This window comes from Yersinia ruckeri ATCC 29473 (assembly GCF_000754815.1).
Lineage (GTDB): Bacteria > Pseudomonadota > Gammaproteobacteria > Enterobacterales > Enterobacteriaceae > Yersinia > Yersinia ruckeri.
The window spans coordinates 508999-566669 of record NZ_KN150747.1; the positions used below are offsets into that span (position 1 = coordinate 508999).

A 57671-nucleotide genomic window follows, 5' to 3' on the forward strand; every position below is an offset into this window, starting at 1 on the left:
AGCGAAGTATCCAGATTGGATTGACTGGTTGTGCAGAGATGCATGGCGGGTTGATTGAAACAGAATTTGCCTGGCGGCCATAGCGCGACGGACCCACCTGAACCCATGCCGAACTCAGAAGTGAAACGTTGTAGCGCCGATGGTAGTGTGGGGTCTCCCCATGCGAGAGTAGGACACTGCCAGGCATCAAACACAAGTGATCAGAGTGAGATCTGGTGACTAAACAGCAGGGAAGTGCTGACCCTAACGGGATTATATACGGAAGTATAAGTAAAAGAATCGGTGGAGCGGTAGTTCAGTTGGTTAGAATACCTGCCTGTCACGCAGGGGGTCGCGGGTTCGAGCCCCGTCCGTTCCGCCACTTATCTAAATTATGCCTGCTTATCTTAGCAGGCATAATGTTAAGCGTTATTTAGGGGCGTAGCTCAGTTGGTAGAGCACCGGTCTCCAAAACCGGGTGTCGCGAGTTCGAGTCTCTCCGCCCCTGCCATATAAATGACCCTTCGCGAAAGCGAGGGGTTTTTTTATTTGCGTGACGCAAAGATATACTCTCTTATCCCCTATCTCATTTATAAATAAAACTCACCCGTTATACGTATAAAAAAACCTCTAATAGTTTATCTTCTGTACTGCCGATTGATCATTTATTGATAGCTAACGTTGCTAATCTGTACTTTTTCGGCGTTTTTATGTACAGAACCATTTTTATTCTATTATGTGATACTGATTATTCTTACTTCTAAGAATTGAACTAAAACTCATTAATCTACTAGTTATTTGATCTCGAAATTCCCCAGACTTAAGTATGCCTGCATACTGAATCCTTTCATTATTGATTATCATTGGCGATTATTTTATGAAATCCAATAGCAGGGGTGATGAGGTTATCGGGCAATTTAGGCGGTCAAAGAAGCGGGTTTTAAATTGGGTTTGCAGATAAAGTCGTTTCTATTGATAGGTGCTTAACATCTGTAAAGAGATGATCCACAGTGAAGCGAATATAATAGTTAAATCGATATCTAATATGGCTGTTCCTACTGTTGATGGGCTAATTATGCGGAAAAAAGGTGGTATTCAACCATCAAAATTTATTCAAATAAAGTTCCGCTTACTACAGTCAGGTAAGAGTGTTAAGTGAAAAAGACTTAGGGTTACTGATGCTAAGGTGCGGTTGATGTGAGCTGTAATGCAGATGAAGTCTTGTCGGAAGCCTTTCCATGTAAGGAGGGCGCTTATTTTCTTCCAACACGGCTGAGAGGCGTTTTGCCACGGCGTTGCCAGCCGAACTCCAGAAGAAAGGCATACATCTTATTAGTGGCCTTGACGCGATCTCATATCAGTGAATCGGTAATCGCCCCATTTTTAACGGAGGTAATAAGTAGAATCAGGCCATACGCTGTATATGCTGCATCGGTGTGTAGCCATTCAACGCCATATTCGGACGTTCGTTATTATAAAACCATTGCCACTGAGTGGCATAGTTCTGCAATTCATCCAGTGATGTAAACAGGTACTGCCCCAGCAAGTCATAACGCACCGTCCGGTTATATCGCTCAATATAGGCATTCTGCTGAGGTTTGTCGGGCTGAATAAAACGAAGGGTTATATTCTGATGAACCGCCCATGACATCAGCATCTTGCCCGTATATTCCGGCCCGTTATCACACCGTATTGCTGTCGGTTTCCCTTTCCACTCAATGAGTTGTTCGAGCGTTCTGATTACCCGACTCGCGGGCAGGGAGAAATCCACCTCAATTGCCAGCGCTTCACGATTAAAGTCGTCAATAACATTCAGTAAACGGACTGAACGACCATCCGATAGCTGATCATGCATGAAGTCCATCGACCAGCATTCGTTTCTGTTTTCAGGCACTACCAGCGGTTCAGGTTTATCCCGTTTCAGTCGTTTCTTCGGCTTTATTCGCATGTTCAGCGACAACTCGCAGTAAATCCGGTATACCCTTTTGTGGTTGAACCGGAAGCCTTTGACATTACGCAGGTATAAAAAACACAGGCCAAATCCCCAGTTGCGCTGACTGTCAGTGATGCGGAGCAACCAGTCAGCAATGAGATCATTTTCTTCATTCAGATGAGGCTGATAGCGATAACAGCTTTCGCTGACAACAAACAACTGGCAGGCAAAACGCACACTGACGTTTCGGTTTCTGACCGCATCCTGTGCCATCTGCTTTCGACGCGATGGCGTCACCACTTTTTTGCCATGGCCTCCTGAATGATTTCGGCTTTGAGCCGTTCTTCAGCATACATTTTTTTGAGGCGACGGTTTTCGTCTTCCAGTTCTTTCAGACGGGTCATCATGGAGGCGTCCATACCGCCAAAACGAGAACGCCACTTATAGAAACTGGCATTGCTCATGCCATGCTCGCGGCACAGTTCGGTCACAGGTGTTCCGGCCTCGGCTTGCTTCAGGATGGACATGATCTGGCTGTCAGTAAAACGTGATTTTTTCATAGAGATCTCCCCAGTTCAGATTACGAGAAAATTCTACTTATAAATACACCGGTTTTTCGGGGGGATTGCCAATCTCTGACCCGGTGTCGAGCAGACATTGTCTGCTGGTCGCCTGTTCGGCGGTCATAAAGCGCATAGAGGGATGGGAGGCTGCTTCGCAGATAGCTTCAGCATCAACAAAATCGTTCTGGTTACTTTTGACAAACGGCCGGACAAATTGTGACGTGATCAATTTCACCTAGTGGCCCAACAGAGATACGGTTCGTGCCATATAATACGCACTCGCACAGAACTCCATTACCAAGGCACAGATCGGGTAGGTTGCAAGAAAAGTGGTGAGTTGAATGCGGGAAAAACTCCTTATGCAGAAGATCTTACGTAGAAGAGCATGGACTTGCTGACCCTGCTAATGAATGTGAAAGGAATGTTTACCCAGGTCAATACCAATAAGCGTGGCGTTTTGCATGATGTAACCCTCAAGAGAATTACACCCTACCAGCGTACTGCTCACAAGGTGGGGTGACCATCTCATTACGGGCAATGACACAATGTTAATTATAAGCTTGTGGTTGGCATGTAATTTGGCGAATTGATCCAGATTTATATCACGTTTGATAATTAGCTAAGTTTGCCCATAGTGGGCAAAGACGGTCATTGGCATCTTGTTATTTAGCGCTATCGTCACGCCAAAAGGCGTTAAGCGCATTTTATATGATTTACCTATAGTCAGCTAAGTCTGTCTCGATTAACTCCTTGTCGTGTCTTAGGTAGCGTAATTTATTGGGGTTTTCAATAACTGGCGGATTAATATTTGCTGATCGCTGTTTTGTAACCATACGGCGTACATTGGGCGAATAATTGGCGGAATGTCCAAATTTGGTTTGAGCTGTGGATAGTCTTTTTGCCAGTGTTCCGGTAAGAAAGCACAGGCGTTGGTGGTGTCCAGTAATTGGCGGGTGAGATGAGCTGAGGTTGTCGTTAGCACGGGCATTTGTTCACTGTCTAATAGTTTATTTTCCTGTTGATGAAAATCTGCACCCCATTCCAGTTTGATATAGGGTATTTCATCATTCGCGTCGTGCTGACCAGATGAAAATAGTTTCAATGAAAAATTGCCGAGTAGTTGGCTGGCTAGTTCGTCCATTTTTGGTGGCTCTGTAGTAATTAGCAGATCCAACTGTCGTTCATGTAACTGCTTAACTAACGATTGGCGCAGCGCTATACGAGCTTCAAGCCTGAGCCCTTCTCGCTGCGTGTAAAGCAACTGGAGCCACGGAGTAAGGTAAGCTTCCCACAGGGATGCTGTAGCTCCAATAGATAGCTCGGTGTGCTGTAGAGAATGAACCACTTCTTTTTTGGCTTGTTGCCAGGTATTCATCAGTGTTTCGGCATAAGGAACCAAGCGCTCGCCGGCTGGTGTCAGACGAATATTATTGCGGTGGCGAGTGAATAAATTCGCACCTAATTGATTTTCCAACTGGCGAATACGAAAACTCACTGCTGACTGTGTTAAGTACAAAGATTCCGCTGCGCGGCCAAAGTGGCGAGTTCTACTGACCTCCAAAAAGGTTTTCAGCAATTCGGTATCCAAACCTATCTCCAATTTTTTTTGTCGTTAAGATTTAAATGTTTTGTTTTACACAATGTCAAGCCTATCTAATACTCCGCGCCATAAACAGCACGACCATGACAGAACTAGGAGCGTGTCAGATGACGGATAGCTTCATCACGACTAATCGATTTTTTGATAACAAACACTATCCTCGCGGTTTTTCGCGCCACGGTGATTTCACCATTAAAGAGGCGCAATTACTAGAGCGGCACGGCTATGCCTTCAATGAGCTTGATTTAGGCAAACGTGAGCCAGCAAATGAAGAAGAGCAACTGTTCGTTGCCGTTTGCCGTGGCGAACGTGACCCAGTCAGTGATGCTGAGAAAGTATGGTCCAAATATATTACCCGTATCCGGCGTCCAAAGCGTTTCCATACGCTATCTGGCGGGAAGCCACAGGCTGATGCGACAGAAGACTATGTCGACAGCGATGATTAATGAAAATGGGGCGTGAGCCCCATTTTCATATCAGAGCTTTATGTAGTTGTAATAATAATCTATCCATACAACGGTAACTCAAAGCCTCTGATATGTGTGGTTTTTGGATATGATCTTGTTGGGCGAGATCGGCCAGTGTACGCGCCACCTTTAAAATACGGTGCCAGGCGCGTACCGATAAGCCAAGTTTAAGTAAAACCTGTTCAAGAAATAGTGCTTCTTGTGGAGATACAGCACAAAATTTGGCTACATCTTTACTGGTTAGGTGGGCATTGATCTTACCTGCTCGACTCAGTTGCCTTTCTCTTGCCAGCAATACCCGTTGCCTGACTGTTTTGCTATTTTCCCCGCTATTTTTCTGTTCCCGTAGCAGCCCTTTGGGTAGTAAAGGCACTTCAATAGATAGGTCGAATCTGTCGAGAAACGGCCCCGAAAGTTTGGCTAGATAGCGTAAAATTTGCTGTGGCTGAGCACGATTGTGTACCCCCTGATAGTGACCGCTCGGGCTTGGATTCATGGCTGCAATCAGCTGTATCTTAGCGGGAAAACAGACCTTGGCTGTCGCTCGCGAAATAATGATTTCTCCTGACTCCAGCGGCTCACGTAATGAGTCCAGCACCTTACGTTCGAATTCAGTCAGTTCATCCAGAAATAGTACGCCATTGTGTGCCAAAGATATTTCTCCGGGGCGTGGTATCGACCCACCGCCGATAAGTGCTGCCATAGAAGCGCTATGGTGAGGAGAGCGAAACGGTCTTTTTCGCCAGTGGATAGGGATGTGATTCCCTTGTAGCAAACTGGTAATTGATGCCGTTTCCAAGGCTTCTTCATTGCTTAATGGTGGCAATAAACCATTTAAACGGCTAGCCAGCATGGTTTTACCCGTGCCTGGAGGGCCGAGCAGTAGCAGGTTATGTCCACCTGCAGCTGCCACTTCCAACGCACGCTTTGCTTGTTGTTGTCCGATGATGTCTTGCAGGTCGAGCGAGTTGTCCTCATCGGATGGTTCGCTGGCTGGTATTCCGGGGGAGAGCGAGTTTTCTCCTCGCAAGAATCCGCAGACTGCCAGCAAGTGTTCTGCGACTAGGCTATTTCCTGCGGTTATCAAACCCACTTCTGTGGCATTCGCATAGGGGAGTATCATCTGGCGAGATTCACCTGCACTGGCTAATGCCGCTGAAATCGCACCGCTAACGCTGCGTAAAGCGCCTGACAAGGCCAGCTCACCCAAGAATTCATATTGGTGTAATGTATCTGTGGGGATCTGCTCAGAGGCTGCCAGTATGGCCAGAGCAATGGGTAAGTCATAACGACCACCCTCTTTGGGTAAATCTGCCGGAGCCAGACTGATCGTAATTCGTCTGGCCGGAAAGGTAAAACCGCTGTTTAACAACGCACTACGCACCCGATCTCGTGCTTCTTTCACCGTGGTTTCAGGCAAGCCGACGAGAGTCAACCCCGGTAAGCCGTTGCTGATATGTACCTCAATGGTTACTGGCGGAGCTTGCACGCCAATGGTTGCTCGGGTATGGATGACGGCCAGTGACATAATGCTTTTCCTCCTTCGTGATATCGGCATATTGCCTGATGGAGGTATTTCGTCACTGTCGACATTTTTAGCTTGCGAGAGAACGCGAAAACTATCGACACAATGCGTGAGGAAGACATCAATTCTGCGGAGTCATACGCAGAATATGGAACAAGGTTGAGTGTGAAATGGCTAGACAATCAAATATTTCACCTGTGGATTTGGAAAAAAGAGGTTATGCCGACAGCATTCCCCCCACATTAGATGAAAAAGTAAATACGTCACTTACGGATTGATAATTAACATTATTGTTGTAATTGTAGCCTTAGTTCACATCATTATTTTTTAAAAAAACATTGTCACAATGATAATGACTGTGATAACTCTGTAGGTATTCGTTCGACAATAGACATGTGAACAACCAATTATGAAAGCTCTGGTCCAAGTGATTAACCTAGTCCTAATTAGCGTGGTGGTGATTATTATCCCACCGTGCGGGGCTGCACTTGGACGAAGAAAGGCATAGAAATCAAGCCTTAATCTCAAGAAAACCCCCGCACCGAAAGGTCCGGGGGTTTTTTATTGGCCGTTAATCAGACGCGGGGAACATAAAATGCACAACAGAATAAAATCCTGTGTGGCTCGCAAAAGTTCAGGGAGATAACTATGAATGGTGCTCAGTGGGTGGTTCAAGCACTACGTGCGCAAGGGGTTGAGACGGTATTCGGCTACCCAGGTGGGGCAATTATGCCAGTCTATGATGCCTTGTATGACGGCGGTGTTGAACATCTACTGTGCCGCCATGAGCAAGGAGCCGCGATGGCAGCGATTGGTTATGCCCGAGCAACGGGAAAAATCGGGGTATGTATCGCCACATCTGGCCCTGGAGCCACCAATTTAATCACGGGTTTAGCCGATGCTCTGCTGGATTCTGTTCCGCTGATTGCCATCACTGGCCAAGTTGGCTCAGCGTTAATCGGTACCGATGCTTTTCAGGAGATCGACGTCTTGGGTCTGTCTTTGGCCTGTACCAAACACAGTTTTTTAGTGGAGTCGTTAGACGCTCTGCCAGGCATTATGGCCGAAGCTTTTGCCATTGCCAGTAGTGGTCGCCCTGGCCCGGTTTTAATCGATATTCCTAAGGATATTCAATTGGCCGTTGGCGAGTTGCCTCCCCATTTAATGCCAGTTGAAGAGCACTTTCTGGACTCCAGAGTCGAACGTCAGCAGGCTTACGAGCTGTTAAGCGCCGCCAGTAAGCCGATTCTGTATGTCGGTGGTGGCGTTGGCATGGCTCAGGCGGTGCCAGTTTTGCGCGCCTTTATCGCTGAAACGGATATTCCAGCCGTTGCCACCCTGAAAGGCCTGGGTGCGCCAGATACCCATCATCCTTGTTATTTAGGTATGTTGGGAATGCATGGCACCAAAGCGGCTAATCTGGCGGTACAGGAATGCGATTTATTGATTGTCGTCGGTGCCCGTTTCGACGATCGGGTAACCGGAAAACTGAACGCATTTGCTCCGAAAGCCAAAGTTATTCATATGGATATTGATCCGGTCGAATTAGGTAAATTGCGTCAGGCTCAGGTGGCGTTACAGGGCGATTTGAAAACCTTGCTGCCTGCGTTGCAGCAGCCGTTGTCGATTCAGCCGTGGCGCGAGCAAGTGATGGCATTGAAGCAGCAACACTGCTGGCGCTACGACCATCCAGGTCAGGCAATTTATGCGCCGTTATTACTGAAACAGATTTCCGACCGTAAAGACCCTGAAACTGTGGTGACCACCGATGTGGGGCAGCACCAAATGTGGACCGCCCAGCATATGTCTTTCACTCGCCCGGAGAATTTTATTACCTCCAGCGGTTTGGGGACTATGGGGTTTGGTATTCCGGCCGCGGTGGGTGCTCAGATGGCTCGGCGAGATGACATGGTGATCTGCGTGTCCGGTGACGGCTCTTTTATGATGAATGTTCAAGAGTTGGGGACGATAAAACGCAAACAATTACCGTTGAAAATCGTTTTATTGGATAACCAGCGCTTGGGTATGGTTCGCCAGTGGCAGCAGTTGTTTTTTGATGGTCGCTACAGTGAAACCAATTTATCCGATAACCCCGATTTTATCATGTTGGCCAGCGCTTTTGATATTCCCGGCCAACGAATCACCCGCAAAGACCAAGTCGATGCCGCACTGGACGCGTTGTTTAACAGCACCGGGCCGTATCTGCTTCAGGTTTCTATCGACGAACTCGAGAATGTCTGGCCGCTCGTTCCGCCAGGCGCAGGTAACGAAACCATGCTGGAGAAAATATCATGATGCAACATCAACTCTCGATCCAAGCCCGCTTCCGTCCTGAAATGCTAGAGCGAGTATTGCGCGTCGTGCGTCACCGTGGTTTTCAGGTTTGTGCTATGAATATGTCACCGATGCTGAATGCCGATAAGATAAATATTGAATTGACCGTTGCCAGCCTACGCTCCGTAGACTTACTGTCTTCGCAGCTGAACAAGTTGATGGATGTTGCCTGCGTAGAGGTTCAGCAGCCTACCACATTACAAATCCGCGCCTGAAGCGCTAGAAGGAACGTACAGAATGACTAAGAAAGCTGACTATATTTGGTTTAACGGCGAGATGGTTCCGTGGGCTGACGCTAAAGTTCACGTCATGTCTCACGCGTTGCATTACGGAACATCCGTTTTTGAAGGGGTTCGTTGCTACGAAACCAAACATAAAGGCCCAGTCGTATTCCGTCATCGTGAACATATGCAACGTTTACGCGATTCCGCCAAGATTTATCGTATGCCGGTATCCCAATCGGTCGATGAATTGATGGAAGCTTGTCGCCAGACATTGCGTGAAAATAAGCTGACCAGCGCTTATATCCGCCCGTTAGTGTTTATTGGTGATGTGGGCATGGGCGTGAATCCGCCGGATGGCTATAAAACGGACGTCATTATTGCCGCTTTCCCGTGGGGAGCTTATCTGGGTGAAGAAGCGCTGGCGCAGGGGATTGATGCGATGGTTTCCTCTTGGAATCGTGTCGCAGCCAATACCATCCCAACTGCCGCTAAAGCCGGTGGTAACTATTTGTCTTCCTTGTTGGTGGGTAGCGAAGCGCGTCGTCACGGCTATCAGGAAGGGATTGCTCTGGATATCCACGGCTTCTTGTCCGAAGGCGCGGGCGAAAACCTGTTTGAAGTGAAAGATGGCGTGTTGTACACCCCACCGTTCACATCATCGGCTCTGCCAGGTATTACCCGCGATGCCATTATTAAGCTGGCAAAAGATATGGGTCTGGAAGTGCGTGAGCAAGTATTGTCCCGCGAATCGCTGTATCTGGCAGACGAAGTCTTTATGTCTGGCACGGCAGCAGAAATCACTCCAGTACGTAGCGTTGATGGTATTCAGGTTGGTATAGGTAAACGCGGACCTATAACTGAGCGGATTCAACAGGCGTTCTTTGGTCTGTTTACCGGCGAAACCGAAGATAAATACGGTTGGCTGGATCCAATAAATCCACAATAAAAATAAATAAGACCGACAGGTTCAGCAGGTAGTTCGTTCGCTATCTGCCATACAAAATACACTGGAGTGAAGAGATAATGCCTAAGTACCGTTCCCATACCACTACTCATGGCCGCAATATGGCGGGTGCCCGTGCTCTGTGGCGTGCCACGGGTATGACCGATGATGACTTCGGCAAGCCGATTATTGCGGTGGTTAACTCATTTACCCAGTTTGTACCCGGTCACGTTCATTTGCGCGACTTAGGCAAACTGGTGGCAGAGCAAATCGAAGCATCTGGTGGGGTTGCCAAAGAATTTAACACCATTGCTGTGGATGACGGGATCGCCATGGGACACGGCGGCATGCTCTATTCTTTGCCTTCGCGGGAACTGATTGCCGATTCGGTGGAATACATGGTCAATGCACACTGTGCCGATGCCATGGTGTGCATTTCGAACTGCGACAAGATCACTCCGGGCATGCTGATGGCGTCCCTGCGTTTAAATATCCCGGTAATCTTTGTTTCTGGTGGCCCGATGGAGGCCGGAAAAACCAAGCTGTCAGACAAAATCATCAAGCTGGATTTGATCGATGCAATGATCCAGGGCGCGAACCCGCATGTCAGTGATGAAGAGAGCGCGCAGATCGAACGCTCCGCCTGCCCGACCTGTGGTTCCTGCTCCGGTATGTTTACCGCCAACTCGATGAATTGTCTGAATGAAGCGCTGGGTCTGGCATTGCCGGGTAACGGTTCATTACTGGCGACTCACGCCGATCGTAAACAATTATTCCTTGATGCTGGCAAGCATATCGTTGAGCTGACCAAACGTTATTATGAACAAGAGGATGTGAGCGCCTTGCCGCGCAATATCGCCAATAAGGCCGCGTTTGAAAATGCCATGACACTGGATATCGCCATGGGTGGTTCTACTAACACGGTTCTGCATCTGTTGGCTGCGGCGCAGGAAGGAGATATCGATTTCAGCATGACAGATATTGACCGCCTGTCGCGCAAAGTGCCACATCTGTGCAAAGTGGCACCCAGTACACAAAAATACCATATGGAAGATGTTCACCGTGCTGGTGGTGTCGTAGGGATTTTAGGTGAGTTGGACCGCGCTGGATTACTGAATCGCGAAGTGCGTAACGTATTGGGGCTTAGCCTACCGGAAACCTTAAACGCTTACGATGTCATGCTTACCGATGATGAAAGCGTGAAAAGTATGTATGCCGCGGGCCCGGCGGGAATCCGAACCACCAAAGCTTTCTCGCAGGATTGCCGTTATCCATCATTGGATACTGACCGTCAGGATGGCTGTATTCGTACCCGTGAATATGCTTACAGTCAGGATGGTGGCTTAGCGGTGCTGTACGGCAACGTAGCCGAGAACGGCTGTATCGTTAAAACGGCGGGTGTGGATAAAGAAAGCCTGACTTTCCGCGGTCCGGCCAAAGTCTATGAAAGCCAGGATGATGCGGTTGACGCGATTTTGGGCGGTAAAGTGATTGCTGGTGACGTCGTGGTGATCCGCTACGAAGGACCAAAAGGTGGGCCGGGTATGCAAGAAATGTTGTATCCAACCACTTACCTCAAATCCATGGGGCTGGGGAAAAGTTGTGCCTTGATCACCGATGGACGCTTCTCAGGTGGTACTTCGGGTTTGTCTATCGGCCACGTTTCGCCAGAAGCGGCCAGCGGCGGTGTGATTGGCCTGGTGCGCGATGGCGATATGATTGATATCGATATCCCGCAGCGGAGTATGGCGCTAGATGTGTCTGATGCTGAACTGGCGGCTCGCCGTGAAGCTGAATTGTCTCGTGGTAATGCGGCGTGGACACCGACTTCTCGCGAACGTCAGGTTTCCTACGCACTGCGCGCTTATGCCTCACTGGCGACCAGTGCTGACAAAGGTGCGGTACGCGACAAAAGCAAGCTGGGAGGCTAACCGTTATGGCAGAATCTCAAGTGTTACCTGATGCGCCCAGCGGCGCAGAATATTTAAGGGCGGTGCTGCGCGCCCCAGTGTATGAAGTCACGCAAGTTACGCCCTTACAGAAAATGGAAAAAATATCGTCCCGTTTGGGCAATACCATTTTGGTTAAGCGAGAAGATCGCCATCCAGTGCACAGCTTTAAGCTACGTGGTGCCTACGCGATGCTGGCGGGCTTGAATGAAGCGCAGAAAGCCTGTGGTGTCGTGACGGCTTCGGCCGGTAATCATGCGCAAGGTGTAGCTCTTTCCGCTAGCAAGTTGGGTATTAAATCACTGATTGTGATGCCGGTGGCTACCGCAGATATTAAAGTGGATGCGGTGCGTAATTTTGGTGGGGAGATACTGCTATTTGGTGCCAATTTTGATGAAGCCAAAGCCAAAGCGATAGAGATTGCCCAACAGCAGGGCTACACCTTTGTGCCGCCATTTGATCACCCGGCCGTCATTGCCGGACAAGGGACATTGGCGATGGAGCTGTTGCAGCAGGATGCTCATCTTGATCGGATCTTTGTTCCAGTTGGCGGTGGTGGCTTGGCTGCTGGCGTAGCGGTACTTATCAAACAGTTAATGCCGCAGATTAAAGTTATTGGTGTCGAAGCCGAAGACTCAGCCTGCCTGAAAGCAGCGTTAGAAGCAGGAAAACCGGTAGATTTGGATCGTGTCGGGCTGTTTGCTGAAGGCGTTGCGGTAAAGCGTATTGGCGATGAAACTTTTCGTTTGTGCCAGGAATATCTAGATGATGTGATTACCGTCGACAGCGATGCTATTTGCGCTGCGGTTAAAGATATTTTCGAAGATGTGCGTGCGATTGCCGAGCCTGCTGGTGCGCTGGCATTAGCGGGGCTGAAAAAATATGTTCAGCAGCATAATATTCAGGGTGAACGTCTGGCTCATGTGCTTTCGGGTGCCAACGTAAACTTCCATGGTTTACGTTATGTTTCCGAGCGCTGCGAACTGGGTGAACAACGAGAAGCGCTGTTGGCCGTGACTATTCCCGAGCAAAAGGGCAGTTTCCTGCGTTTCTGCCAGTTATTGGGTGGCCGGGCAGTGACCGAGTTCAATTATCGCTATGCGGATGCGGATAACGCCTGCATTTTTGTCGGTGTTCGGTTGACTCGCGGTTATGTCGAGCGAAGTGAAATTATCAGCCAACTGCAAACTGATGGTTATCAGGTAGTGGATTTATCTGATGATGAAATGGCTAAACTGCATGTACGCTATATGGTGGGTGGGCGTCCCTCCAAACCATTGCGGGAACGTCTGTATAGCTTTGAATTCCCCGAGTCACCGGGTGCGTTGCTAAAATTCCTTCATACGTTGGGAACACACTGGAATATTTCCCTGTTTCACTATCGTAGTCATGGTACAGATTTTGGGCGGGTACTGGCGGGTTTCGAGCTATCGGAAACCGAGCCTGAATTTGAACAACATCTGACGGCGTTGGGTTATATCTGCCATGATGAAACCAGTAACCCAGCATTCAGATTCTTTTTAGCCGGTTAGTTTTTCCAATGTCTATTATCGGGAGGCTAATCGCCTCCCTTATTTTTTGTGACTCTAGCATTTTAATATTCACGCCTTATTTATCCTTAATGAATAAGACTGGTTAACCATGCTCTTTATCCTTATTTACTATTAATTTCTGCTACTTTTTTCGATTTTTATTGGTTCTATATTAGTCTAGAGACTGAGCTAAGAGTGGATGCACTAAAATACTTCCCTCATAAACTCACTCTTAACTTAATTCAATTTTCATCAACATATTTTTGGAATTGAATGCTATCTGGAGATAGCTATATGTTACATCCTGTATTACGTACGACACCTATTGCTTTAAGCTTATTATTATCTTTAGGTTTCTCTTCTACGTTATCTGCTGCCATTTCAGATGTTCCGATCAATATGTCAGTTCAGCATGCTGAAATGGCGAAAAATAATATCGCTGAAGCATCACGACAAATTCGTGTAGTTCAGAATGGTTCTCCGGTCTCTCTTAATGAACAGCACCGCCGCCATATGTTTACCCATCCGACGCAATCCAGCGGTTTCTGGGCGAATAAAGGCGATAGTCTGCGCATTGATTACCAGCATCAGGGTGAAGAGATTGATGTTTTGCCGGAGCTCTGGATTGTGCCCGTCACTAAAGGGGATGAAACGAAGTTTGATCACCAAGTGGTTAAACTGCAACCCGGTATCAATGAAATTGAGGTGGAGAATACAGGGCCGATTTATTTTACCGCCACTAACCAGCCAGGTAGCAGTGAGATAACGGTTAATCTGCTGGAGGGCGGCAAGCCTATGCCTCGTTTTATCTTGGGCGAAAATACCGCTGAAGATTGGCAAGCGCAGCTAGTGAAATTTGGCGATGCACCTTTCGCCGAACTGGTGGGCAAGCGCATGATTCTTACCATGCCGATTGATGATATGCGGCAGCAGGCAACCGATCCTGAAGGTGTATTGACACTGTGGGATCGGATTGTTGAACTGGCCGAAGAACAGTTCGGGCTAGGGAATGATAGATCCTTCCCACATCGCACAACCCCGTTCCAGTACCAGTTCGTTAGTAAACCTGATAACACGGCGGGTTATATGTCAGCCTCGGATTATTGGCTGGGCTCCAATGCTTCGGGTATTGCGGAAGTGATTAATACCCAGAAACTACAAAATAATGGCTGGGGGCCGTGGCATGAGTTGGGACATCACTATCAAATGCCAGCTTGGACCTTTGATAATGATGTAGAAACAACGGTTAACCTGACGTCCTTGTATGTCCAGCGGGCGCTGAATGGTACTTCGCGTTTGGAAGTCGATTCACGTTGGGATGCGATAAACGAATTTTTGAATAAGAAAGGCCATGTATATGAAGATGGCGATGTATTTGTTCGTTTAGGTATGTTCTGGCAGTTGGATTTGGCCTTTGGTCAGGATTTTTACCAACGTCTTGGAGATCGTTATCGAACGCTGCCTCCTGCCGAGTGGCCAAAAGATAATGAACAGAAAAAACAACTCTTTATTCAGGAAACCAGCCGAGTTTCAGGATTTAACCTGAGCCAATTCTTCCAGGCATGGGGAATGAAACCGAGCAAGGAAACCCGCGAGCAATTACGAACCATGAACTTACAGGTTCTGGAAGTGCCAATTTGGCGGAATAAAGATAGCCACATCTTATTCTCTTACCCACTGTCACAACAAAATATCACCGGTAATGTGCAATTGCCGGAAACGGTCAATGCGGGTGAAGTCTTCACCGTTTCAGTTGATGTAACAAACCGACCAGCATCAGTACTGACTTATCAATGGGATATTCCGGCTGGTGTTGAGATTATTGCGGATAACGGCAAAGAAATAACGTTACGCGCTCCACGTAATGCTTTACAAAATGCCATGCTGTCAGTCCCTGTCACCGTCAGTGATAATAATATGGCGATGAGACTGGCCAGTTCCATTCAATTAAAAACGGCTGGGAAAAATGTCTCGGCGCGTGAAGCTTATACTGAGATAGTCAAACAACGTTATCAAATGGAGACGGATTTTAACCTTTGGGATCGGGATTCACTGAGGGGCGCTCCAGGATCGTATTATCTTTACGACAACCCGCACGCAAAGACGCGGGATTATTTCCGCCTAATAAATTCATCTTATTGGTATTTCCCGAGTAATCAAGCCAGTAATAAAAGTTGGGAATATCTTGAGAGCTACGATGGTAGCCAATATTTAAGCAATGAATTTGTTGATCAGGCTAAACCGATAAAGCTGGAGGAAAAGCCAGCGCAGTGCAACGTAGTAGCATGGAGCCGTACTTCTTATGTTGGCGGGAGTAAAGTCAGCAAAGATGGCAATGTTTATGTCAGCAAGTGGTGGGCGGGTGCGGAAGCTATACCGGGTGATGAGCTAGTCACCGATACCACTGGCAATGGCACGGATTGGGGCAAAGTTTGGGAAGACCAGGGTGAGTGTGACACTGTGGTTCGAGATGAACTGGCGATGGATATCCAGTCAAAACCAACCACCGAGCCACAGACTGTCGCTGCGCAGCAGTGTAGTGCGCCATCCTGGCAGCAACAGAGCTATAACGGCCAAGTTACGGTCAGCAAAGAGGGTCGTATTTATACCAGCAAATGGTGGGTTGCCGCCGATGCCGTTCCGGGTGACTTATCCGTAACGGACAAAACGGGAGACGGTACTGGCTGGGGTCTGGTTTGGGAGGACAAAGGCGCTTGTTAAACTGAGTTGGCAAAGTATTAATTCGTTAAAGGCAGGGGAAACTCTGCCTTTTCTGTTTTTAGTGCTGTGTTATAAAACCCGCCAAAAGGCTTGAATCAATGGCTCGTTTAATCGTTTTTTCTGTACACAAACGCCTAACTCGAAAGGCTCGACCAGTGAAATATTATCGAGTAGAGAAATTCGGCTGCGTACCGGTTCTGGGCTATTTTCCACTACCACTTCTGGAATCAATGCGATACCGCAGCCGAGAGCGACCATTGATACAATCGCTTCATGACCGGACACCGTCGCGTAAATCATCGGATTGGTAATCCGGTGACGGCGGAACCACAAATCAATTCGTTTTCGTGATGGGCCGTGTTCTGGCAGGATAAAGGGAATATTGGCCCAATCAGGATGGGCTTCGGCCACTTGCGAACGTACGGTACAGGAGAGTGCTGGAGCAATTAAAACCAATGGAATTTCACCGATTTGTGTGAATTCTACCGTATTCGGCAGGACTTCAGGGCGGCCAGCGATACCCAAGTCGGCTTCATTGGATTGCACTTTATCCACAGCATCAGCGGCGTCGCCAGTTGTTAGTTTTATCTCCACCAATGGGTGCTCAGCGCGGAAACGATCCAGTATTGGCGGCAAATGGCTATAAGCCGCCGTTACCGAGCAAAATAACCGAAGTTCGCCGTTGAGAGATGGCCCATGCTGGCCTAACGCGTGGCGTAATTGCTGATATTGCAATAAAGTTTGTTGAGCGAATGCTTTTAACTGAGTGCCCGCATCGGTGAGCTGCACTGTGCGGTTATCCCGTAAAAATAGCGGCTGCCCAATGGTTTCTTCCAGCCGCTGAATTTGGCGGGAGAGGGTAGACGGACTGACGTGCATAGCTTTAGCCGAGCGGCCAAAATGGCAGCTTTCCGCCAGATGCAAAAACAATTTCAGATCGCGTAAATCCATAATGACAGTTCTCGTGATTAACGAAATAGGCATATTGCAAAATCTGCAACGACACCTTGTAAATATATCAATTTCAGCAACGGATTTCCTGACATATAGTGAATTCAAGAGAATCCCTCACATAGATTGGGGGAGGTGAAAATAACGCAACACAACATCGAACGGAGTACCACCATGGCTAACTATTTCAACACATTGAACCTGCGTCAGCAGTTGGCGCAATTGGGCAAATGTCGCTTTATGGGGCGTGAAGAATTTGCTGATGAAGCGAGTTACCTGAAAGGCAAGAAAGTGGTGATCGTGGGTTGTGGTGCTCAAGGCTTGAACCAGGGGCTGAACATGCGTGACTCAGGTCTGGACGTGGCCTATGCCCTGCGTAAAGAAGCAATCGCCGAGAAGCGTGCTTCATGGCATCAAGCAACCGAGAACGGTTTTAAAGTCGGTACTTATGAAGAACTGATTCCTCAGGCTGATTTAGTGGTTAACCTGACACCCGACAAGCAGCATTCTGCCGTCGTACGGGCGGTACAGCCGTTAATGAAAGACGGTGCAGCACTGGGCTATTCCCACGGCTTTAATATCGTGGAAGTGGGTGAGCAAGTCCGTAAAGATATCACCGTCGTGATGGTTGCGCCTAAATGCCCAGGTACCGAAGTCCGTGAAGAATACAAACGTGGGTTTGGCGTACCAACGCTGATCGCCGTTCACCCGGAAAACGACCCGAAAGGGGAAGGCATGGCGATCGCTAAAGCTTGGGCCGCAGCCACTGGTGGTCATCGCGCTGGGGTTTTGGCATCGTCTTTCGTGGCGGAAGTAAAATCTGACCTAATGGGTGAGCAAACTATTCTGTGTGGCATGTTACAGGCGGGATCATTGTTGTGCTTCGATAAATTGGTCGCCGAAGGTACCGATAAAGCCTACGCGGAAAAATTGATTCAGTTCGGCTGGGAAACCATCACCGAAGCCCTGAAGCAGGGCGGGATCACCTTAATGATGGATCGCCTGTCCAATCCGGCAAAATTGCGGGCTTATGCATTGTCCGAACAACTGAAAGACATCATGGCTCCGTTGTTCCAAAAGCACATGGATGACATTATTTCTGGCGCATTCTCCAGCGGTATGATGGCAGACTGGGCAGAAGATGACGTGAAACTGTTGAATTGGCGCGAAGAAACGGGCAAAAGCGCTTTTGAGAATGCCCCGCAATATGAAGGAAAAATCTCTGAGCAAGAGTATTTCGACCACGGCGTACTGATGATTGCGATGGTAAAAGCAGGTGTCGAATTGGCGTTTGAAACTATGGTAGATTCAGGCATCATCGAAGAGTCAGCCTACTACGAATCACTGCACGAGCTGCCATTGATTGCCAACACCATCGCCCGTAAACGTCTGTATGAAATGAACGTGGTGATCTCCGATACCGCAGAATACGGCAACTACCTGTTTGCTAACGCTGCTGTCCCATTGTTGAAAGCCAAGTTTATGGATTCACTGCAAGCCGGAGACTTGGGCAAAAGTGTCGCTGGTAGCGCAGTCGATAACGCGCAATTGCGTGACGTGAATGAAGCTATCCGCAATCATCCAATCGAAGCTGTGGGCCATAAGTTGCGTGGATATATGAAGGATATGAAGCGAATTGCAGTTGCCGGCTAATTAAGCCGCTAGCCGCCCATTTTGACATTGGGTCGTGCAGACTGATCGACTGAATAAAAAAACCGGCGCGAATAGCCGGTTTTTCATTGTCTGCTCTGCGCGAAGCAAAATCAGCTGCGGTACAGCACCTTAATGATGTGATAACCAAATTGGGTTTTTACTGGGCCGTATGGTTGTAGCAATTCGCAGCTGAAAACCGCTTTATCAAATGCTGGCACCATATCGCCTTTATTGAATTCACCCAGATCGCCGCCGTTACGTTTGGACGGGCAGTTAGAGTGTTTCTTCGCTAACTCTTGGAAATTAGCACCGTTATTCAGTTGTGCCAGAATATCATTTGCCTGTTTTTCATCATCAACCAGGATGTGTAACGCAGAGGCTTTATTTGCCATAGTACTTATCACCGCAATGTAATTTAAATGAAGATCGCCATTAATCGGCCACCAGTGTAGCGTATTTTGCCGATGATTGAAGCTGTTGGCTCTTCTGAAGTTAGCAGAGGGAAATAACCGGCATTTTTTTTCACCCGGTGCTTTCTGCTACAATCCCCATCCCCGTTCCCCCAAAGAGTAACCGAGTGTCATGCGATTAAATCCCAGTCAACAACAAGCCGTCGAATTTGTCACTGGACCCTGCCTGGTACTGGCCGGAGCGGGATCGGGTAAAACCCGCGTGATCACCAATAAGATTGCCCACCTGATTCGCCAGTGTGGCTACAAACCGAGCCACATTGCGGCGGTGACCTTTACCAATAAGGCTGCTCGTGAAATGAAAGAGCGCGTGGCGCAAACGTTGGGGCGTAAAGAGGCACGGGGCTTGATGATTTCCACATTCCATACTTTGGGGCTGGAAATCATTAAAAAGGAATATAAAGCGCTAGGGATGAAATCCAACTTTTCGCTGTTTGATGCGCAGGATCAAATGGGGCTGCTCAAGGATCTTACCCAAAAGTGGTTGGAAGAGGATAAAACTCAGCTGCAACAGTTGATCTCTACGATCTCTAATTGGAAAAACGATCTAATGAGTCCGGCTGCCGCTGCGGCGCAGGCACGTTCGGAGCGAGATAAGGTGTTCGCACATTGCTACGCCATGTATGACGACCACTTAAAAGCCTGCAACGTATTGGATTTTGACGATTTAATTTCTCTGCCTACATTATTGCTACAGAATAATGAAGAAGTACGGGAGCGTTGGCAGAACAAACTGCGCTACCTGCTGGTGGATGAGTATCAGGATACCAATACCAGCCAATATCAAATGGTTAAGCTGTTGGTCGGCCATCGAGCGCGATTTACCGTGGTGGGTGATGACGACCAGTCTATTTACTCTTGGCGCGGTGCGCGGCCACAAAATCTGGTGCTGCTGAATGAAGATTTCCCGCAGTTGCAAGTGATCAAGCTGGAGCAGAACTATCGCTCATCAGGCCGAATACTGAAAGCGGCCAACATACTCATTGCCAATAACCCCCACGTTTTTGAAAAACGGCTGTTTTCTGAATTGGGCTACGGTGATGCGCTGAAAGTCATCACGGCCAATAACGAAGATCATGAAGCTGAAAGAGTGGTGGGGGAGCTAATTGCTCATCACTTTATCAAGAAAACCCAGTATGGCGATTACGCTATTCTTTACCGTGGTAATCACCAGTCGCGTTTATTCGAAAAACTGTTGATGCAAAACCGTATTCCGTACCGTATTTCCGGTGGCGATTCTTTCTTCTCGCGGCCTGAGATTAAAGATTTACTGGCTTATCTGCGGGTCTTAACCAATCAGGATGATGACAGTGCATTTTTGCGCATCGTTAATACGCCGAAACGAGAGATTGGCCCGGCCACCATTCAGAAGCTGGGAGAATGGGCTAACCAACGGAATAAGAGCTTATTCCGCGCCAGTTTTGATTTGGGATTAAGCCAGTATTTAACCGGGCGTGGTCTGGAATCCTTACAGCGTTTTACTCATTGGCTCGATGGTATTATTCGGTTGGTGGAACGTGAGCCGATCGCCGCTGTACGGGATTTACTGCATGGCATGGAATATGAAAGCTGGTTATTTGAAACCTCGCCCAGCCCGAAAGCGGCAGAGATGCGGATGAAAAACGTCAACCTGCTATTTAGCTGGATGACAGAAATGCTGGAGGGCTCAGAACTGAATGATCCAATGAGTCTAACGCAAGTGGTCACGCGTTTTACCCTACGGGATATGATGGAGCGTGGGGAAAATGATGAGGATCTTGATCAGGTGCAGTTGATGACATTGCATGCTTCAAAAGGCTTGGAGTTCCCTTATGTCTTTTTGGTCGGCATGGAGGAAGGTTTATTGCCCCATCAAAGCAGTATTGATGAAGATAACGTGGACGAAGAACGCCGCTTGGCTTACGTTGGCATCACTCGTGCTCAGCGGGAGCTATTTTTTACCCACTGCAAGGAACGTCGTCAATATGGTGAATTGCTGCGGCCTGAACCCAGCCGTTTTCTGATGGAATTGCCGCAAGATGATTTGGATTGGGAATCTGAGCGCAAAGTCATTACACCAGAAGAACGGATGCAAAAAGGCCAGAGTCATCTGGCCAGCATTCGTGCTCAACTGGAAAAAGCCAAAAAGTAACCGGCAGAAGAAGCTGATTGCGAGGGCGTGGAAGACGATCACATATCGTGCAATCATCGATTTTCATGCCAGAAAAAGCGTGTTGATTCGTGGGAAATTAACAGAGAAAAGAAGAAGGGCGGCACTGTCACCGCCCAAGAGGCTAGCGGAACTCTTCCAGCGATAAAGACCATTGGACGTAGCTTTGCCAGTGGCTTTCCTGTAACAGCGATTCCGCGCGATAAGGGTGCTGTTGCAACCAGTCTGGCGGTAATAGAACCGAAAGTGTATCGCCGTTGGCGCGCAGCCTGACTGCAGGCAACGTATCATCCCGGCGGCGGCTGGAGAATATAATCGCCAGACGCAGTAAACGGCATAAACGTTGTGCCATCACGACGGGTAACGCGTTCTGCTGGTTGAGCAGAGATAAATCAAGGGAGCCACTTTGGTTCTGCAACAGAGCCGAAAGCAGCAACTTTTGCGCCGGTGTAAAACCAGGCAAATCAAGATGACGTATCAGGTAGGCTGCATGTTGCGGAGCGAGCTTGAAATCAACGCTAAGACCAATTTCGTGAATCAAACAGGCATTTTGCAATAATTCCCTACACCGACTATCCAATTGCCAGTCTTTCTCGACTTGTAGCGAGAAGTTTTCTGCCAGATGACTGACGCGCTGAGCTTGCTCAATATCCAATGCATAGCGGCGCTGTAAGTTGCGAACCGTGCGGTTGCGGATATCGTGCTCAATAGGTAAATGCAGCATGCCGTACACCAGACCTTCGCGTAGTGCGCCGCCGGATAGCGTCATGCTTTCAATATTCAACTCTTGGAAAATAGCGATTAAAATCGATAAACCGCTCGGGAATACTAATGCTCTTTCCAGCGTCAGACCTGCAATTTCAAGCTCTTCCAACTTGCCACAGCGAATCGCTCGCTGTTTCAGTTGTTGCAGCTTAGGTAGAGTGATCAGCTCGTCCATTCCCTGGGCGACCATAATTTCCTGCAAAGCCTGTACCGTGCCAGATGCGCCGACGCAAACTTGCCAGCCGTGTTCACGAAAACGCGCCGCTATCGGCTCGATCATCTCACGTGCGGCCTGTTCGGCTTGGGCAAAGTTTTCCTGCGCCAGATTACGATCACTAAAATAGCGCTCCAGCCAAGTCACACAGCCCATTGGCAGGCTAATAAGTACGGCTGCCTGTGCGCCAGAACCGGTAACCAGCTCGGTACTGCCACCGCCAATATCGACAACCAGACGTTTTTCCGGCCCGCCGGTGGTGTGAGCGACACCATGATAAATCAGCCGCGCCTCTTCCTCACCACTGATCACCTGAATCGGACAGCCGAGAATTTCAATGGCTGTTTGCAGGAATTCGTCAGCGTTGGATGCCAGCCGCAAAGTGGCTGTAGCGACCACACGGATTTGATCCCGTGGAATATCCTGCAATCGCTCAGAAAACAGCTTCAAACATTGCCAGCCGCGTTCCATTGCCTCTTGCGACAGATGGTTATTGGTATCCAAACCTGCGGCCAGCCGCACTTTACGTTTGATGCGGGCCAATGTCTGGATACTGCCAGCCACCTCACGTACCACCAACATATGAAAACTGTTGGAGCCAAGATCGATGGCAGCATAAAGTGAGGTGGAACTTAGCATCGTGTTATCAGCCTGGTCGTTTACGATTGTTATTCCGCGGCGCGCCACTGCGGCGAGGAGCAGAATTACGGCGAGGACCATTGCCAGTGCGGGTACGCACCAGACGTTTTGGTGCCGGTAAATCAGTTAATAGCGCATCGCTATTGTATTTGCTCACTGGAATACTGTGACCGGTATAGGTCTCGATTGCCGGTAAGTTTAACGCATATTCTTCACAAGCCAAGCTGATGGAATGACCGCTTTCGCCAGCACGACCAGTACGACCGATACGGTGAACGTAGTCTTCACAGTCATCAGGGAGATCATAGTTGAATACATGGGTGACTAACGGGATATGCAAGCCACGAGCCGCGACATCGGTTGCAACCAGAATATCCAAATCACCTTTAGTGAAATCTTCCAGGATACGTAGGCGTTTTTTCTGTGCCACATCGCCAGTCAGTAAACCAACGCGGTGTCCATCGGCTGCCAGATGGCCCCAGATCTCTTCACAGCGATGTTTGGTATTGGCAAAGATAATGCAGCGGTCTGGCCATTCTTCTTCAATCAGCGTCTGCAACAGGCGCATTTTTTCTTCATTTGAAGGGTAGAACAGTTCTTCTTTAATACGGTGGCCGGTTTTTTGCAGCGGCTCGACTTCCACGTACTCGGCGTTATTCATTTGTTCGAACGCCAGTTCACGTACGCGGTATGACAACGTAGCGGAAAATAGCATATTCAGACGTTTTTCTACCACAGGCATGCGGCGGAACAACCAGCGGATATCTTTGATAAAGCCCAAATCGTACATACGATCGGCTTCATCAAGTACCACCACCTGAATAGCACCCAGATTAATGTAGTTTTGCTTTGCGTAATCGATCAAACGACCGGTAGTACCAATCAAGACATCGACGCCACTTTCCAGCACTTTGAGCTGTTTATCGTAACCGTCACCGCCGTAGGCCAGACCCAGTTTTAAACCGGTAATCTGGGATAACGCTTCTGCATCAGAGTGAATCTGTACTGCCAATTCTCGCGTCGGTGCCATAATTAAAGCGCGAGGTTGGTTGGTCTGACGACCCTCTTCAGCTGGGTGGGAAAGCAAATAATGAAAAGTAGACGCTAAGAATGCGAGCGTCTTTCCGGTACCGGTTTGCGCCTGACCTGCTACATCTCTCCCGGATAGGGTGAGTGGTAATGCCAGCGCCTGGATAGGCGTGCAATACTGAAACCCTTTATTTTCAAGGGCTTCTACAACTAGCGGGTGCAGGGCGAAGTCGGAAAACTTCTGTTCAGTCAAGTGTGTTTTGCTCATAGTGTGGTAGAATATCAGCTAACTATTGCTTTACGAAAGCGTATCCGGTGAAATAAAGTCAACCTAATGTTGGTTAATGCTACATCAACTAGGTAGACACAATCCTTTGGAGTAGAACATGAGCGATAAAATTATTCATCTGAGTGACGATAGCTTCGACACTGACGTGCTGAAAGCCGATGGCCTGACTCTGGTCGATTTCTGGGCTGAATGGTGTGGTCCGTGCAAGATGATCGCTCCGATTTTAGATGAAATTGCTGACGAATATGAAGGCAAACTGACCATCGCGAAATTGAACATCGATGAGAACCCGGGCACAGCACCGAAATATGGTATACGTGGTATCCCGACGTTGTTACTGTTTAAAGACGGTGCGGTCGCGGCAACCAAAGTGGGTGCCCTGTCCAAAAGCCAGTTGAAGGCGTTCCTGGACGAAAATCTGTAGTCGTTATTAGCGTCAAAAGCGGTGTGTCCAGCGGTGGGTGTGATTTCTCACACTGACCGCTAGACGCCTGCAAAGAAGCGTGTTAAGTTTATTCCACTGCGTATAGAACATACCTGTGAGTTGAATCTAGGTTTGTAGCATCTAAAAAATTCTGTAGCACCTAAATAGTTTGAATCTGAAGTTTTACTCTATGTCGAAACATTTGTGTTGAGAATATATATGAACTCAATCGGTTTTTTGACAGTCTAACGGTTTTACAAAATCAGTCTAAGGTACCTTCAATCTAACGCCGTCGTTGAGTGCGATTTTTGCGCAAGCTATTACTCGCGCAGCACCCTGGCCGAAATTGAACGTCCATTAAACAGGCACGTATAACGCTGCCATACCATTCACGACTAAAGTTCGAGACATACCCCGAGTTTAAGAACCCACCATTATGAATCTTACCGAATTAAAGAATACGCCGGTTTCTGACCTGATTACACTTGGCGAAAATATGGGGCTGGAAAACCTGGCCCGGTTGCGTAAGCAAGACATCATCTTCTCTATTCTTAAGCAACACGCTAAAAGTGGAGAAGATATCTTCGGTGACGGTGTATTGGAGATATTGCAGGATGGATTTGGTTTCCTCCGTTCAGCAGACAGCTCCTACCTCGCCGGTCCCGACGACATCTATGTATCTCCAAGCCAAATTCGCCGTTTCAACCTCCGCACTGGTGACACCATTTCCGGTAAGATTCGTCCGCCGAAAGAAGGTGAGCGTTATTTTGCACTGTTAAAAGTTAACGAAGTTAACTACGACAAACCGGAAAATGCCCGTAACAAGATTCTATTTGAAAACTTGACTCCGTTACATGCGAACTCTCGTTTGCGTATGGAACGCGGTAATGGTTCAACGGAAGATTTGACGGCGCGCGTACTGGATCTGGCTTCGCCAATTGGTCGCGGACAACGTGGTTTGATCGTCGCACCGCCAAAAGCGGGTAAGACCATGCTGCTGCAGAATATCGCAACCAGCATTGCCTACAATCACCCCGATTGCGTATTGATGGTGTTGCTGATCGATGAACGTCCGGAAGAAGTGACTGAGATGCAACGTCTGGTTAAAGGTGAAGTCATTGCTTCAACCTTTGATGAGCCAGCTTCTCGCCACGTTCAGGTCGCCGAAATGGTCATTGAGAAAGCGAAGCGTCTGGTTGAGCATAAAAAAGACGTTATCATCCTGTTGGACTCCATTACACGTCTGGCTCGTGCCTATAACACCGTCGTTCCGGCCTCAGGTAAGGTTCTGACCGGTGGTGTGGACGCGAATGCCCTGCATCGTCCTAAGCGTTTCTTCGGTGCAGCACGTAATGTGGAAGAAGGCGGAAGCCTGACCATCATCGCTACCGCGCTGGTTGATACCGGTTCGAAGATGGATGAAGTGATTTACGAAGAGTTTAAAGGTACGGGTAACATGGAATTGCATCTGGCACGTAAAATTGCTGAGAAACGTGTATTCCCTGCTATCGATTATAACCGTTCAGGTACCCGTAAAGAAGAGTTGCTCACCACGACCGAAGAATTACAAAAAATGTGGATCTTGCGCAAAATTATCCACCCAATGGGTGAGATTGATGCGATGGAATTCCTCATTAATAAACTGGCCATGACTAAGACGAACGACGAATTCTTTGATATGATGAGACGCTCGTAATTTAAATAAAACGAACAAAACGCCACGCTCAGTCGTGGCGTTTTTCACGTTTGGAATATACGATAAATACGCTTTTTAATATGATCAGTAGTCCAGCACTGTTACGGCGATGGTTTTTTCGTCTATTTTCCTCGGTCATTAGAGAATAGAACGAAAATAGTGTTGTAAAAACAATACGGACTGTCACCCTAATAGGAAATGACTGAAAGGTTGCGCTGCATTGTGGAGTAAATCTTGCCACATGCTAAGCTGCCCCATCTTTTGCAGAGAGCTGTTAAACGTGAAATTACTCACCATGAGTACAGAGATTCTAATCGTCCTCCTGTTTTCTTTGGCTTTTTTATTTATTGCTCGCAAAGTGGCAAAGAGAATTGGTCTTGTCGATAAGCCTAACTACCGTAAGCGTCATCAAGGGCTGATTCCTTTGGTCGGCGGCATTTCGGTTTATGCGGGTATCTGTTTTGCCTTCCTGATTACCAGCCAGCAAATTCCCTTTGGTTCACTGTATCTGGCCTGCGCCGGTTTATTGGTATTTATTGGTGCTCTGGATGATCGTTTCGATATCAGCGTAAAAATCCGCGCCTTTGTTCAGGCTTTGGTCGGTGTGGCGATGATGCTATTTGCTGGCCTTTATCTACGCAGCCTAGGACATGTTTTTGGCCCGTGGGAAATGGTGCTTGGCCCATTTGGTTACGTGGTGACGCTATTTGCTGTGTGGGCGGCTATCAATGCCTTCAATATGGTGGACGGTATTGATGGATTGCTTGGTGGATTATCCTGTGTGTCATTTGGCGCTATGGGTATTCTACTTTACCAATCTGGTCATATGGCATTGGCATTTTGGTGCTTTGCAATGATCGCAGCGATTACGCCCTATATCTTGCTTAACCTTGGCTTGCTGGGGCGTCGTTATAAAGTCTTTATGGGCGATGCCGGTAGCACACTGATTGGTTTCACCGCCATTTGGATATTGTTGCAGACCACTCAGGGTAAAACCCACCCAATCAATCCGGTTACCGCGCTGTGGATTATTGCGATTCCACTGATGGACATGATTGCCATTATGTATCGCCGTTTGCGTAAAGGTATGAGCCCGTTCTCGCCCGATCGCCAACATATCCACCACCTGATCATGCGCGCTGGCTTCACTTCCCGCCAGGCGTTCGTCTTAATTACTCTGGCAGCAATAATACTGGCTGCTATCGGCGTCATTGGCGAACGATTAGTCTTTATCCCCGAATGGGTAATGTTGGCACTATTCTTGCTTGCATTCTTCCTGTATGGCTACTGCATCAAACGAGCCTGGCGAGTGGCACGTTTCATCAAGCGTACGAAGCGCCGGATGCGGCGGGCTAATAATAAGCATGTATCTTAATCAGAGGCTTTTGGGCAGTGATGAAACCAGAAAAAACGTCTACCAACAATGAACTGGCTGTCGATAACGAGTTAGATATCCGTGGCCTTTGCTGCACGCTGTGGCGGGGTAAAGCTTGGATTATCAGTATGGCGGTTTTGTTTGCCGTTATTGCCCTAAGCGTTTCTTACCTCGTGAAGCAGCAGTGGAGTGCGACTGCGATTACTGATAAGCCAACGGTTAATAATTTAGGTGGATATTATTCACAACAGCAGTTTTTGCGTAACCTGGACTCTCGGTTAATGGCAGGAGCCGCGACTGAGCAACTCGGCATTTCTGATGAAGCTTATAACGAATTCATTATTCAATTAGCAGCTTATGACACTCGTCGTGACTTCTGGCTGAAGAGTGACTATTACAAGCAACGTCAGGAAGGGGATGCGAAGGCTGATGCAGCTTTGCTCGATGAGCTGGTCAACAATATTCAATTCACACTGCACGATGATAAAAAGGTGCTGAATGATAGTGTGAAGTTGACTGCAGAAACGGCTAGTGACGCCAATAAATTGTTGCGTGAATATGTTGATTTCGCCAGCCAACGTGCTGCCGATCATCTGAATGATGAAATCCAAGGTGCTTGGGCTGCACGGACACAATCCATGAAAGCACAGGTTAAGCGGCAAGAAGCCGTCGCGCAGGCGGTGTATAATCGTGAACTGAATGCCGTCAAACAAGCACTTAAGGTCGCAGAAAAACAGGGAATCAGCCGTAACCAAACCGATACGCCTGTAGAACAACTACCCGACTCTAAAATGTTTCTGCTCGGCAAACCTATGCTTCAGGCACGTTTAGAAACGCTGGAAGCATCAGGCCCGAGCTTTGACATCGATTACGATCAAAACCGCGCTATGCTGGCAACATTGAACGTAGGACCGACTTTGGAAGAAACGTTCCAGACTTACCGTTACCTGCGTACCCCGGAAGATCCGGTGACTCGCGATAGTCCACGTCGTGCTTTCCTGATGATTATGTGGGGAGCGATTGGTGCATTAGTTGGCGCTGGCGTGGCGTTAACCCGTCGTCCCAGTGTGAAGCACTAAATTGCTAATGGGCGCATAAGCGCCCAACTTGCAGGCTTTGTCTGCGGTTAACTGACCTAAAAGAGATTCACTGTGAAAGTGTTGACTGTTTTTGGCACCCGTCCTGAAGCCATTAAAATGGCTCCTCTGGTGCATGCCTTGGCTCAGGATGAAGCCTTTGAATCAAAAGTCTGTGTGACTGCTCAACACCGAGAGATGTTGGATCAGGTTCTAAGATTATTTGAAATCGAACCCGATTATGATTTGAACATCATGAAACCGGGACAGGGATTGACCGAGATAACCTGCCGTATTTTGGAAGGGTTAAAGCCTGTCCTTGCAGAGTTTAAACCCGATGTCGTTTTAGTCCACGGTGACACCACCACGACATTGGCTACCAGTTTGGCGGCGTTCTATCAACGGATTCCGGTTGGCCATGTTGAGGCCGGTCTACGCACCGGCGATCTTTATTCTCCGTGGCCGGAAGAAGCCAACCGCAAGATTACAGGCCATCTCGCGACCTATCATTTTGCACCGACGGAAAACTCGCGTCAGAATTTGTTGCGGGAATTATTACCCGACAATCGTATTTTTGTTACCGGTAATACGGTTATTGATGCGCTGTTCTGGGTCCGCGATCGGGTATTAAGCGATGAGAGACTGCGTAAGGATCTTGATGCCCGCTATCCTTTCCTCGATCCAAACAAGAAGATGATTTTGGTTACTGGTCATCGCCGTGAGAGTTTTGGTGGTGGATTTGAGCGTATCTGTAGTGCGCTGGCTGAAATCGCTCGTAATCACCCAGATGTACAGGTGGTTTATCCGGTACACCTCAACCCGAACGTCAGTGAACCCGTTAATCGTATTTTGCGCGGTGTAGATAATATCATCCTGATTGATCCGCAAGACTATCTGCCATTTGTCTACCTGATGAACCATGCTTATATGATTCTGACGGATTCCGGCGGTATTCAGGAAGAGGCACCATCACTGGGTAAACCGGTGCTGGTCATGCGCAATACCACCGAGCGTCCGGAGGCGGTAGATTCCGGTACCGTACTGCTGGTGGGCACTGATGTGGACAAAATTGTTGATGCTGTGACCCATTTGTTGGTAGATGAAAATGCCTATCACCAAATGAGCCGTGCACATAATCCCTACGGTGACGGGCATGCCTGTCAACGCATCCTAGAAGCTTTAAAGAATCATCAGGTGACGCTATGAGTTTTGAAACTATTTCTGTTATCGGTCTTGGATATATTGGCTTACCTACTGCAGCGGCTTTTGCTTCGCGTAAGAAAAAGGTTATCGGCGTGGATGTTAATGCCCACGCGGTTGAGACCATTAATCGCGGTGCGATTCATATCGTCGAGCCGGATTTGGATAAAGTTGTCAAAATCGCCGTCGAAGGTGGCTATTTGCAGGCAGTGACCAAACCTTTGGCTGCGGATGCTTTCCTGATTGCCGTGCCAACACCGTTTAAAGGCGATCACGAACCAGATATGGTTTTTGTCGAATCAGCCGCAAAATCTATTGCGCCAGTACTGAAAAAAGGCGATTTGGTGATTCTGGAGTCCACCTCTCCAGTTGGCGCTACCGAGCAGATGGCTGAGTGGCTGGCCGAGTTCCGCCCCGACCTGAGTTTCCCGCAGCAGGCGGGCGAAGAGGCTGATATCAATATCGCTTATTGCCCTGAGCGTGTATTGCCGGGTCAGGTGATGGTTGAGCTGATTCAAAATGACCGCGTTATTGGTGGCATGACGCCAAAATGTTCTGCGCGCGCTAGCGAGCTATATAAAATCTTCCTGGAAGGTGAGTGTGTCGTGACTAATGCACGCACTGCCGAAATGTGCAAATTGACAGAAAACAGTTTCCGCGATGTCAACATCGCTTTTGCTAATGAACTGTCACTGATTTGTGCTGATCAGGGTATTAATGTGTGGGAACTGATTCGCTTGGCCAATCGTCATCCGCGCGTCAACATTCTGCAACCAGGCCCTGGTGTTGGTGGCCACTGCATTGCTGTTGACCCGTGGTTTATTGTTTCGCAGAATCCACAGCAGGCTCGCCTTATTCATACCGCTCGTCTGGTCAATGACGGCAAACCGCTTTGGGTTGTCGATCGTGTGAAAGCCGCTGTAGCGGATTGCCTGGCCAGCAGCGATAAACGTGCTTCAGACGTAAAAATTGCCTGTTTTGGTCTGGCATTTAAACCTAACATTGACGATCTGCGTGAAAGCCCAGCGGTAGAAATTGCTCATCTGATTGCCGAATGGCATGCCGGTGAAACGCTGGTTGTTGAGCCAAATGTTGAGCACCTGCCAAAATCATTGGCAGGGCACGTCAGCTTGAAAGATACCGCTGAAGCCTTGCAACAGGCTGATGTCTTGGTGATGCTGGTGGATCACCGTCAGTTCAAAGCGATCAAGCCAGAAGATGTGAAGCAGAACTGGATTGTTGATACCAAAGGAGTATGGCGTTGAGACGTATTCTGGTCACAGGCGGTGCCGGTTTTATCGGCTCCGCAGTGGTGAGACATATTATCAATGCCACTGCCGATAGCGTTGTAGTGGTAGATAAGCTCACCTATGCTGGTAATCTGGAGTCTTTGGCCACAGTTGCCGATAATGAGCGCTATGACTTTGAGCAGGTCGATATCTGTGATCGTGCCGAACTGGACCGGGTATTTGCACATTACCAGCCGGATGCAGTGATGCATTTGGCTGCGGAAAGTCATGTGGATCGCTCTATTGATGGCCCCGCCGCTTTTATCGAAACCAACGTGGTCGGTACTTACACGTTGCTGGAAGCTGCCCGCCACTATTGGCAGGCCTTGGCCGCTGAGCAAAAACGGGCTTTCCGCTTTCACCATATCTCGACCGATGAGGTGTATGGTGATCTGCACGGTACTGATGATCTCTTTACCGAAACGACGCCGTATGCGCCAAGTAGCCCGTATTCGGCGTCCAAAGCGTCCAGCGATCATTTGGTCAGAGCCTGGCAGCGAACTTACGGTTTACCCACACTGATAACCAATTGTTCCAATAACTACGGCCCTTATCATTTTCCTGAAAAACTCATTCCGCTGGTGATTTTAAATGCGCTGGCCGGTAAACCTTTGCCAGTTTATGGCACTGGCGCGCAGGTACGCGACTGGTTGTATGTGGAAGACCACGCTCGTGCGCTGTATCAAGTCGTCACCGAAGGTGTGGTGGGCGAAACCTACAATATTGGCGGTCATAATGAGCGAAAAAATATTGAAGTTGTGGAAACCATTTGCACCTTATTGGATGAGTTAGTGCCTCAAAAGCCTGCTGGGCTGGCACACTACAGCGAACTGATCACTTATGTGAAGGATCGTCCGGGTCATGATATGCGTTATGCTATTGATGCTGGGAAAATTGAACGGGAGCTGGGCTGGCACCCACAGGAAACCTTTGAAAGCGGTATTCGTAAAACCGTTAACTGGTATCTGAGTCATACATCTTGGTGGCAGCGTGTTCAGAATGGTTCCTATGCTGGCGAGCGTTTGGGTCTGAGCGATTAATTTTCGCCAACACGTCTAAAAAATCACTGCAAGACCATCGAACGCGCTGCTTCAGTTTTGAACAGCGCGTTGTTGCAGGTCATATCAGGAGTTTCTATGAAAGGCATAGTTCTGGCGGGCGGTTCCGGTACCCGTTTACATCCCATCACTCGTGGCGTATCCAAACAACTGCTTCCCGTTTACGACAAACCGATGATTTATTATCCGCTGTCAGTGCTGATGCTGGCGGGAATTCGCGATATTTTGATTATCTCCACTCCAGAAGATTTGCCTTCTTTCCAGCGCCTGCTGGGCAACGGTAGCGAATTTGGCATCAATTTGAGTTACGCCGCACAGCCTAAACCAGAGGGTTTGGCGCAGGCATTTCTGATTGGTGAAGAGTTCATTAACGGTGAGCCATGCTGTCTGGTGCTGGGTGATAATATCTACTTTGGTCAAGGATTTAGCCCGAAACTGAAAACTGTGGTTGCCCGTCAACAAGGAGCAACGGTCTTTGGTTACCAGGTTATGGATCCAGAGCGTTTTGGCGTCGTGGAATTCGATGATAATTTCCGCGCGCTCTCCATCGAAGAAAAACCGGCTAAGCCTAAATCCAATTGGGCAGTGACTGGGCTGTATTTCTACGACAATCAAGTAGTTGATTTTGCCAAGCAAGTTAAACCTTCGTCCCGTGGCGAACTGGAAATTACGACCATTAATCAGATGTATCTGGAGCGTGGTGAATTAACGGTTGAGCTATTGGGACGCGGTTTTGCCTGGCTGGATACCGGCACTCATGACAGTCTGATTGAAGCCAGTACCTTTGTGCAGACCGTAGAAAAGCGTCAGGGCTTTAAGATTGCCTGTCTGGAAGAGATTTCCTGGCGTAATGGTTGGCTGGATGATGAGGGTGTAAAACGCGCGGCAACCGCGTTGGCCAAAACCGGCTATGGCAAGTATTTACTGGATTTATTGCATGCGCGTCCACGCCAGTATTGAGCCGCTGATCTGGGAGAGCGAGTTCTTCCAGAAACACAGCGCTAAACTGAATTTTTCTGATTCGGCTCCGTTGTTGCAGGTGGCTGAATTGGATACCTATGATCTGGTTCAGGCAAAAATTCCGGCACCGCGTCTGGACTGGGCTGATGCCCTAGCCCCTCTGGGGTTTCGTTTGGTTGAAAGTGAAGTTGACCTTTCCCTGCGTATTGGCACGGAAACTGCTTTAACCGAACGGCTGGACGAAAAAATGGCGTCCAGGGTACAAGTCGCCACCGAAGAGGCCATTCCGGCTTTACGTCGCGTAGCGGCCAGTGCTTTTGCTCTGAGTCGTTTTCGAGCGCCTTGGTACGCACCGCAGGACAGCGGGCGTTTCTACGCGCTGTGGGTTGAGAAAGCCGTGCTGGGGACTTTCGATCACCAATGTTTGTTGGTCACCGACAGTCACGGTCAGCCCAGCGGTTTTGTCACTCTGCGTGATTTGCAGGATGGCTCAGCGCGTATAGGTTTGCTGGCGGCGTATCCGGGGACGGCTGGGCAAGGTGTGGGTACAAAACTTATGTCGGCGGCAAAGCAGTGGTGTCAGCATCGAGGGTTACAGCGGCTCCATGTCGCGACTCAGATGAGTAATATTGCTGCTTTACGCCTCTATATTCGCAGTGGTGCCTCGGTTGAGAGCACCGCGTATTGGTTATGCAGGGGACGAAATGATTCCATTTAACGCACCACCGGTAGTTGGCACCGAATTGGGTTACATGCAGGATGCAATGAATAGCGGGAAATTATGTGGTGATGGTGGTTTTACTCATCGTTGCCAGCAGTGGATGGAGCAGCATTTTAACTGTCCTAAAGTACTGTTGACGCCTTCTTGTACTGCCTCGCTGGAAATGGCCGCTTTGCTGCTGAATATTAAACCTGGCGATGAAGTGATTATGCCAAGTTTTACGTTCGTCTCCACTGCTAACGCTTTTGTGCTACGTGGCGCAAAAATGGTGTTTGTCGATCTTCATCCAGAGACCATGAATATCGATGAAACCAAGATTGAAGCGGCGATCACCGATAAAACCAAAGTGATTGTACCGGTTCACTATGCTGGCGTAGCCTGCGAAATGGACACCATCATGGCGTTGGCTAAAAAATATAACCTGTTTGTGGTGGAAGATGCCGCTCAGGGTGTGATGTCGACTTACAAAGGCAAAGCCTTGGGCACTATTGGTCATATCGGCTGCTTTAGCTTCCATGAAACCAAAAACTACACGGCGGGTGGTGAAGGTGGCGCAACGCTGATTAACGATCCCTCGTTGATTGATCGTGCGGAAATCATCCGTGAAAAAGGCACCAACCGCAGCCAGTTCTTCCGAGGACAGGTGGATAAATATACCTGGCGTGATATTGGCTCCAGCTATCTGATGGCCGATTTGCAGGCTGCCTATCTTTGGGGGCAGTTAGAAGCGGCAGAGCAGATTAATCAACGTCGTTTGGCATTATGGCAAAATTACTATCAGGCATTGAAACCGCTCGCCGATGCTGGGCGTATCGATCTGCCGGTGATCACCGCCGACGTTAAACAGAACGCACATATGTTTTATATCAAACTGCGTGATATTGAAGAGCGCTCCGCTTTTATCAGTTATATGAAAGACGCTGAAATCATGACGGTGTTCCATTATATCCCTCTGCACACCTGCCCTGCAGGTGAAGAGTTTGGTCGTTTTAACGGTGAAGATTGCTTTACGACCAAGGAGAGTGAGCGCTTGGTTCGTTTGCCAATTTTCTACAATTTAACCGATGTTAATCAGCGTACTGTCATTAATACCATTCTGAGTTTCTTTGCCTGATATGTCACTGGCAAAAGCATCCATTTGGACCGCAGGCTCTACGCTGATTAAAATCGGCGTAGGGCTGTTGGTGGTTAAACTGTTGGCGGTCACTTTTGGCCCTAGCGGCGTTGGGCAGGCCGGAAACTTCCGCCAGTTAATTACGGTGTTAGGTGTTCTTTCTGGTGCTGGAATTTTTAACGGTGTGACCAAGTATGTCGCGGAGTACCATCAGCAACCGGAGCGGTTACGTGCGATTTTGGGGACTTCATCCACAATCGTGCTGGGTTTCTCAACCCTATTGGCATTACTGTTTTTATTTGCCGCCAAGCCGGTTAGCGTGGCATTGTTTGGTCGTACTGACTATGACAATGTGGTGCGTGCGGTTGCCTTTATTCAAATGGGCATCGCCTACGCCAACCTGTTTTTAGCTATTTTGAAAGGCTATCGCGATGCTATGGGTAACGCGCTGGCAATCATCGGTGGCAGCCTGATTGGTGTCGTGGCTTATTACATTTGTTTCCGCTTGGGCGGTTATGCTGGAGCCTTGACAGGGCTGGCCTTGGTGCCCGCGTTGGTTGTCGTGCCGGCCGTTGTTATACTGGTCAGGCGCAAGACAATCCCTCTCACCTATCTTAAACTGAGTTGGGATAAAGCATTAGCCAGTCATCTGGGTAAATTTACCATCATGGCGCTGATTACTTCGGTAACGCTGCCGGTCGCCTATGTGATGATGCGTAATTTACTGGCTAAACAGTATGGTTGGGATGCGGTAGGTATTTGGCAAGGTGTCAGCAGTATTTCGGATGCCTATCTACAATTTATTACGGCATCATTTACCGTTTATTTACTGCCGACCTTATCGCGCTTGAAGGACAAAGGGGATATCTCTCGCGAGATTGTGCGTTCGCTAAAATTTGTGCTTCCGGCCGTTGCCGTAGCCAGCATGATGGTTTGGTTACTACGTGATTTTGCGATTTGGTTATTATTTTCCCAACAGTTTATCGCGATGCGTGATCTGTTTGCTTGGCAGTTGGTGGGTGATGTTCTCAAAGTGGGTGCTTACGTCTTCGGTTATTTAATTATCGCCAAAGCCTCATTGCGTTTCTATATTCTGGCGGAAGTCAGTCAGTTTTTGTTATTAACCGGTTTTGCACACTGGCTGATACCGCTGCATGGTTCTCTTGGCGCAGCACAAGCATATATGGCGACTTACATCGTTTATTTCACTCTGTGTAGCTGCGTATTTATCCTTTATCGTAGATCTTCGTTACCTAAGAAAACATGAAAACCCTGATTCACGTATTGGGATCTGATATCCCGCATCATAATCAAACGGTACTGCGCTTCTTCAATGATGTGCTGGCTCCACGTTTGCCGGCAGAGCAAGCCCGACATTTTATGGTCGCGGCGAAAGACAGTGCGCCATTTACTGCATTTGATGCCTTATCGATTGAAACGTTAGCGAATAAAAAAACGCTGGCCGAGGCTGTTATTGCTCGCGCACAGGCTGACCGCAATACTCGATTTTTCTGGCATGGGCAATTCAACGCTACATTATGGTTGGCACTGCTGAGCGGAAAAATCAAACCGTATCAGGTTTTCTGGCATGTATGGGGCGCGGATTTGTATGAAGATGCCAAAAGCTGGAAGTTTCGTCTGTTCTACGTATTGCGCCGTTTGGCACAAGGCCGGGTTGGGCATGTGTTCGCCACCCGTGGTGATTTGATTCACTACCAACATCGCCATCCGCGGGTTCCCGCATCGTTACTCTACTTTCCGACACGGATGGATCCTTCGTTAACCGATATGCAGGTTGAAAAAACATTGGCTGGACCGATGACGATTTTAGTGGGTAACTCCGGCGATACCACCAATCGGCATATTGAGGCGCTGAAATCCATTCATCAGCAGTTTGGTTCTGATGTTCGGGTCATACTGCCAATGGGATATCCAGCCAATAACCATGTCTATATTGAACAAGTTCGCCGCGCTGGACTGGCATTATTCACGCAAGAAAATCTGCGCATTCTTACCGAACAGATCGCGTTTGACGATTATCTGAATATTTTGCGCGAATGCGATCTGGGCTATTTTATATTTAATCGCCAGCAAGGTATCGGCACCTTATGTTTGTTAACTCAGTTTGGCGTGCCTTTCGTACTCAGCCGACAGAATCCATTCTGGCAGGATTTGGCTGAACAGCATATTCCCGTGCTGTTTTATGGCGACACACTGGATGAGGCACTGATTCGTGAGGCGCAGCGGCAACTGGCCGGTCTGGACAAACAATCCATCGCGTTCTTTAATCCAAATTATATCGATGGTTGGCAACAGGCATTAACGCTGGCGGTGGGAGAACAGTTATGACGTTGGGACAATTTGGTGGCTTGTTGAGCGTCTATTTGATAGCGGTAATTTTTATCCTAACGCTGACTTATCAGGAGTTCAGGCGGGTTCGCTTCAACTTCAATGTGTTGTTTTCCATGCTCTATCTGCTGACATTTTATTTTGGTTTCCCACTGACCTGTATATTGGTGTTCCAATTTGATGTGGCGGTGGTATCGACGGATTATCTGTTGTACGCCATGCTATCGGCGACGGCGTTTTATGCTATTTACTATGTCAGCTATAAAACCCGCTTACGCAAGCCTAGAACTCAACCTAGACCGCCGATCTTTACCATGAACCGGGTTGAAACCAATCTAACCTGGATATTACTGGCGTTGGTGGCTATTGGCACGGTGGGCATTTTCTTCCTGCAAAACGGTTTCCTGCTATTTAAATTAAATTCTTACAGCCAGATATTTTCCAGCGATGTCTCCGGCGTGGCCTTGAAGCGTTTCTTCTATTTCTTTATTCCGGCGATGCTGGTGGTGTATTTCCTGAAACAAGATATGCGTGCGTGGCTGTTTTTTCTTGCCAGCACAGTGGCCTTTGGCATTCTGACCTATGTGATTGTCGGCGGTACGCGAGCCAACATTATTATCGCTTTTTCCCTGTTTCTGTTTATCGGCATCGTTCGTGGCTGGATTACGTTATGGATGTTGGTTGCCGCCGGGGTCTTCGGTATTGTCGGTATGTTCTGGCTGGCATTGAAACGTTATAGCCTGGATGTGAGTGGTGCCGAAGCATTTTATACCTTCCTCTATCTGACGCGTGACACCTTCTCGCCGTGGGAAAATCTGGGGCTGCTACTGCAAAATTACGACAAAATCGATTTCCAGGGGCTGGCACCGATTATTCGCGATTTCTATGTATTTATCCCAAGCTGGCTGTGGCCGGGACGACCGGATCTGGTGCTGAATACAGCGAACTACTTCACATGGGATGTGCTGGATAACCACTCTGGTCTGGCAATCTCCCCGACGTTGATCGGTTCTCTGGTGGTGATGGGTGGGGTGTTATTTATCCCGATCGGAGCCATTATCGTTGGGTTAATCATCAAGTGGTTTGATTGGTTGTATGAACAGGGTAAAGCGGAAACTAACCGTTATAAGGCTGCGATCCTGCAAAGTTTTTGCTTCGGTGCAATATTCAATATCATCGTATTGGCACGAGAAGGACTCGATTCCTTTGTTTCGCGGGTCGTCTTCTTCTGTATCATCTTTGGTGCTTGTTTGGTTGTCGCAAAATTGCTGTATTGGTTATTTGACGTCAGCGGTTTGATCAGACAACGTCTTAGGCGCAGCTATGCTGGATCTCGTCACCTGGCTCCAGACTCGGCGAGTCAACTCTAAGGTTTAAGTGTAGAAATGGAACAGAAAACAGAAATTCCTAAATATAACCTGCGCGGCTTCGATCTCTGGGGATTCCGCGATATGGCTCAGGTGCTTGATTATCTTCTGGGGAACGGGCAGGTCAAAACTGGCACCTTGGTCGCGATGAACGCAGAGAAGTTGCTCAAGGCTGAAGATGATGCCGCTTTTCGTGACCAACTGAACCATGCTGAATACCTTTACGCCGATGGTATTAGTATGGTTCGGGCGATTCGCCGTAAATATGCTGGGGCTGAAGTCTCACGGGTCGCCGGAGCCGATTTGTGGGAAGCGCTGATGCAGCGCGCCGGTCAATTGGGCACGCCAGTCTTTTTGGTCGGCGGTAAAACGGAGATTCTGAGCGAAACTGAAGAGAAATTACGCGCACAGTGGAATGTGAATATCGTCGGTTCTCAGGATGGTTATTTCACGCCTGAGCAACGGGAAGCGCTGTTTGCACGCATCGCGGCCAGTGGCGCGGCTATTGTGACCGTAGCCATGGGGTCGCCACGGCAGGAAATCTTTATGCGCGATTGTCGCCAGTTGCATCCTGATGCTCTTTATATGGGCGTAGGGGGTACCTATGACGTCTTTACCGGCCATGTGAAACGTGCGCCAAAGGTATGGCAGAATTTGGGACTGGAGTGGTTATACCGCCTGCTGTCGCAGCCTAGCCGTATTCGTCGGCAGTTAAAATTACTCAAGTTTGTTGGCTATTACTACAGCGGTCGCCTGTAGTTTGCCAGATTTGCAGGGTTGAATGACTCGGCCCTGCAAATATCCCGCCCACAGCCATTTCCCCGTAACAACCCATCGTTTCTTATTTCTTTTTGGAATATCAATTTATTTTTATATTCCATAAGGTTTTAATTTGCAGTTTGCTTATCTGATTCAGATACGAAAGGATACTGGCCGGTTATTATTCGTGGCGATTGCGACTCATTTTGTCGCAAATTTCGAGGCCATATTTTTAACCCGATAAAGGCAGATATGCAGTTTCTAAGCTTTTCAGTTTGAGCTCAGTCGCTTTTTTCTTTTCCTGACAATTATAACAACCGGGTTATCCGGTGGATTGAACACAACACAATACAACCCAGTCTACAGAGGATTTATGGCAGACAACGAAGTAAAAAAAAGGATTACACCGTGGGCTGGAAGCCCGGCATATCGAACTGATAGCGCTAGGTGGCACCATTGGCGTCGGGTTGTTTATGGGCGCTGCCAGCACACTGAAATGGGCAGGGCCATCAGTGTTACTGGCATACATTATCGCTGGGTTATTTGTCTTTTTCATTATGCGCGCTATGGGTGAAATGCTCTATCTGGAACCGGTAGCCGGCTCTTTTGCCGTTTATGCCCACAAGTACCTCAGCCCTTACTTTGGCTATCTGACGGCCTGGGGCTATTGGTTTATGTGGATAGCGGTTGGTATCTCGGAAATCACCGCGATTGGTCTTTACGTCAGTTTCTGGTTTCCAGATTTACCTCAATGGATACCTGCTATCGCGGGAGTTCTGATCGTGGCGTTGGCGAATCTGGCGGCGGTACGATTATATGGTGAGATGGAGTTCTGGTTTGCGATGATCAAAGTTACCACCATCATAGTAATGATCGTGGTAGGGATTGGCGTAATTTTCTTTGGTTTCGGCAACCAAGGGCAGGCGATTGGTTTTGATAACCTGACGCAACATGGCGGCTTCTTTGCTGGCGGCTGGAAAGGGTTCCTGTTTGCGCTGTGTATCGTCGTCGCGTCCTATCAGGGCGTAGAGCTGGTGGGGATTACCGCAGGTGAAGCCAAGAACCCGCAGGTCACCCTGAAACGCGCGATTAATAATATTCTTTGGCGGATTCTGATTTTCTACGTGGGTGCTATTTTTGTCATTGTGACTATTTTCCCATGGAATGAAATTGGTTCTACTGGCAGCCCCTTTGTTTTGACTTTCGCCAAGATAGGGATTACAGCGGCTGCGGGGATTATCAACTTTGTGGTACTGACCGCCGCCTTGTCCGGTTGTAACAGCGGCATGTATAGCGGTGGGCGCATGCTGTATGCCTTGGCACAGAATCGTCAGTTACCCGCGATTCTGACTAAAGTCTCAGCTAGCGGCGTACCGGTGTACTGTATTGCGGTTACCATTTTGTGTCTGTTGGTTGGTTCAAGCCTGAATTATATTATTCCTAACCCGCAGCAGGTGTTTGTGTATGTCTACAGCGCCAGCGTATTACCGGGGATGGTGCCGTGGTTTGTGGTATTGGTTAGCCAGTTGCGTTTTCGGCAGGTACATAAAGAAGCGATAAAACAGCACCCGTTTAAGTCGATTATGTTCCCCTATGTGAATTACCTGACTATCGCTTTCTTGATTTGTGTCTTGGTTGGCATGGGAATTAACCCAGATACGCGTCTCTCTCTGCTTGTGGGGGTGATTTTTTTGGCATTAGTCTCACTGTGTTATTTTGTGTTGGGAATGCATAAAAGACACTAGATAATAGAAAACGACGATAAAACCAGCAATGAAGAGCGGGTGAGGTGACTAAATCGCTGACTTTTGCGGCAGAGAGAGCAAAGTGTAATCAAACGCACTATTTCTTCTAAAAAAGCACTAGACAGTGAGGCTGTAAAACCGTAGTATCCTCACCCGCAACGGCGCTAAGCGCCCGTAGCTCAGCTGGATAGAGCGCTGCCCTCCGGAGGCAGAGGTCTCAGGTTCGAATCCTGTCGGGCGCACCATTAATTTTGTGTGCAAGAGCTGCGGTAGTAAGATTGCCGCGTACGACGTTTGTAAAGTAGTAAGAAGTTATGGTGGCTATAGCTCAGTTGGTAGAGCCCTGGATTGTGATTCCAGTTGTCGTGGGTTCGAGCCCCATTAGCCACCCCAAATTTTGTGGAACATGCGATGGTGGCGGAATTGGTAGACGCGCTAGCTTCAGGTGTTAGTGTCCTTACGGACGTGAGGGTTCAAGTCCCTCCCTTCGCACCACACAAACTATGTAGATTTTATTAATATTTACATAGACATAAGTCGAAAGACTATGTAGAGTAAGCAGCAAGAAATCGGCGAGTAGCGCAGCTTGGTAGCGCAACTGGTTTGGGACCAGTGGGTCGGAGGTTCGAATCCTCTCTCGCCGACCACATTTCGAAGAAAACCTCGCATTGCGGGGTTTTTTTTCGTCTTTAATTTGCCATCCTATCATTTTCTCTCTCAATATCTGTGCCAAAGCCAAAGCCAAAGCCAAAGCCAAAGCCAAAGCCAAAGCCAAAGCCAAAGCCAAAGCCAAAGCCAAAGCCAAAGCTAAAGCCAGTCGAAATAGCATTCTATAATTCAATGAATTCAAGCTGGCAGCCAGCAGTGACTTATCGGTGTTGGGTTTTCGCGACAACATCTATCGGCAATGTCTCATATTGGAGACATATAATATTATGATAAATAAGAACAAAAAATAGAATTGGTTTTTCCGTCGTTTTGTAGCGACAGATCAAATCCCAATAGGCTGTAATCCAGAGCCTGATGGCGAGAAAATGGGGTTGGATATGTTAAAAAATAAAAAAGTTAAAATACAAATAGTTAAGCGAATCTATTGTGGTTTTTTATCTCTTGATTGAGGTGAGGATAAAAGTTGGCACGAGAAGTGCAATATCTATCTTGTAGATGCTCATCCCACTTCTTATGACAGCTTAGTCTTCATAAACCCAGGGATGATGCAGAGCCAATTTTAGGGTGCCTATTGTCCATGTAAACGATGTTGAGCGGTAACCAATCCTCCTTTCATCACATACCGGGCGTAACGTTGAGTGAGGCACCAATCTGCTGACTGTAGACCTGATATTTTATGACACTTGCTTAATCGGCAAGTGTTTTTTTTTGCCATTAGGAAAGTTTGTCGATGGGCAGAAAAAAGAAAAGCTCCCGCAGGAGCCTATCTCAAGCATAGAAAGTGACTTACTCGCCGTTTTGTTTCAGGGTCAGCATTAGCCCTTCGCGGCGTACTTGGGCTGCATCTTCCGGGCGATGTAGCTTGTCATAAGCATCGGCCAGCCAGGCGTAATCGTATCCATCTGGTCGCTGTTGCAGCGCGGCACGGAAGGCTTCGCTGGCTTGCTCCCACTCGCCGTGCTTCAGCATCAGTTGCCCCAGCGTGCTGTTGAGCAAAGGCGTAGCGCCATGTTGCTTGATTTGCTGACGCAGCGCTTTTTCCAATGGTTCGGGATTGCCGGATTTAAGACGCGGGATCAACAAGATCAGTCTTTCATCGTATTGACGCTTCAATCCATCCAGAATCACTTGTTGTGCCACTTGGTGATCGTCACATTCAATCAGATGATCCGCCAGAGCCACTTGTAGCGCCACATTATGGCGGACTTTGCGGTTCTGATCGTGCCACCAGCGTTTCAATCCATCGCTGCCTTCTTCAGCCATGCATTGATTCATAATGCCAATATAAGCCCGCTGCTGTAGCGCGCTGATTTCGCTTTCAGTGTGCAACTGTACTTTTTGCATGGCGGGGAGAATGTCCAGCAAGGAGCTGAAAGCGCCAGTACCTAGATAAGCCTGCTCGGCCAGACGCAACACTTCCGGATGACGCGGTGCTTGTTCCAGCAACCGATCAACACCGTGGCGGGCGGCATGAATCTGCCCCTGTGCCAGTTGGATACGTACCCGAGTGATATCTACCGGTAACTGGTCGGTATCAGCGACTTCAGCTGCTCGCTCCAGATATTGATTCGTCCGGAACTCATCGCCACGTTGCTGTGCCGCTTCGGCTGCCAATAGGTAGTTAACCATTGGCTGTTCCGCGTGATCGGCATTGCGGGTCAGTAATTGTTCAACCTGCTTGAAATCCCCTTCCGCCAGTTTGATCAGAGCCGCTTTGGTCTGCTTACGGGCGCGGCTACGTTTGCGACCAATAAACCAACCACGGGTACGAGCCCCAGTGCGGAACATCCGACGTAGCACGGATTCGATGGCAAACAGTACGAAGAGCAACGCGATCAACATGATGCTCAGTTTGGTGATGCTGGTTTCGATATTGTAGTCATCGGTCTGTATCAGTACATAACCTTGATGACCCGCCAGCATCGGGCCGAGAATAATCCCGGCGATCAACAACAGGAAGAGCAGTAAGACTCGAATCATACTTATTCCTCCGGATTAGCGGCTGGCGTTTGTGCCAATAGGTTACGGACACGGGTTTGCATCAGTTTTTCCAATAATGGCTGACTTTTGAGTTGGTCCGGTACATCCATGGAAATCGACTGCTGACTGAGGCTTTCCAGCTCATCAAGGAACGCCTTGGTACTTGGATCGTTAACGTCGAAATAAGCTCGTACCCAGGTCGAAATAGTTTCCAGTGACTGTTTGTAAACTTCATCCTGGTGGCGCGGAACCGCTTGTGCGGCCACTAACAGGCGGGATCGAATATTTTCCCGTAGATAAATGTCCTGGTTCGGAGCCAACAGAGGTTCGGCGCTGCTATCGCGGCGACGGATAGTCACGAAGTCGGTCAGGAAACTGTGCCAGCTTTTAGATAAATTCTGCTTCCAGTCGGAAAGGGAGCCGGAGAGTTCGGTGCTGTCTTCATCCATCGGCGCGTCGTCAGTAACGTTATCCGCCATACGTAGGTTATCAACTTGATTAGAAAGCAGATTCAGTTTGAGAATGATGCCGTCAAAATCAATCTGGCTAACGGCAGACAGCGTACCAATATCTTCAGTAATGGCACGACGGACTTCAATTAAACTCGGGTCATTCATATCGGCCAGGCTGGCATCAGCGCTTTTCAACAAGGTCGCGGCGCTGGTGACATCCTGGTCGCTCCACAGTTTGCGGCCTGCCATTTTCACCAGAAAATCGGCCTGAGCCAATAGCCAGGCTTTGGCATCACTGCCAGAAATCGTGGCAACTTTCCCTTGTAACTCATCGAGTTGACGAGCCAGTGAGGCTTGCTGACGATCGGCTGCATCTAGCGCTTTCCCCTGCTGCTGCAAGCGTGTCTCAAGCTGTTGTTGTTCTTGTGACTGGCTTTGCTTTAATGCCGCGAGTTGCTCTTGCAATGCCTGATTAGCTGCTTGTAATTGCTGGTTTTGTTGATGGCTCTGATAATAAAGACCGCCACTCAAGAGAATCGCGATTGCAATGGCCAGGGTACCCAGAATGGGTCCAGTGCCTTTGTTTTTCGGCGTCTCGGCCACTGGCTGTTGGGGCCTCTCAACCGCTGTGGTTGTTTCGTCCACGGGGGCGGATGGGGTAGTGTGTTCCGTCATATTGGGCATCCCATAGTCAGGTTTATTGTAGCGCGCGGATCAGCGCGTCATTATCGGCATTCTCAGCGACCCGAATGTCGCTCCAACCTAATTGGCTGGCAAGGGTCGCCAAACGATCACTCACCACTATCAGGCGGCAGCGCAGCAGCCAGGAAGAACGATAGTAATCAGGAATTAAAGTATAGAGCTGTTGTAACATTTCACCGCTGGTCACCACCAACATATCGACGCCAGACCGTTGCCAATGCGCACTTTGTTCACTGCCTTCGTAATAAATAGGGCTACGCTGATAACATTCGCAAAATGTCACTTCAGCGCCACGCGCAGCCAGACTTTCGCCGAGCAGTTCCCGCCCACCGTTGCCTCGCAGTAACAGCACTTTTTTTCCACGTAAATCCTGTAAATCAGGTAGCAAAAGCAGCATCTCACTGGTTTCGCCCGCCGGTGGGAAAGTGACTTTCAGGTGGCTAACCGTATGCAGCGCCAATGCTGTTGAGCGACCTATTGCATAATAAGATAGCTCAGCGGGCCAGAACAGTTTATTTCTGTTTAACAGCGGGTTGGCATAACGAATGGCATTTTGTGACAGCGCAAAAACCAAATCACCGGCCTGCATTTCCGCCAGTATGGCCGGTAAGCGAGGCAAGTCACGACCCGGTGAAAAATCAATCAGGGGCGCATGATAGGCAACCCGGCCCATAGCGCGCAGGCGGCTGACTAATTGCTCACCGGCTGGAGAAGGGCGGGTTACCAGAATGGTCATAGTGGCGGATTATCCTGATAAACCAACGCCAGAATCGCTTTGGCACCGCGAGATAGCAGTTCATCGGCCAGTTCAATGCCCATTTGTTCGGCATGGGTGGCCGGGCCGCGGCGCTCACCGCAAATCATCTGACTACCGTCCGGTGCGCCGACCAATGCGCGCAGCCAGAGGGTGTCATCTTCCAATATGGCGTAGCTACCGATCGGAACCTGACAACCGCCTTCTAGACGAGTATTCATTGCTCGCTCGGCGCAGACCCGCAGTTCGGTCGGGCGATGATTCAGTGGTGCCAGCAATGCGCGCGTCAGGTTGTCATCCAGACGACATTCAATACCAACGGCACCCTGGCCGACCGCTGGGAGGGATTCTTCCGGACTCATGGCATAGCGGATTCGATCTTTCAATCCGAGGCGATTTAAACCGGCAACGGCCAGAATAATGGCATCGTAGTCACCTTGATCCAATTTGGATAAACGGGTACCTACGTTGCCACGTAAATCTTTGACTATCAGGTCCGGACGGCGTTGGCGCAACTGACACTGACGACGCAGGCTGGAGGTGCCGACAATACTGCCAGCCGGGAGGTCATCCATACGCTGGTAATTATTGGAGACAAAAGCATCTCGTGGATCATCACGTTCACAAATCGTGACCAATCCGAGACCTTGTGGGAAGGCGATGGGAACGTCTTTCATCGAATGAACGGCGATATCTGCACGATCTTCCAGTAATGCCAATTCCAATTCTTTTACAAATAGACCTTTGCCGCCCACTTTGGCCAGTGGTGTATCGAGGATGATATCTCCGCGAGTGACCATCGGCACCAACTCAACTTTCAGCCCAGAATGACAGGTTTGCAGGAGTTGTTGCACATAATGCGCCTGCCACATTGCCAGTGGGCTTTGTCGCGTGGCAATTCGAATAATTTTGTCTGACATGGTCATTACCGTTTTTATATTTAGCTCACCATCCTAACACTGAGAAGGGAAAGCTGTCAGTGCAGAAACCACAAGGATCAGGCGGATAACCGCACCCGAAAGACGCTATGGTAACAAATGAGCCAGCGAATAAGGGGAAAGGGATTCACATTAGAATAGGGAAGATAGCTTTACTTTCTTTACGGTCAATCGGCAAGGTGTTAGATTGATCACGTTTCCAGCAATAATTCGTTAAATATTCTTCTAAACTAAAGACGAATCTGGAGCACGGGTTTTTTTCTAGGCACTGGAACAATCAGGCGAGACGTCTTGTACCTCTACATCGAGACACTGAAACAGCGACTGGATGCGATCAACCAATTACGAGTCGATCGCGCCTTGGCGGCCATGGGGCCAGCCTTCCAAAAGGTCTACAGTCAGCTGCCAACCTTATTACATTATCATCACCCACTGATGCCAGGTTACCTTGATGGTAACGTTCCCCATGGCGTCTGTCTCTTCACGCCTAATGAAAAACAACAACAGTATCTCACTGAAGTTGAAGCAAAATGGGGCGAACCTCTGCAATTGATACGGGAAGGTGAACTGCCGATTACTGGCGTTTACACCATGGGCAGTACTTCCTCTATCGGGCAAAGTTGTACCTCGGATTTGGATATTTGGGTCTGCCATCAGGCGTGGCTGGACACGGAAGAGCGTAACCAGCTCCAGAAAAAATGTAGCCTGTTGGAGAAATGGGCAGCATCTATGGGTGTTGAGGTGAGTTTCTTCCTGATCGATGAAAATCGTTTTCGTCACAATGCCAGCGGCAGTCTGGGCGGCGAGGATTGTGGTTCTACTCAGCACATTCTGTTACTGGACGAGTTTTATCGCAGTGCCGTTCGTCTGGCGGGTAAACGTATTCTGTGGAATATGGTGCCAATAGAAGAAGAGGGTAATTATGATGACTATGTATTGTCCCTCTACGCTCAGGGCGCACTGACGCCGAACGAATGGCTGGATCTCGGCGGCCTGAGTACGCTATCGGCTGAAGAGTATTTTGGTGCCAGCCTTTGGCAACTGTATAAAAGTATTGATTCCCCCTATAAAGCGGTGTTGAAAACGCTGTTGCTGGAGGCTTATTCGTGGGAATACCCGAATTCGCAACTGCTGGCGATGGAGATCAAACAACGCTTACATCACGGTGAGATTGTTTCGTTCGGTCTGGATGCTTATTGCATGATGTTGGATCGCGTCACCCGCTATCTCACCCAGATTGAAGACAGCACCCGTCTGGATTTAGTGCGCCGTTGCTTCTATCTCAAAGTTTGCGAGAAGCTATCCAAAACGCCAGCCAGTAGTGGTTGGCGACGTGAAGTCCTCAGCCAACTCGTCAGCGAATGGGGTTGGAGTGAAGAACGTCTGGAAGTGCTGGATAATCGAGCCAACTGGAAAATTGGTCGAGTGCGTGAAGCCCACAACGAACTGTTGGATGCGATGATGCAGAGTTATCGTAATCTGATCCGCTTCGCGCGCCGTAATAACCTGAGTGTTAGTGCTAGCCCGCAGGATATCGGGGTGTTAACCCGTAAACTGTATGCGGCATTTGAAGCGCTACCAGGCAAAGTGACGCTGGTAAATCCGCAAATTTCACCCGATTTATCGGAAGAGCACTTGACCTTTATCCATGTCCCCGCTGGTCGTGCGAATCGCCCTGGCTGGTACTTGTATAATCAGGCTCCGTCGATGGATGCGATTGTCAGTCACCAGCCGCTGGAATATAACCGTTACCTGAATAAATTGGTGGCTTGGGCCTACTTCAACGGGTTATTGACGTCGAAAACCCATCTACATATTAAAAGTGCCAATCTGTGTGACACCACCAAGCTGCAAGAACTGGTGACGGATGTATCTCATCACTTCCCGTTGCGCTTGTCTGCACCTACGCCAAAAGCCTTGTATAGCCCGTGTGAAATTCGCCATCTGGCAATTATTGTTAATCTGGAAAACGACCCGACGGCTGCATTCCGCAACCAGATAGTGCATTTTGATTTCCGCAAACTGGATGTTTTCAGCTTTGGCGAACAGCAGCAATGTCTGGTTGGCAGTATCGATTTGTTGTACCGCAACTCGTGGAATGAAGTGCGAACCCTGCATTTCAGTGGTGAGCAGTCGGTATTGGAAGCATTGAAAACGATTTTGGGCAAAATGCATCAGGATGCGGCACCGCCGGAATCGGTGGACGTATTCTGCTATAGCCAGCATTTACGTGGTTTGATCCGTACCCGTATTCAGCAATTGGTTTCTGAGTGCATTGAACTGCGACTCTCCAGTACTCGTCAGGAACCAGGCCGTTTTAAAGCAGTACGGGTGGCGGGGCAAACCTGGGGGTTATTCTTCGAGCGCTTGAGTGTCTCAGTGCAGAAGTTGGAGAATGCCGTGGAATTCTACGGTGCTATCTCCAATAACAAGCTGCATGGGTTATCGATTCAGGTGGAAGCCGATCAGGTGCATTTGCCGCCGGTAGTGGACGGTTTTGCCAGCGAAGGAATTATTCAGTTCTTCTTCGAAGGCACCAGCGATGGGAAAGGTTTCAATATCTATATCCTTGATGAAACCAATCGGGTTGAGGTGTATCACCATTGCGAAGGCAGTAAAGAAGAGTTGGTGCGTGATGTCAGCCGTTTCTATTCATCGTCTCACGACCGCTTTACCTATGGATCCAGTTTTATCAACTTCAACTTGCCGCAGTTTTACCAGATTGTGCAGTTGGATGGACGCACGCAGGTGATTCCGTTCCGTAGCACCACGCTATCTCAAATTTGTGCCAATCCGCCAGAGAAAGAAATTGCTGCGCCAGCACAACAGTTCCAACTGCATTAAGATTTTTATCAAAATGAGGGACACGTTGTTTTGTGTCCTTCTGCGTAGTGGGTCATTGACTAACCGAAGCTAACGTCTTCACCGGCTTGGGTTGTCGCAGCTTCTGACAACAGCGTGTAGAACGTTTTACCGCTACGATCGCAATGCCAATCATTTTCCCGATAGTTAAAGTGGTAACCGCCAGTTTTGGTTGCCAGCCAAATCTGATGAAACGGTTCCTGACGATTAATCACAATCTTGCTGCCATTTTCGAAAGTCAGGGTCATAACGCCGCCGTTGGTTTCACAGTCGATATCGCTATCGCCGGTAAAACTGTCCAGTATTGCTTCAATATTTAACATCAATTGATCGGCTAATTGGTGGAACTCACTATCGTTCATATTCAATTCCTATTGCTTTTCATGATCCACCTGCGATTATAGAGACCTTGGACGCATGAATTACAGGCATTAATGCAATGAAAAGAGAACTATGCTGGCCGCTGGTCGCCATGATGTTGTTTGGGCTATCCGGCTGTGGCTTAAAAGGGCCACTTTATTTTCCTCCGTCGGAAAAATCCAAAACAGAAACTGTACAACCTGATTCAGGTAAAGTGCAGAAAAACCAACAAGATAATTCTGGTTCGCAACAGACTCAGTCTATTGCTGGCCCGCAGTGATTCAGATTCATTCCGTTGTTTGACGTCAGCCTCCAGTTTGAGGAGGCCAGACGGGTAGCACGATAAATCACGTTATCGCGTCCAGATTTAGCCAGTAGTAGTCAGTGGAGCATGATATGCAGTTCTCCAAAATGCACGGTCTTGGCAATGATTTTATGGTTGTCGATGCTGTCACACAGAATGTTTATTTCTCGCCGGAGCTTATCCGTCGACTGGCAGACCGGCACACTGGCGTGGGTTTTGATCAGATGCTGGTAGTTGAACCACCCTATGATCCGGAGTTGGATTTCCACTACCGTATTTTTAATGCCGATGGCAGCGAAGTTTCCCAATGTGGCAATGGTGCCCGCTGCTTTGCCCGCTTTGTACGAATTAAGGGGCTGACCAATAAGCGAGATATTCGGGTCAGCACACAGACTGGGCGTATGGTACTGAGCGTAACGGATGATGAGATGGTGAGCGTCAATATGGGCGAACCCAACTTTGAGCCGCAGGCCATTCCATTTAAAGCGATAAAAGCGGAAAAGACCTATATCTTACGCGCCGCTGAGCACACAGTGCTGTGCGGTGTAGTTTCGATGGGCAATCCCCACTGTGTTTTGCAGGTGGATGATGTTTCGGCCGCTAACGTTGAGTTGCTGGGGCCAGAATTAGAAAATCATGAACGTTTTCCCGAGCGTGCCAATATTGGTTTTATGCAGGTAGTGAGCCGACAACACATCCGTTTGCGGGTCTACGAACGTGGTGCGGGGGAAACCCAGGCCTGCGGTAGTGGTGCCTGTGCGGCCGTCGCGGTCGGTATTCAACAAGCGCTGTTGGACGAAGATGTTCATGTAGAGTTGCCGGGTGGTAGCCTGGATATCAGTTGGAAAGGACTCGGCCAACCGTTGTATATGACCGGGCCTGCAACCCACGTCTACGATGGTTTTATTCATTTATAATGGGTGTTGAAGAATGAAGAGTTATGAGGAACAGGCGCTGGCTGGCATTGAGTTAGACGACGCCGCTGTCATGCAGTATTTGTTGCAAAATCCTGACTTCTTTATCCGTAACTCCCGTCTGGTTGAGCAGATGCAAATTCCCCATCCGGTTCGGGGCAGTGTGTCTCTGGTGGAATGGCAACTGGCTCGTCAGCGTAATCAGATCCATCAATTGGAAGAAGAGATTACTCTGTTGATGGAGCAGGCCGGACTCAATGAATTGTTGTTTAACCGGCTCTTACAGCTGCAAACTCATCTGGCTGGAGCCGATAGTCTGCAAGAGATGCTCAATCGCCTGCAACGGTGGGCGCGAGAGTTTGGCTTAGCCGGTGCCAATATACGTTTGTTCAGCGACCGCTGGCATATTGGCGCGCCTTCGGACTTCACCCATTTAGGCTTATCGCGTAATACTTTTGAGCCTATGCGTATTCAGCGGCTAGGTAACGAACGCCATTATCTCGGTAGCCTGAACGGAGCCGAGTTATTACTGCTTTTACCACAGGCCAGACAGATTGGTTCGGTGGCGATGTCTTTGATCGGCGAGCAAGGCGATCTGGGGGTGCTGATGTTTAGCAGCCGAGATAATCAGCACTATCAGCGCGGCATGGGCACGGTAATGTTGGATCAATTGGCACTGATGTTACCTGCCTTGTTGGCGCGTTGGATTGAACCGGTATGACAAACCAACCCGCGGCACTTTCTCATGCCGTTGAGGCTTTTCTGCGTTATCTGAAAGTCGAGCGCCAGCTTAGTCCGTTGACCATCACCAGCTATTCCCGTCAGTTACAGGCGTTGATGGAACTGGCGGGGCAAATGGAACTGAGTCACTGGGAAAATCTGGATGCGGCGCAGGTAAGGTCGTTGGTTTCTCGCAGCAAACGCGCCGGTTTGCAGTCTGCAAGCCTTGCATTGCGTCTCTCTGCTCTACGCAGTTTTCTGGATTGGCTGGTGAGCCAAGGCGTTTTGCACGCCAATCCGGCCAAAGGTGTCAGTACGCCGAGAACGGGGCGACATTTACCTAAGAATATCGATGTAGACGAAGTCAGCCGCCTGCTGGATATCGATCTTAACGATCCTCTGGCGGTGCGGGATCGAGCCATGCTGGAAGTGATGTACGGCGCGGGTTTACGTCTGGCTGAATTGGTGGGAATGGACGGCAAACACGTAGATTTGGCCAGCGGCGAAATCTGGGTGATGGGAAAAGGTAGCAAAGAGCGCAAAGTGCCGATGGGGGCGACCGCAGTCACTTGGCTTCAGCACTGGTTGGCGCTGCGGGATTTGTTTGCGCCTAGCGATGACGCTATTTTTCTGGCCAATACGGGAAAACGCATTTCTGCTCGCAACGTACAAAAACGTTTCGCTGAGTGGGGCATAAAACAAGGGGTTAGCAGCCATATCCATCCCCATAAATTGCGTCACTCTTTTGCCACCCATATGCTGGAGTCCAGCGGCGATCTGCGTGCGGTGCAGGAATTGCTGGGCCACGCCAATCTGACCACCACACAAATCTACACCCACCTCGACTTTCAACATTTGGCAACGGTGTATGATGCGGCTCATCCGCGAGCCAAACGAGGCAAATCCTGATGCATTTTTACCGACCACTTAATTCTATCGCCGCCATTACCTTCGATCTGGATGACACTTTGTATGATAATCGTCCGGTAATTAGCCGAACTGAGCAGGAATCGGTGGCGTTTCTTCAGCAATACCATCCTAATTTACGTCATCTGGTGGCCGCAGACTTTCAGCGTTTGCGCGCTGAATTGTTGTCCAGTGATCCTGATATTTATCATGATGTGACCCAATGGCGTTGGCAGGCGTTGAAGCTGGGGCTGACACGCCAAGGTCTTGGCGAGAGTGAAGCCAGCAACGGTGCTGATGCCGCGATGGAAAACTTTGCCCTGTGGCGCAGCCGTATTTATGTGCCCCCGGCCACACACGATACGCTAGCCGCGCTATCTGAACGTTTTCCTCTGGTGGCTATCACCAATGGGAATGCCGATCCTGCCGCTTGTGGTTTAAGCCGTTATTTTCAGTTTGTGCTGCGTTCTGGCCCCGCTGGTCGTGCCAAGCCTTATCGTGATATGTACCAAAAAGCGGCGAATAAGCTGGATCTGCCACTGGAAAATATTTTGCATGTGGGTGACGATCTGACCACCGACGTGGCCGGTTCGTTGCGCTGTGGTATGCAAGCCTGCTGGATCAACGATCGGCAGAAAAATATTATGGCGGTTAATGACAGCCGTTTACTGCCGCATATTGAAATTTCGCAGTTGGCATCCCTGACAGCATTGTTATAATCCTTCAATTACTCTGTATAAATTCACAGTGGAATACTGACGGTCGTCCGGTCACTCCGGCGACCCGGTGGTTTTCCCTTACCCGATAAACGGTGCCTATGGACGTTTCTGATCTGCTCGACAGCCTGAATGAAAAACAACGCGAAGCCGTGGCCGCTCCACGCAGCAACCTGTTGGTACTGGCCGGTGCGGGCAGTGGTAAAACCCGGGTGCTGGTGCATCGTATTGCCTGGCTGCTCTCTGTGGAAAATGCTTCGCCGTATTCCATTATTGCTGTGACTTTTACCAATAAGGCGGCGGCAGAAATGCGCCATCGGATTGAGCATCTGATTGGTACCAGCCAAGGCGGTATGTGGATCGGAACCTTCCACGGTTTGGCACACCGTTTGCTGCGCGCTCATCATTTGGATGCCAATCTGCCGCAGGATTTTCAAATCCTCGACAGCGACGACCAGCACCGCTTACTGAAACGTATTGTTAAGGCACTGAATCTTGATGAGAAACAGTGGCCACCGCGTCAGGCGATGTGGTACATCAACGGTAAAAAAGACGAAGGCCTGCGGCCTCAACACATTGAAAGTTATGGTAACCCGGTTGAGGCGACCTGGCTGCGTATTTATCAGGCCTATCAAGAGGCCTGCGATCGTGCCGGTTTGGTGGATTTTGCCGAGTTATTGCTGCGCGCCCATGAGCTTTGGCTGAATAAACCGCATATTTTGAACCACTATCGTGAACGCTTTACCAACATTCTGGTTGATGAGTTCCAAGATACCAACAGCATCCAGTACGCGTGGATTCGCCTGCTGGCGGGTGAACGTTCCAATGTGATGATCGTGGGCGATGATGATCAGTCAATCTATGGCTGGCGTGGTGCGCAGGTTGAGAATATTCAACGCTTCCTGAAGGATTTTCCCGGTGCGGAAACCATCCGTCTGGAGCAGAACTATCGTTCGACCAGTACCATCCTGAAAGCCGCCAATACCCTGATTGCCAACAATGATGGCCGGATGGGGAAAAATTTGTGGACTGAAGGTGCTGAAGGTGAGCCGATCTCGATTTATTGTGCGTTTAACGAGCTGGATGAAGCGCGCTTTGTGGTTAACCGGATTAAAGCCTGGCAGGATCACGGTGGGGCACTCAATGATTGCGCCATTTTGTACCGCAGTAACGCCCAATCCCGCGTGTTGGAAGAGGCTTTGCTGCAAACTTCAATGCCGTATCGTATTTATGGTGGTCAACGCTTCTTCGAACGGCAGGAGATCAAAGACTCTCTGGCTTATCTGCGCTTGATTTCGAACCGCAATGACGATGCGGCTTTTGAGCGGGTAGTGAATACGCCGACCCGCGGCATTGGCGATCGGACATTGGATGTGGTGCGCCACACTGCACGGGATCGTCAGTTTACCTTGTGGCAGGCGACTCGCGAGTTATTGCAAAGCCAAGTACTGGCGGGGCGTGCGGCTTCTGCCTTACAGCGTTTTGTTGAACTGGTGGATTCACTGGCTCACGAAACCGCTGATATGCCATTACATGTGCAAACCGATCGGGTCATTCGTGATTCCGGGCTGTGGATCATGTATGAACAGGAAAAAGGCGAAAAAGGCCAGGCTCGTATTGAGAACCTTGAGGAATTGGTCAACGCGACGCGTCAGTACAGCTATCAGGATGAAGATGAAGACTTGATGCCATTGCAGGCGTTCTTGTCTCACGCAGCGCTGGAGGCTGGCGAGGGCCAGGCTGATGCCTATCAGGATGCGGTGCAATTGATGACGTTGCACTCGGCCAAAGGGTTGGAATTCCCACAGGTATTTATTGTCGGTATGGAAGAGGGTATGTTTCCGAGCCAGATGTCGCTGGATGAAGGTGGACGTTTGGAGGAAGAGCGCCGTCTGGCTTATGTCGGCTTAACTCGCGCAATGCAAAAATTGACTCTCTGCTATGCAGAAAGTCGCCGTTTGTACGGTAAAGAAGTGAATCATCGTCCTTCTCGTTTTATCGGCGAATTGCCGCAGGAATGTATTGAAGAGGTGAGACTACGCGCTAGCGTGACGCGTGCGGTCAATCATCGCCGGATGGGAACACCAATGAATGAGAACGATAGCGGCTTCTCGTTGGGGCAGCGGGTTCGTCATCCTAAATTCGGTGAAGGTACGGTGGTGAATCTGGAAGGCAGTGGTGAGCATAGCCGCTTACAGGTTGCCTTTCCCGGTGAAGGGATCAAGTGGCTGGTGGCGGCCTATGCGCGGCTCGAAGCTGTGTAAATCTGAGTGCGGCAACATGAGAATGCTGCCGCATATTACCCGTTAGCTGCGTCTTTCTCCGCCTGAGCCAAAATAGCTTTGCCCATCCACTGTGTCACATCCTGAATAGCATCATCTTCCAGATGCCAGATATCTTTTAGTACCATAAACACTTCAGAACCATAAATGAGCGAGAGAGCATGAATCACCCGCTGTAAGGCTTCTGGCGATAATTTCCCTTCCATCGGTTCCATGGCCAATTTCAATAGTCGTTTGCGGTTACCTCGCACCAGTTTCTCGGTACTGTCTGAATGGCAACGGGCGTCAGCCCATTGTTGCAGGGAAAGATGCAACGCTGCTCGCAGTACAGCTTCGTGTTGTAACATTCGTGGATAAGCGAATGAGAGCAACTCAGCCACGCGCTGTCCGGCATCCGGTTGGGTTGGTTGCCATGCCAATATTGGCCCAAGACTTTCAGTGACCAGCGCGGAAACCAGTGCGCTTTGTGTCGGGAAATAGCGATAAGCCGTTGCCCGTGAAACTTTGGCTTCATTGGCGACTTCGGTGATTGATGGGAAGGCTCCGCACTCATACATGCTCATTGCGGTATCGATCAGTAGCCGCTGAGTTCTAGCTCTGATGGTGGTCAACGATGGAGTAGATCGCTCGGGCTGGGCTGGAATATTCACGGTCGCTCCATAAGAACAGGTCAATTGACTTCACTATACCAAATCACTCGCATAAAACCCTATGCATGAGTTTTATACCTGGGCTGTTTTTGGGACGGTAGTCTCATCTTGCGCTATTACACTTTGCTAAAATGATACTACTGTCTCATTATGGCTTAATCTTAACCAGATTGATTGATTTCTCGACCGCCAGGGATTAATAATTTCCAATAAAAACAATAAATTATTAGCCAGTACCTTACAGAAGGATGATGTGATGTCTCGTTATATTTATATCGCGACCACGGCAGACACCAAAGGCGAGGAGCTGATGTATGTCAGCGATCTGATTAAAGCTGTTGGTCTGAAAACCGTAACGGTTGATTTATCGACTCAATCAGAACACCGGAATAGCCACACCGATATCAGTGCCGCCACTGTCGCCAGTTATCATCCTGATGGTCGTCAGGCGGTGTTCTGCGGCGATCGCGGCATGGCGATTAGTGCGATGGCGTTGGCTTTCGAGCGCTTTATGGCTCAATGCGATGATGTTGCTGCCTTATTGGGATTGGGCGGTTCCGGTGGTACTGCGCTGATTACTCCGGCGATGCAAAATCTACCGATTGGGGTGCCGAAATTAATGGTTTCTACCATGGCATCCGGTGATGTATCGGCATATATCGGGGCAAGTGATATCTCCATGATGTATTCCGTTACTGATATTGCGGGTTTGAATCGTATTTCCCGTCGAGTGCTGAGTAATGCTGCCCATCAGATTGCGGGTGCCGCGTATTTTGCAAAAGAGCAGGTTACGGACAATGGCAAACCAGCGGTGGGCTTGACAATGTTTGGTGTCACAACACCCTGCATTCAGGCGGTGAGCGCACAATTAGCCGATGAATATGATTGTCTGGTGTTCCACGCGACTGGCAGTGGTGGTAAAGCAATGGAGAAACTGGCGGCAAGCGGGTTGCTTGCGGGTGTACTGGATCTGACCACCACGGAAGTCTGCGATTTATTATTTGACGGAGTCTTAGCCTGCGGGCCAGAAAGACTCGATGCCATCGCTGAAACTCGTATTCCTTATATCGGCTCCTGCGGTGCGCTGGATATGGTGAATTTCGGTAGTCCTGCCAGCATACCGGCCAAATACGCCGATCGGTTGTTCTATAAGCACAATGCTCAGGTCACGCTGATGCGTACCACCGAGCTGGAAAATATTCAAATGGCGCGTTGGATCGGTGAGAAATTAAACCGTTGCCAGGGGGAAGTCCGTTTTCTGATTCCTGCTGGTGGTTTTTCCGCACTGGACGCGCCGGGTCAACCGTTCTGGGATGAAAACGCCTCAGGTGCCTTTATTCGCGCACTGGAAGAAACGGTGATTCAAACCGACAGGCGGCGTCTGGTTCATTACCCATTCA

General features: G+C 48.9%; 46 protein-coding genes, 6 tRNA genes, 1 rRNA gene and 2 pseudogenes (1 of these 55 running past the window's edge). 41 read left to right on the top strand and 14 right to left on the bottom strand.

Translation table 11 applies throughout. The features are described 5' to 3' along the window. Positions 1-69: 69 nt before the first annotated feature. The 3 genes from rrf (at position 70) to DJ39_RS02300 (ending at position 490) form a co-directional block, all read left to right on the top strand. A 5S ribosomal RNA gene (rrf, locus tag DJ39_RS02290) occupies positions 70-185 on the top strand. Between the two features lie 99 nt (positions 186-284). Next, positions 285-361: transfer RNA gene (locus DJ39_RS02295), tRNA-Asp, on the top strand. Between the two features lie 53 nt (positions 362-414). Next, positions 415-490 (top strand) — tRNA-Trp (locus tag DJ39_RS02300). Positions 491-1384: 894 nt separating this feature from the next. On the opposite strand, the gene DJ39_RS02305 is transcribed toward DJ39_RS02300, so the two are convergent. The 3 genes and pseudogenes from DJ39_RS02305 to hdfR form a co-directional block, all read right to left on the bottom strand. Next, a protein-coding gene (locus DJ39_RS02305; RefSeq protein WP_115369940.1) for an IS3 family transposase occupies positions 1385-2472 on the bottom strand; the annotation gives its coding sequence in 2 pieces (ribosomal slippage) (positions 1385-2220 and positions 2220-2472; 1089 coding nt in all). Positions 2473-2543: 71 nt separating this feature from the next. Next, positions 2544-2938 (bottom strand): annotated as a pseudogene (locus DJ39_RS17690) (transposase); the annotation flags it as partial. A 297-nt stretch (positions 2939-3235) separates the two neighbouring features. Then, positions 3236-4063, bottom strand: a complete 828-nt coding sequence (hdfR, locus tag DJ39_RS02315; protein WP_038251126.1) for an HTH-type transcriptional regulator HdfR — start codon at positions 4061-4063, stop codon at positions 3236-3238. Positions 4064-4182: 119 nt separating this feature from the next. On the opposite strand from hdfR, the gene DJ39_RS02320 reads away from it, so the two are divergent. Then, positions 4183-4521 (top strand): MaoP family protein, encoded by a 339-nt coding sequence (locus tag DJ39_RS02320; protein ID WP_004721673.1) that lies wholly within the window; start codon positions 4183-4185, stop codon positions 4519-4521. A 25-nt stretch (positions 4522-4546) separates the two neighbouring features. Here the strand turns inward: DJ39_RS02320 and DJ39_RS02325 are convergent, their stop codons facing one another. Next, on the bottom strand, positions 4547-6070 hold the full coding sequence (locus DJ39_RS02325; protein WP_004721670.1) for a YifB family Mg chelatase-like AAA ATPase: 1524 nt from the start codon (positions 6068-6070) through the stop codon (positions 4547-4549). A 406-nt stretch (positions 6071-6476) separates the two neighbouring features. On the opposite strand from DJ39_RS02325, the gene ilvL reads away from it, so the two are divergent. From ilvL to DJ39_RS02355, 7 genes are all read left to right on the top strand, one after another. Continuing rightward, a complete protein-coding gene (gene ilvL / locus DJ39_RS17260; RefSeq protein WP_071665674.1) occupies positions 6477-6575 on the top strand; it encodes an ilv operon leader peptide in 99 nt (32 codons plus the stop codon). Positions 6576-6715: 140 nt separating this feature from the next. Further along, on the top strand, positions 6716-8362 hold the full coding sequence (gene ilvG, locus DJ39_RS02330) for an acetolactate synthase 2 catalytic subunit (protein ID WP_004721669.1): 1647 nt from the start codon (positions 6716-6718) through the stop codon (positions 8360-8362). Continuing rightward, the gene (gene ilvM / locus DJ39_RS02335; protein ID WP_038243096.1) at positions 8359-8616 is read left to right on the top strand and encodes an acetolactate synthase 2 small subunit; all 258 of its coding nucleotides are present in this window, start codon (positions 8359-8361) and stop codon (positions 8614-8616) included. The genes ilvG and ilvM overlap by 4 nt, the downstream gene beginning before the upstream one ends. A gap of 22 nt (positions 8617-8638) precedes the next feature. After that, positions 8639-9571 carry a branched-chain amino acid transaminase gene (locus DJ39_RS02340; protein ID WP_004721667.1) on the top strand — a complete coding sequence of 311 codons (933 nt, stop codon included), beginning with the start codon at positions 8639-8641 and terminating at the stop codon, positions 9569-9571. A 77-nt stretch (positions 9572-9648) separates the two neighbouring features. After that, a complete protein-coding gene (ilvD, locus tag DJ39_RS02345) occupies positions 9649-11499 on the top strand; it encodes a dihydroxy-acid dehydratase (protein WP_004721665.1) in 1851 nt (616 codons plus the stop codon). Positions 11500-11504: 5 nt separating this feature from the next. Beyond that, positions 11505-13049, top strand: a complete 1545-nt coding sequence (gene ilvA, locus DJ39_RS02350) for a threonine ammonia-lyase, biosynthetic (RefSeq protein ID WP_004721663.1) — start codon at positions 11505-11507, stop codon at positions 13047-13049. A gap of 294 nt (positions 13050-13343) precedes the next feature. Continuing rightward, complete coding sequence (locus DJ39_RS02355) at positions 13344-15770, top strand: M60 family metallopeptidase (RefSeq protein WP_004721661.1); 2427 nt, start codon at positions 13344-13346, stop codon at positions 15768-15770. A 69-nt stretch (positions 15771-15839) separates the two neighbouring features. Here DJ39_RS02355 and ilvY read toward each other — a convergent pair whose 3' ends face one another. After that, a complete protein-coding gene (ilvY, locus tag DJ39_RS02360) occupies positions 15840-16721 on the bottom strand; it encodes an HTH-type transcriptional activator IlvY (protein WP_004721658.1) in 882 nt (293 codons plus the stop codon). A gap of 174 nt (positions 16722-16895) precedes the next feature. On the opposite strand from ilvY, the gene ilvC reads away from it, so the two are divergent. Then, positions 16896-18374: a ketol-acid reductoisomerase gene (ilvC, locus tag DJ39_RS02365; RefSeq protein WP_038243100.1), complete on the top strand. Its 1479-nt coding sequence runs from the start codon at positions 16896-16898 to the stop codon at positions 18372-18374. Positions 18375-18484: 110 nt separating this feature from the next. Here the strand turns inward: ilvC and ppiC are convergent, their stop codons facing one another. Beyond that, positions 18485-18766: a peptidylprolyl isomerase PpiC gene (gene ppiC / locus DJ39_RS02370; RefSeq protein ID WP_004721654.1), complete on the bottom strand. Its 282-nt coding sequence runs from the start codon at positions 18764-18766 to the stop codon at positions 18485-18487. Between the two features lie 190 nt (positions 18767-18956). Between ppiC and rep the strand changes: the two genes are divergently transcribed. Beyond that, entirely contained in the window at positions 18957-20975 is a 2019-nt protein-coding gene (rep, locus tag DJ39_RS02375) for a DNA helicase Rep (RefSeq protein ID WP_004721652.1), read from the top strand. A gap of 142 nt (positions 20976-21117) precedes the next feature. Here rep and ppx read toward each other — a convergent pair whose 3' ends face one another. Together ppx and rhlB are read right to left on the bottom strand one after the other, a co-directional pair. Continuing rightward, a complete protein-coding gene (ppx, locus tag DJ39_RS02380; RefSeq protein WP_004721650.1) occupies positions 21118-22611 on the bottom strand; it encodes an exopolyphosphatase in 1494 nt (497 codons plus the stop codon). A gap of 7 nt (positions 22612-22618) precedes the next feature. Further along, positions 22619-23908 carry an ATP-dependent RNA helicase RhlB gene (gene rhlB, locus DJ39_RS02385; RefSeq protein WP_038243103.1) on the bottom strand — a complete coding sequence of 430 codons (1290 nt, stop codon included), beginning with the start codon at positions 23906-23908 and terminating at the stop codon, positions 22619-22621. Between the two features lie 118 nt (positions 23909-24026). Here rhlB and trxA point away from each other — a divergent pair, with 118 nt between their 5' ends. From trxA to DJ39_RS17825, 20 genes and pseudogenes are all read left to right on the top strand, one after another. Next, positions 24027-24353, top strand: coding sequence for a thioredoxin TrxA (trxA, locus tag DJ39_RS02390; RefSeq protein ID WP_004721646.1), 327 nt, complete (start codon positions 24027-24029; stop codon positions 24351-24353). A gap of 436 nt (positions 24354-24789) precedes the next feature. Beyond that, complete coding sequence (rho, locus tag DJ39_RS02395) at positions 24790-26049, top strand: transcription termination factor Rho (protein ID WP_004721644.1); 1260 nt, start codon at positions 24790-24792, stop codon at positions 26047-26049. 280 nt (positions 26050-26329) lie between these two features. Further along, positions 26330-27424 (top strand): UDP-N-acetylglucosamine--undecaprenyl-phosphate N-acetylglucosaminephosphotransferase, encoded by a 1095-nt coding sequence (gene wecA, locus DJ39_RS02400; protein ID WP_004721643.1) that lies wholly within the window; start codon positions 26330-26332, stop codon positions 27422-27424. A 20-nt stretch (positions 27425-27444) separates the two neighbouring features. Further along, complete coding sequence (gene wzzE, locus DJ39_RS02405; protein WP_004721641.1) at positions 27445-28503, top strand: ECA polysaccharide chain length modulation protein; 1059 nt, start codon at positions 27445-27447, stop codon at positions 28501-28503. 72 nt (positions 28504-28575) lie between these two features. Then, positions 28576-29706 carry a non-hydrolyzing UDP-N-acetylglucosamine 2-epimerase gene (gene wecB, locus DJ39_RS02410; RefSeq protein ID WP_004721638.1) on the top strand — a complete coding sequence of 377 codons (1131 nt, stop codon included), beginning with the start codon at positions 28576-28578 and terminating at the stop codon, positions 29704-29706. Continuing rightward, the gene (gene wecC, locus DJ39_RS02415) at positions 29703-30965 is read left to right on the top strand and encodes a UDP-N-acetyl-D-mannosamine dehydrogenase (RefSeq protein WP_038251127.1); all 1263 of its coding nucleotides are present in this window, start codon (positions 29703-29705) and stop codon (positions 30963-30965) included. Before wecB ends, wecC begins: the two co-directional genes overlap by 4 nt. Continuing rightward, positions 30956-32029, top strand: coding sequence for a dTDP-glucose 4,6-dehydratase (gene rffG, locus DJ39_RS02420; protein WP_170854653.1), 1074 nt, complete (start codon positions 30956-30958; stop codon positions 32027-32029). The genes wecC and rffG overlap by 10 nt, the downstream gene beginning before the upstream one ends. Before the next feature lie 96 nt (positions 32030-32125). Continuing rightward, positions 32126-33007, top strand: coding sequence for a glucose-1-phosphate thymidylyltransferase RfbA (gene rfbA / locus DJ39_RS02425; protein ID WP_004721634.1), 882 nt, complete (start codon positions 32126-32128; stop codon positions 33005-33007). Further along, a complete protein-coding gene (rffC, locus tag DJ39_RS02430) occupies positions 32985-33725 on the top strand; it encodes a dTDP-4-amino-4,6-dideoxy-D-galactose acyltransferase (RefSeq protein WP_038243116.1) in 741 nt (246 codons plus the stop codon). Before rfbA ends, rffC begins: the two co-directional genes overlap by 23 nt. Further along, positions 33712-34842, top strand: a complete 1131-nt coding sequence (gene rffA, locus DJ39_RS02435) for a dTDP-4-amino-4,6-dideoxygalactose transaminase (protein WP_038243119.1) — start codon at positions 33712-33714, stop codon at positions 34840-34842. The genes rffC and rffA overlap by 14 nt, the downstream gene beginning before the upstream one ends. Before the next feature lies 1 nt (position 34843). Beyond that, on the top strand, positions 34844-36109 hold the full coding sequence (gene wzxE, locus DJ39_RS02440) for a lipid III flippase WzxE (protein WP_004721629.1): 1266 nt from the start codon (positions 34844-34846) through the stop codon (positions 36107-36109). Next, positions 36106-37191 (top strand): TDP-N-acetylfucosamine:lipid II N-acetylfucosaminyltransferase, encoded by a 1086-nt coding sequence (locus DJ39_RS02445; protein ID WP_038251128.1) that lies wholly within the window; start codon positions 36106-36108, stop codon positions 37189-37191. The genes wzxE and DJ39_RS02445 overlap by 4 nt, the downstream gene beginning before the upstream one ends. Beyond that, positions 37188-38561, top strand: coding sequence for an ECA oligosaccharide polymerase (gene wzyE / locus DJ39_RS02450; protein ID WP_038243124.1), 1374 nt, complete (start codon positions 37188-37190; stop codon positions 38559-38561). The genes DJ39_RS02445 and wzyE overlap by 4 nt, the downstream gene beginning before the upstream one ends. A 15-nt stretch (positions 38562-38576) precedes the next feature. Further along, positions 38577-39317, top strand: coding sequence for a lipopolysaccharide N-acetylmannosaminouronosyltransferase (gene wecG / locus DJ39_RS02455; protein WP_004721624.1), 741 nt, complete (start codon positions 38577-38579; stop codon positions 39315-39317). Between the two features lie 373 nt (positions 39318-39690). Further along, a pseudogene (gene thrP, locus DJ39_RS02460) lies at positions 39691-41062 on the top strand (bifunctional threonine/serine APC transporter ThrP). A 168-nt stretch (positions 41063-41230) separates the two neighbouring features. After that, positions 41231-41307, top strand: a tRNA-Arg gene (locus tag DJ39_RS02465). Positions 41308-41379: 72 nt separating this feature from the next. Beyond that, positions 41380-41455: transfer RNA gene (locus DJ39_RS02470), tRNA-His, on the top strand. A gap of 15 nt (positions 41456-41470) precedes the next feature. Then, positions 41471-41557: transfer RNA gene (locus DJ39_RS02475), tRNA-Leu, on the top strand. Positions 41558-41632: 75 nt separating this feature from the next. Further along, positions 41633-41709 (top strand) — tRNA-Pro (locus tag DJ39_RS02480). 21 nt (positions 41710-41730) lie between these two features. After that, positions 41731-41898: a hypothetical protein gene (locus tag DJ39_RS17825; protein WP_155274689.1), complete on the top strand. Its 168-nt coding sequence runs from the start codon at positions 41731-41733 to the stop codon at positions 41896-41898. A gap of 619 nt (positions 41899-42517) precedes the next feature. Here DJ39_RS17825 and hemY read toward each other — a convergent pair. The 4 genes from hemY to hemC are packed head-to-tail and all read right to left on the bottom strand — an operon-like array spanning position 42518 to position 46539. Further along, the gene (hemY, locus tag DJ39_RS02490; protein WP_004722740.1) at positions 42518-43711 is read right to left on the bottom strand and encodes a protoheme IX biogenesis protein HemY; all 1194 of its coding nucleotides are present in this window, start codon (positions 43709-43711) and stop codon (positions 42518-42520) included. Positions 43712-43713: 2 nt separating this feature from the next. Further along, a complete protein-coding gene (hemX, locus tag DJ39_RS02495; RefSeq protein ID WP_038243132.1) occupies positions 43714-44838 on the bottom strand; it encodes a uroporphyrinogen-III C-methyltransferase in 1125 nt (374 codons plus the stop codon). A gap of 22 nt (positions 44839-44860) precedes the next feature. After that, positions 44861-45601: a uroporphyrinogen-III synthase gene (gene hemD, locus DJ39_RS02500; RefSeq protein WP_038243135.1), complete on the bottom strand. Its 741-nt coding sequence runs from the start codon at positions 45599-45601 to the stop codon at positions 44861-44863. After that, entirely contained in the window at positions 45598-46539 is a 942-nt protein-coding gene (hemC, locus tag DJ39_RS02505; protein WP_038243138.1) for a hydroxymethylbilane synthase, read from the bottom strand. The genes hemD and hemC overlap by 4 nt, the downstream gene beginning before the upstream one ends. Before the next feature lie 309 nt (positions 46540-46848). On the opposite strand from hemC, the gene DJ39_RS02510 reads away from it, so the two are divergent. Next, complete coding sequence (locus tag DJ39_RS02510; RefSeq protein ID WP_004722730.1) at positions 46849-49401, top strand: class I adenylate cyclase; 2553 nt, start codon at positions 46849-46851, stop codon at positions 49399-49401. A gap of 59 nt (positions 49402-49460) precedes the next feature. Here DJ39_RS02510 and cyaY read toward each other — a convergent pair whose 3' ends face one another. Next, complete coding sequence (gene cyaY, locus DJ39_RS02515) at positions 49461-49781, bottom strand: iron donor protein CyaY (protein WP_004722729.1); 321 nt, start codon at positions 49779-49781, stop codon at positions 49461-49463. A gap of 77 nt (positions 49782-49858) precedes the next feature. On the opposite strand from cyaY, the gene lptM reads away from it, so the two are divergent. The 6 genes from lptM (at position 49859) to uvrD (ending at position 55603) form a co-directional block, all read left to right on the top strand. Then, positions 49859-50059 (top strand): LPS translocon maturation chaperone LptM, encoded by a 201-nt coding sequence (gene lptM, locus DJ39_RS02520; protein WP_004722727.1) that lies wholly within the window; start codon positions 49859-49861, stop codon positions 50057-50059. A 116-nt stretch (positions 50060-50175) separates the two neighbouring features. After that, positions 50176-51000, top strand: coding sequence for a diaminopimelate epimerase (dapF, locus tag DJ39_RS02525; protein ID WP_038251130.1), 825 nt, complete (start codon positions 50176-50178; stop codon positions 50998-51000). 13 nt (positions 51001-51013) lie between these two features. Continuing rightward, positions 51014-51718 carry a DUF484 domain-containing protein gene (locus tag DJ39_RS02530; RefSeq protein WP_004722723.1) on the top strand — a complete coding sequence of 235 codons (705 nt, stop codon included), beginning with the start codon at positions 51014-51016 and terminating at the stop codon, positions 51716-51718. Continuing rightward, a complete protein-coding gene (gene xerC / locus DJ39_RS02535; RefSeq protein ID WP_038251131.1) occupies positions 51715-52626 on the top strand; it encodes a tyrosine recombinase XerC in 912 nt (303 codons plus the stop codon). Before DJ39_RS02530 ends, xerC begins: the two co-directional genes overlap by 4 nt. Then, complete coding sequence (gene yigB, locus DJ39_RS02540; RefSeq protein ID WP_038243149.1) at positions 52626-53342, top strand: 5-amino-6-(5-phospho-D-ribitylamino)uracil phosphatase YigB; 717 nt, start codon at positions 52626-52628, stop codon at positions 53340-53342. The genes xerC and yigB overlap by 1 nt, the downstream gene beginning before the upstream one ends. Positions 53343-53440: 98 nt before the next feature. Next, positions 53441-55603 (top strand): DNA helicase II, encoded by a 2163-nt coding sequence (gene uvrD / locus DJ39_RS02545; RefSeq protein ID WP_004722718.1) that lies wholly within the window; start codon positions 53441-53443, stop codon positions 55601-55603. Positions 55604-55638: 35 nt separating this feature from the next. Here uvrD and DJ39_RS02550 read toward each other — a convergent pair whose 3' ends face one another. Then, complete coding sequence (locus DJ39_RS02550; RefSeq protein ID WP_004722717.1) at positions 55639-56271, bottom strand: TetR/AcrR family transcriptional regulator; 633 nt, start codon at positions 56269-56271, stop codon at positions 55639-55641. A 256-nt stretch (positions 56272-56527) separates the two neighbouring features. Between DJ39_RS02550 and DJ39_RS02555 the strand changes: the two genes are divergently transcribed. Next, a protein-coding gene (locus DJ39_RS02555; RefSeq protein WP_004722715.1) for a Tm-1-like ATP-binding domain-containing protein crosses the window boundary here: on the top strand, positions 56528-57671 show its 5' portion. 77 nt of this gene lie beyond the right edge of the window; only the first 1144 of its 1221 coding nucleotides appear in the window; its start codon is at positions 56528-56530; its stop codon lies off the right edge, out of view.

What these genes read in the sequence shown, in the direction of transcription:
- DJ39_RS02320 (WP_004721673.1), top strand. Translation starts at nt 4,183, where the DNA reads ATGACGGATAGCTTCATCACGACTAATCGATTTTTTGATAACAAACAC.
- DJ39_RS02325 (WP_004721670.1), bottom strand. Translation starts at nt 6,070, where the DNA reads ATGTCACTGGCCGTCATCCATACCCGAGCAACCATTGGCGTGCAAGCT.
- ilvL (WP_071665674.1), top strand. Translation starts at nt 6,477, where the DNA reads ATGAAAGCTCTGGTCCAAGTGATTAACCTAGTCCTAATTAGCGTGGTG.
- ilvG (WP_004721669.1), top strand. Translation starts at nt 6,716, where the DNA reads ATGAATGGTGCTCAGTGGGTGGTTCAAGCACTACGTGCGCAAGGGGTT.
- ilvM (WP_038243096.1), top strand. Translation starts at nt 8,359, where the DNA reads ATGATGCAACATCAACTCTCGATCCAAGCCCGCTTCCGTCCTGAAATG.
- DJ39_RS02340 (WP_004721667.1), top strand. Translation starts at nt 8,639, where the DNA reads ATGACTAAGAAAGCTGACTATATTTGGTTTAACGGCGAGATGGTTCCG.
- ilvD (WP_004721665.1), top strand. Translation starts at nt 9,649, where the DNA reads ATGCCTAAGTACCGTTCCCATACCACTACTCATGGCCGCAATATGGCG.
- ilvA (WP_004721663.1), top strand. Translation starts at nt 11,505, where the DNA reads ATGGCAGAATCTCAAGTGTTACCTGATGCGCCCAGCGGCGCAGAATAT.
- DJ39_RS02355 (WP_004721661.1), top strand. Translation starts at nt 13,344, where the DNA reads ATGTTACATCCTGTATTACGTACGACACCTATTGCTTTAAGCTTATTA.
- ilvY (WP_004721658.1), bottom strand. Translation starts at nt 16,721, where the DNA reads ATGGATTTACGCGATCTGAAATTGTTTTTGCATCTGGCGGAAAGCTGC.
- ilvC (WP_038243100.1), top strand. Translation starts at nt 16,896, where the DNA reads ATGGCTAACTATTTCAACACATTGAACCTGCGTCAGCAGTTGGCGCAA.
- ppiC (WP_004721654.1), bottom strand. Translation starts at nt 18,766, where the DNA reads ATGGCAAATAAAGCCTCTGCGTTACACATCCTGGTTGATGATGAAAAA.
- rep (WP_004721652.1), top strand. Translation starts at nt 18,957, where the DNA reads ATGCGATTAAATCCCAGTCAACAACAAGCCGTCGAATTTGTCACTGGA.
- ppx (WP_004721650.1), bottom strand. Translation starts at nt 22,611, where the DNA reads ATGCTAAGTTCCACCTCACTTTATGCTGCCATCGATCTTGGCTCCAAC.
- rhlB (WP_038243103.1), bottom strand. Translation starts at nt 23,908, where the DNA reads ATGAGCAAAACACACTTGACTGAACAGAAGTTTTCCGACTTCGCCCTG.
- trxA (WP_004721646.1), top strand. Translation starts at nt 24,027, where the DNA reads ATGAGCGATAAAATTATTCATCTGAGTGACGATAGCTTCGACACTGAC.
- rho (WP_004721644.1), top strand. Translation starts at nt 24,790, where the DNA reads ATGAATCTTACCGAATTAAAGAATACGCCGGTTTCTGACCTGATTACA.
- wzzE (WP_004721641.1), top strand. Translation starts at nt 27,445, where the DNA reads ATGAAACCAGAAAAAACGTCTACCAACAATGAACTGGCTGTCGATAAC.
- wecC (WP_038251127.1), top strand. Translation starts at nt 29,703, where the DNA reads ATGAGTTTTGAAACTATTTCTGTTATCGGTCTTGGATATATTGGCTTA.
- rffG (WP_170854653.1), top strand. Translation starts at nt 30,956, where the DNA reads ATGGCGTTGAGACGTATTCTGGTCACAGGCGGTGCCGGTTTTATCGGC.
- rfbA (WP_004721634.1), top strand. Translation starts at nt 32,126, where the DNA reads ATGAAAGGCATAGTTCTGGCGGGCGGTTCCGGTACCCGTTTACATCCC.
- rffC (WP_038243116.1), top strand. Translation starts at nt 32,985, where the DNA reads ATGCGCGTCCACGCCAGTATTGAGCCGCTGATCTGGGAGAGCGAGTTC.
- rffA (WP_038243119.1), top strand. Translation starts at nt 33,712, where the DNA reads ATGATTCCATTTAACGCACCACCGGTAGTTGGCACCGAATTGGGTTAC.
- wzxE (WP_004721629.1), top strand. Translation starts at nt 34,844, where the DNA reads ATGTCACTGGCAAAAGCATCCATTTGGACCGCAGGCTCTACGCTGATT.
- DJ39_RS02445 (WP_038251128.1), top strand. Translation starts at nt 36,106, where the DNA reads ATGAAAACCCTGATTCACGTATTGGGATCTGATATCCCGCATCATAAT.
- wzyE (WP_038243124.1), top strand. Translation starts at nt 37,188, where the DNA reads ATGACGTTGGGACAATTTGGTGGCTTGTTGAGCGTCTATTTGATAGCG.
- wecG (WP_004721624.1), top strand. Translation starts at nt 38,577, where the DNA reads ATGGAACAGAAAACAGAAATTCCTAAATATAACCTGCGCGGCTTCGAT.
- hemY (WP_004722740.1), bottom strand. Translation starts at nt 43,711, where the DNA reads ATGATTCGAGTCTTACTGCTCTTCCTGTTGTTGATCGCCGGGATTATT.
- hemX (WP_038243132.1), bottom strand. Translation starts at nt 44,838, where the DNA reads ATGACGGAACACACTACCCCATCCGCCCCCGTGGACGAAACAACCACA.
- hemD (WP_038243135.1), bottom strand. Translation starts at nt 45,601, where the DNA reads ATGACCATTCTGGTAACCCGCCCTTCTCCAGCCGGTGAGCAATTAGTC.
- hemC (WP_038243138.1), bottom strand. Translation starts at nt 46,539, where the DNA reads ATGTCAGACAAAATTATTCGAATTGCCACGCGACAAAGCCCACTGGCA.
- cyaY (WP_004722729.1), bottom strand. Translation starts at nt 49,781, where the DNA reads ATGAACGATAGTGAGTTCCACCAATTAGCCGATCAATTGATGTTAAAT.
- lptM (WP_004722727.1), top strand. Translation starts at nt 49,859, where the DNA reads ATGAAAAGAGAACTATGCTGGCCGCTGGTCGCCATGATGTTGTTTGGG.
- dapF (WP_038251130.1), top strand. Translation starts at nt 50,176, where the DNA reads ATGCAGTTCTCCAAAATGCACGGTCTTGGCAATGATTTTATGGTTGTC.
- DJ39_RS02530 (WP_004722723.1), top strand. Translation starts at nt 51,014, where the DNA reads ATGAAGAGTTATGAGGAACAGGCGCTGGCTGGCATTGAGTTAGACGAC.
- xerC (WP_038251131.1), top strand. Translation starts at nt 51,715, where the DNA reads ATGACAAACCAACCCGCGGCACTTTCTCATGCCGTTGAGGCTTTTCTG.
- yigB (WP_038243149.1), top strand. Translation starts at nt 52,626, where the DNA reads ATGCATTTTTACCGACCACTTAATTCTATCGCCGCCATTACCTTCGAT.
- uvrD (WP_004722718.1), top strand. Translation starts at nt 53,441, where the DNA reads ATGGACGTTTCTGATCTGCTCGACAGCCTGAATGAAAAACAACGCGAA.